Source organism: Pseudomonas sp. R45(2017), assembly GCF_002112305.1.
Taxonomy (GTDB): Bacteria; Pseudomonadota; Gammaproteobacteria; order Pseudomonadales; family Pseudomonadaceae; genus Aquipseudomonas; species Aquipseudomonas paraglycinae.
The window spans coordinates 169,674-227,344 of the sequence record NZ_NEHH01000007.1 but is presented as its reverse complement, the minus strand read 5'-3'; the positions used below and the strand labels follow the sequence as shown (position 1 = coordinate 227,344).

The following is a 57,671-nucleotide window of genomic DNA, read 5'->3' as shown; positions in this document are numbered from 1 at the left end:
GATGCGCACGTACCACCCGCAGCACCAGTTCGAAACCGGTGCCGATCAACAGCCCGATGGCCAGCACCCACAGGGTCGACGTGGCCTGGTTCGGCACCACGCGGTCGTAGGTCTGCATGACAAACAGCGGCACCATCAGGCCCAGCAGGTTGATCAGGAAACTGGCGAGGATCGCGTCGCTGTACAGCCATTTCGACAGTTTCAGGGTGTCGCGAAACCACGCCTGCACCCGTGGCACCAATGGCGAGCGCAGGTCTTCCAGTTCATGCCGTGGCCGGGCGAACAAGGCCTGGCCACTGTAGTGTTCGGTGAGTTCTTCACGGCTGACCCATTGCTCGCCGCCGTCGGCTTCGCTGGGCAGGATCAGCGCCTTGCCGTCTTCGGCAAACCGCCGCAGCACCGCGGTACGCCCGTTGCCCAACAGCAACAGCACCGGCAGGTTCAGCGGTGAAATGTCCTTGAGTTCCCGACGCAACAAGCGCGCCTGCAACCCGGCCCGGGCGGCGGCGCGGGGCAGCAGGTCCAGGCTCAGGCGTTGTTTGTCCAGGGGCAGCCCGGCGCTCAGGCTGGCGCGACTGACCGTCGCGCCATGGAGTTTGCAGAGGATCAACAGACCGTCGAGCAACGGGTCATCGAAGCTCAGCCGCGGATCGATCCCGGTGTTACCGGGTTGCATGCTGGTCATATTGATCGCTCCCCTGGCATTACTTCAGTTGATCGTTCCCACGCTCTGCGTGGGAATGCCTCTAGGGACGCTCCGCGTCCAGTGACGCGGAGCGTCACGGGCTGCATTCCCACGCGGAGCGTGGGAACGATCAGATCACAGCTTTCGGCAGCTCCGGCAGAGTGGTTATTTCAGCTCGGGCAAGCGCGCTTCGTTCTTCACCTCGGTCGCGGCAATCGCATCGGCCGGCAGCACCACGCGCTGCTTGCTCAGCAACTGGCCCATGTTCGCCAGCACGCGGTACATCGAGTATTCCTCGGTGTAGCGGATTTCGGTGTAGCGACGGTTGGCGTTGTACAGCTCGTTTTCACTGTCGAGCACATCGAGCAGGGTGCGCTGGCCGAGGCCGAACTGATCCTGATACGCGGCGCGTACACGCTTGGTGGTTTCAGCGTATTCGCGGGCGGTCGGGGTCTGTTTCTTGGCGTTGAGCATGGCGTTCCACGCCAGGTGAATGTTCTCGTTAAGCTGACGCAGGGCGTTGTTGCGGATGTCCATCGCCTGGTTGATCTGGTGCGCGTCGGAGGCCAGTCGCGCCTTGTCGCTGCCGCCACGGAACAGGTTGTAGTTCATCACTACGCCGACCCGCCATTCGTTGTCGTGGCCTTCGTCACCCTGCACGTTGTTGTTGGCGCCGACGGCGGCTTCGGCATCGAAGCGTGGGTAGAACGGCGACTTGGCGACTTCGTACTGACTCTCGGCCGATTGCACGTCGGCCTGGGCAGATTTCAGGTACGGGTTGTTCTCGACCATGCTCTGCTGGGCTTCAGGCAAGGTGGCGGGCAATTCGCCGCGGGTAGAGGCCGGGGTTTCCAGCTCATCGGGCATACGCCCGACCACGCTGTAGAAGTTCGATTCGGCATCCGCCAGATCGACTTCGGCGGTGTCGAGGTTGTTCTGCGCCAGCGCCTTACGGGCGACCGATTGATCGGAGTCGGCGGTGCTGCCCACGCCACGCTCGGTGCGCAGGCCGATCTGATCGTTGACGCGCAAGTGCGCCTGCAGGTTGTTCTTGGCCAGGGTCACCAGTTCACGGCGCTTGAGCACTTCGAGGTAGACCTCGATGGTGCGCAGGGCCAAATCCTGGGCGGTGCCTTGCGCGTAATAGGCGCGCGAGTTGGAAACGCCCTTGGTGCGTTCGACTTCGTTGGCGGTGTTGAAACCGTCGAACAGCATCTGCCGCAGCCGCAGCTCGGACTGGGTGTAGTTGAGGATTTCGGTGTGGTGGTTACCGAAGGCCCGGGTGTTGGTGTTGTCGCTGTAGCCGCGCCCGTAAGCAGCGTTCAGATCCACCGACGGATAGAAGCCGCCCTTGGCGACCTTCACCTGTTCATCAGCTGACAGGCGCGCGTCCACGCGCGAGGCCAGTTCCGGGTGGGTGGCGATGGTGCTCTGGATCGCTTCGGTGAGGTTCATGGCCTGGGCTTGAGAAGTGCAAGCCATGGCCAGCAAAACCGCGCTGCAGAGGGGGGTTAGTACGCGCATGGGTGCATCTCCCTGAGTCCTGATGGTGTTTCGCTGTCGCCAATTTATTGACGATATTTTTAGTAAAAAGCGTTTCATGCCTGTAACAACAGAGCTAAGAACATCCTGAAGCGTAGCTAAGAAAAAATTTTCATAAGGGTTATGCCAAAAAAAACTTATGCGGTTCGCCAAATCCAGCACATTGTTCCACTCGAAAGCCTTTGTTTTATGCGCTTTAGGGAGTGCAGAAAGGCTTGAGGAAAGTTCCACTCACTTTGCGACATACGGCGAAGTACTGCTAAAGGGGAGGGACGCGTAGCGGCTGATGAGCGACAGTTTTTTGTCACTCGGGTGATTCACCACCGTTACGTAGCGCTAGTGGGCGTGCTGCATCGAACAGAGATTCCAAGTGCCTGATGGCGCTGGCGTTTCTGGATTTGCACAACCTGCGAAACGAACTGTCGAGGTGCGAGCGTCGCCCCGACAACCCGCTTGAGCCATGGGCTGCTTCGCGAACCAGCGCCGACGGTGGTCGGCAGCGGAGGAATGCACATGGCAACGCTCATCGGGATCGTCACTAAAGTCATTGGTCAGGTTTTCGCTCAGTCGGCGGACGGCACTCGTCGCGCACTGGTCGAAGGCGATCGGCTGTTTGCAGGGGATCAATTGATCACCGGGGCGGAGGGGGCGGTTGCCGTTCATCTGCAAAACGGCCAGGAACTGACCCTCGGCCGCGACAGCAGCCTGACCATGACTGGCCAGTTGCTCGCCGATCAGGCGGCTCACGTCAATGCACCGGAAGCGGTGACCCCGAGCGAGTCGCAACTGACCGACGTCGAACAGATCCAGAAAGCCATTGCCGCCGGCGATGACCCGACCCAAACCGCCGAAGCGACGGCGGCTGGTCCTGGCGCCACCGGTGGTGCGCCGGGCGCACTGGGTGGCGGCCACAGTTTCGTGTTGTTGACTGAAGTGGCGGGCCGGGTCGATCCGGTCATCGGTTTCCCCACCGCCGGTTTCAATGGCATTCCCGAGTTTCCCGAAGAACGCCACAACGCGGTGATCGACAACGGTGACGACACCGCGCCGATCGCTCCACCACCACCGCCAGTCAACAATCCGGTAACACTCACCGGGCTGTCTGTTGCCGGTGGTGAATTGAATCTCAACGAAGCCAATCTGCCCGACGGTTCCGCCGCCAACCCTGGCGCGCTGACCCAGACCGGCAGCTTCACGGTGTCGGCACCGGACGGCCTGAGCAGCCTGAGCATCGGCGGCATCAACGTGATTGTCGGCGGCGTGCCGATCGGTTTCCCGCAATCGATCACCACACAACTGGGCAATACCCTGACCATCACCGGCTACAACCCGGCCACCGGTACGGTCAGCTACAGCTACACCCTCAACGGCAACGAAACCCACGCGGCGGGCGACGGTGCCAATAACCTCAGCGAACAATTCACCGTGATCGCCGGCGACAGCAATGGCGACACCGCCACCGGCACGCTGGACGTCAACATCACCGACGACGTGCCGAAAGCGTTCGATGACAACAACGGTACGGCGACGGAGACTCAACTGACGCTGACCGGCAACGTGCTGACCAACGACGTGCAAGGCGCTGACCGCGTACCCGTCGGCGCAAATGCCGGCCCGATCACCCCCGGTACATTCGTCGGGACTTACGGCACCTTGGTGCTGAATGCCAACGGCACCTACACCTACACGCTGAATACCAGTGATGCGGACTTCAAGAATCTGCATGGCGGTGGCAATGGCACCGAGACTTTCACTTACACCCTGACCGATGCCGACGGCGACACCAGCACCGCCAACCTCGTTCTGCAGATTCATAACAACGACGACCCGGTGGTCATCAACGGGTTGAACGTCGAGGGCGGTGAGCTCACCGTTTACGAGAAAAACCTCGGTGACGGCAGCGCCCAGGACTCGGGAGCCCTGACCCAAAGCGGTACTTTCACCATTACCGCGCTGGATGGCGTCACCACGCTGACCATCGGCGGCATCGCCGTGGTCACCAATGGCGTGGCCGCAGGCTTCCCGCAATCGGTGACCACGCCACTGGGCAGCATGCTGACCATCACTGGTTTCAACGCGGCGACTGGCGTTGTCAGCTACAGCTACACCCTGGTCGACAACGAAGCGCATCCGAACGCCAACGGTGCCAACGTGCTCAACGAGCAATTCGCCGTGACCGTAGTCGACGACAACGGCACCACCGCCAACGCGACGCTGGACGTAAACATCGTCGACGACCTGCCAAAAGGCGTGGACGACAGCAACGCCGGCACCGCCTCGGAATCCAACCTCACCTTGAGTGGCAACGTCCTGACCAACGACGTGCAAGGCGCCGACCGCGTACCGACCGGCCCCAACGCCGGCCCGATCACCGCAGGCACCTTCACCGGGACTTACGGCACCCTGGCATTGAACGCCAACGGCACGTACACCTACACCCTCAACACCAACGATGCAGACTTCAAAAACCTGCACGGCGGCGGCAACGGCACTGAAACCTTCACCTACACCATCACCGATGCCGACGGCGATACCAGCACCGCGAACCTCGTGCTGCAGATTCATAACAACGACGACCCTGTGATCATCAACGGGTTGAACGTCGAGGGCGGTGAGCTCACCGTCTACGAGAAAAACCTCGGCGACGGTAGCGCCCCGGACTCGGGAGCCCTGACCCAAAGCGGCACCTTCACCATCACCGCGCTGGACGGCGTTACCACGCTGACCATCGGCGGCATCGCCGTGGTCACCAATGGCGTGGCCGCAGGCTTCCCGCAATCGGTAACCACGCCACTGGGCAGTACGCTGACCATCACCGGCTTCAACGCTGCAACCGGCGTCGTCAGCTACAGCTACACCCTGGTCGACAACGAAGCGCACCCAACTGCCAACGGCGCCAACGTGCTCAACGAGCAATTCGCCGTGACCGTAGTCGACGACAACGGCACCACCGCCAACGCGACACTGGACGTGAACATCGTCGACGACCTGCCAAAAGGCGTGGACGACAGCAATGTGGGCACAGCTTCGGAAACCAACCTCACGCTGAGCGGCAACGTCCTGACCAACGACGTACAAGGCGCCGACCGCGTACCTGTCGGCGAAAACGCCGGCCCGATCACCGCAGGCACTTTCACCGGGACTTACGGCACGCTGGTGCTGAATGCCAACGGCACGTACACCTACACGCTGAATACCAGTGATGCGGACTTCAAGAATCTGCATGGCGGTGGCAATGGCACCGAGACTTTCACTTACACCCTGATCGATGCCGACGGCGACACCAGCACCGCGAACCTCGTGTTGCAGATCCACAACAACGACGATCCTGTGGTCATCAACGGGTTGAACGTCGAGGGTGGTGAACTCACCGTTTACGAGAAAAACCTCGGCGACGGTAGCGCCCCGGATTCTGGAGCACTGACCCAGAGCGGCACCTTCACCATCACCGCGCTGGACGGCGTTACCACGCTGACCATCGGCGGCATTGCCGTGGTCACCAACGGCGTGGCAGCAGGCTTCCCGCAATCGGTGACTACGCCACTGGGCAGCACGCTGACCATTACCGGCTTCAACGCTGCAACCGGCGTCGTCAGCTACAGCTACACCCTGGTCGACAACGAAGCGCACCCGACTGCCAATGGTGCCAACGTGCTCAACGAGCAATTCGCCGTGACCGTAGTCGACGACAACGGCACCACCGCCAACGCGACGCTGGACGTAAACATCGTCGACGACCTGCCAAAAGGCGTGGACGACAGCAACGCCGGCACCGCCTCGGAATCCAACCTCACCTTGAGTGGCAACGTCCTGACCAACGACGTGCAAGGCGCCGACCGCGTACCGACCGGCCCCAACGCCGGCCCGATCACCGCAGGCACCTTCACCGGGACTTACGGCACCCTGGCATTGAACGCCAACGGCACGTACACCTACACCCTCAACACCAACGATGCAGACTTCAAAAACCTGCACGGCGGCGGCAACGGCACTGAAACCTTCACCTACACCATCACCGATGCCGACGGCGATACCAGCACCGCGAACCTCGTGCTGAACATCCACAACAACGACGATCAGGTGTACCTCAACGGCCTCGACGTCAACGGTGGCGAACTCACCGTCTACGAGAAAAACCTCAGCGACGGCACCAGCCCCAACACCCCGGCACTGACCCAGAGCGGCACCTTCACCGTCACTGCCCTCGACGGTCTGCAAACCCTGACCGTGGGCGGCATCGCCGTGATCACCAACGGTGTCGCGGCAGGCTTCCCGCAATCGGCGGTCACCCCGCTGGGCAGCACGCTGACCATCACCGGATACGATCCGGCCACTGGCGTTGTCAGTTACAGCTACACCCTGGTGGATAACGAAACCCATCCGACCGCCAACGGCGCCAACAGCATCACCGAGAACTTCAACGTGGTGGCGACCGACACCGATGGCAGCTCCGCCACCGGGCAGATCAACGTCAACATCATCGACGACCTGCCGACCGCCAAACCCGACGCGACGTCGGTGCAGGAGGGCGGCACCGTCAGCGGCAACGTGCTGGACAACGATATCGGCGGCGCCGACGGCCCGGCTGCTAGTGGCGCGGTAGTGGGCGTGCGCGCCGGTTCCGACACCTCGACCTCGGCCATCGGCGGCCTCAACAGCAACATCAACGGCACCTACGGCTACCTGACCCTCGACGCCAACGGCAACGCGGTCTATCACAGCAACCCGAATGCCGTGAGTGGCCCGGGTGCGGTGGATGTGTTCGTGTACACCGTGCGCGATTCCGACGGCGATGAAAGCACCACCACCATCACCATCGACGTCTACAACAGCAAACTGTGCGCGGTCAGCGACACCGATGTCACCGTCTACGAAAAAGCCCTCGATCTGACCAAGGACGGCCAGGATCTGGCTCCTGGCACGGTCACCGGCAGCGATCCGACCAGCACCGGGGAAACCGCGTCCGGCACGCTGGTCGGCTCGGTCACCGGCGCGGTCGGTGCGATCAGCTACGCGCTGGTCGGCAGTGCCACCGGCAACTACGGGCAGATCGTGCTCAACCCCAACGGCACGTACACCTACACCCTGACCTCACCGGCCAGTACCACCCCGCACGCCGACGACGGCGCCAACACCCTGACCGAAACCTTCACCTACCAGGCCACCGATTCGCTGGGCAACGTCGTCACCAGCACCCTCGTGGTCAGCATCGTCGATGACGTGCCGAAGGCGATCAACGACAGCAACGCCGGCACCGCGTCGGAAACCCAGTTGACCCTCAACGGCAACGTGCTGACCAACGACGTGCAAGGCGCCGACGTGGTGGCGACCGGGCCGAATGCCGGCCCGATCACTCCCGGCACCTTCACCGGCACTTACGGCACCCTGGTGCTGAACGCCAACGGCACGTACACCTACACGCTGAACACCAACGATGCAGACTTCAAAAACCTGCACGGCGGTGGCAACGGCACCGAGACCTTCACCTACACCCTGACCGATGCCGACGGCGACACCAGCACCGCCAACCTGGTGCTGAACATCCACAACAACGACGATCCGGTGGTCCTCAACGGCCTCGACGTGTATGGCGGCGAGCTGACTGTCTATGAGAAAAACCTCAGCGACGGCACCAGCCCCGATACCCCGGCACTGACCCAGAGCGGCACCTTCACCGTCACCGCGCTCGACGGTCTGCAAACCCTGACCGTGGGCGGCATCGCCGTGATGACCAACGGCGTCGCGGCCGGCTTCCCGCAGTCGACCGTCACCCCGCTGGGCAGCACGCTGACCATCACCGGTTACAACCCGGCAACCGGCGTGGTCAGTTACAGCTACACCCTGGTGGATAACGAAACCCACCCGAATGCCAACGGCGCCAACAGCATCACCGAGAACTTCAACGTGGTGGCGACGGACACCGATGGCAGCACTGCGACCGGGCAGATCAACGTCAACATCATCGATGACCTGCCGACCGCCAAGGCCGACACCGGCTCGGTGGCGGAGGGCGGCACGGTCAACATCAGCGTGCTGGGCAATGACGTCAGTGGCGCGGATGGCGCGGCGATCGTGGTCGGCGTGCGCGCCGGCGGCAATACCGCGACCTCGGCCATCGGCGGCCTCAACAGCAACATCAACGGTAACTACGGTTACCTGACTCTCGATGCGGCCGGCAACGCGGTCTATCACAGCAACCCGAACTCGGTGAGCCCGCCGGGCGCTACCGACACCTTCACTTACACCATCCGCGACAGTGACGGCGACGAAAGCACCACCACCATCACCGTCAACGTCGCTGACAGCAAACTCGTGGCCTCGACCGATCAGGACGTGACCGTCTACGAAAAAGCCCTCGACCTGACCAAGGACGGACAAGACCTGGCCCCCGGCACAGTCACCGGCAGCGACCCGGGCAGCACCGGCGAAACCGCGACCGGCACGCTGGTCGGTTCGGTCAGCGGCGGCAGCGGGGCGATCACCTATACCCTGGTCGGCAGCGCCACCGGGACTTACGGGCAGATCCAGCTCAACGCCGACGGCACCTACACCTACACCCTGACCTCGGCGCCGAAAACCACGCCGAACGCCAACGACGGGCCGAACACCCTGAGCGAAAGCTTCACCTACAAAGCCACCGATGCGCTGGGCAACAGCACCACCAGCACCATCGTGGTCAACATCGTCGACGACGTGCCAAAAGCGGTAGCGTCGGAGCGTTCGGTGGCGGCGGTGGAGATCGACTCCAACATCCTCATCGTCCTCGATATCTCCGGCAGCATGGCCGACGCTTCTGGCGTACCGGGTCTGTCGCGGTTGGAACTGGCGAAGCAGGCGATCAGCGCCTTGCTCGACAAGTACGACGATCTGGGCGATGTGAAAGTGCAGCTCGTCACCTTCAGCAGCAACGCCACCGACCGCACTTCGGTGTGGGTCGATGTCGCCACGGCCAAGACGATTCTGGCCGGCCTCAGCGCGGGCGGCGGTACCAACTACGATGCGGCCGTGGCGACCATGTACAACGCGTTCAACACCTCGGGCAAACTCACCGGGGCGCAAAACGTCGGCTACTTCTTCTCCGACGGCAAACCCAACGAGGGTGACATCGGCACCGCCGACGAAGCGACGCTCAAGGCGTTCCTCGATGCCAACAACATCAAGAACTACGCGATCGGCCTGGGCAGCGGCGTGAGCAACGCCAACCTCGATCCGCTGGCGTACGACGGCATCACGCACACCAACACCAACGCGGTGGTGGTCACCGACCTCAACCAGCTCAACTCGGTGCTGTCCGGCACCGTCGAAGGAGCGCCGGTCACCGGTTCGTTGATCGGCGAGGGCGGCACGTTCGGCGCCGATGGCGGGTTCATCAAATCCATCGTGGTCGACGGCACCACCTACACCTATGACCCGAAAGCCAACGGCGGTCAGGGTTCACTGGTCGCCAGCGGCGGCGCCAACCACGGCACGTTCAACACGGTGAACAACACCCTGAGCATTGCCACCAACAACAGCGGCACCCTGGTGGTCAACCTCGACACCGGCGACTACAGCTACACCTCGCAGAAAACCACCGCCGTAGTGATCACCGAGAACATCGGCTTCACCCTCAGCGACAACGACGGCGATCTCGCCAGCTCGACGCTGACCGTGAAAGTGATCCCCAACGCGCCTCCGGTGGCGGCGGACGACCACATCATCACCAACGTGCTGTCGGGCAACATCGTGGTGCCGGGCGAACTGCTGCTGGCCAACGATACCGACCCGAATGGCGATACGCTCAACGCCACGCCAACCTCGTTCAACACCGGCTGGATCTCCAAATCGGCAGACTTCACCGGCACCGGCGCGATCAGCTTCACCGGCACCAACGCCAACACCGCCGCCAACCAGAACTTGGCCAACGTGCGTAACTCGTTCAGCGCCAACGCTGCGACCATGACCGCCGTGCTGGTGGTCAGCGGCTACCTCGGCGCGGTGACCAACACAAACGCCAACGATGAAGACCGCATCACCGTCAACCTGCGCCAGGGCGAAACCCTCAACCTGGACCACAACCTGGCGGCCGGTCACATCACCATGGAGTACTCGATCAACGGCGGCGCCTGGATCGCCCTCGCGGATGGCCAGACCCTGACCGCGACGTCCGATGGGGTCTACCAGATCCACATCACCAACATCACCAACACCACGGGCAGCAACGCCAACGCGGCGGAAAACTACCAGCTGACCATGACCCTCAACTACGCCGGGGCCCACGACATCACCCCGGACTATCACGGCACCTACACTGCCAACGACAACCACGGCGGCAGCGACACGGCGAACGTGACCATCAGCTATCAGGACGGCCACACCCTCACCGGCACCTCGGGCGATGACGTGCTGGTGGCCGGCACCGGCGACAACATCATCAACGCCGGCGACGGCAACGATGTGTTGACCGCAGGCTCCGGCAACAACGAACTGCACGGTGGTGCCGGCAACGACTTGCTCTACAGCGGCCCGGGCAACGACCTGCTCGACGGCGGAACCGGCATCGACACCGCCAGCTATGCCCACGCCACCGCCGGGGTGACGGTCAACCTCGGCCTGCTCGGTGCGCAAAACACCGTCGGCGCGGGCACCGATACCCTGACCGGCATCGAAAACCTCGTCGGTTCGAACTTCAACGACACGCTCACCGGCGACAACAATAACAACGTGATCAACGGCGGCCTGGGCAACGACATCCTCAACGGCGGCGGGGGTGATGACCTGCTGATCGGCGGAATGGGCAACAACACCCTGACCGGCGGGCCGGGTGCCGACACCTTTCAGTGGCTCAAGGGCAACAGCGGTCACGACCTTGTCACCGACTTCACCCCCGGCACCGACAAGCTCGACCTGTCGCAACTGCTGCAAGGTGAAAACGGCACGTCGGCCTCACTGGATGACTACCTGCACTTCACCGTCACCGGCAGCGGTGCCTCGGTCATGACCAGCATCGACGTCAGCGCCATGGCCGGCGCCACGCCGAACCAGACCATCGACCTGGCCGGCGTCAACCTGGCCAGCCACTACGGTGTGACGCCGGGGGCGGGTGGTTTGATTGCCAGTGGGCATGACACGGCGACGATCATCAACGGGATGTTGAATGATCATTCGTTGAAGGTGGATACGGTGTAAGCCGGAGCTGAAACGACAAAACCCGCCGCCCCGAGTAATCGGGACGGCGGGTTTTGTCTTGGATTGATCGTTCCCACGCTCCGCGTGGGAATGCCTCAATGGACGCTCTGCGTCCGCTCTTTGGGACGCGGAGCGTCCCGGGCTGCATTCCCACGCAGAGCGCGGGAACGATCAGGCGGCGGTCAAGCTACAGCGGGCGCCTCAGCCTTCAACTCCAGATTATCCAGTACCCGATTCACCGCCAGCTCACCCAGCATGATCAACTGCGCAATCCCCAACAACACATGCCGATGCGACCCATCCACCAACCCGGCAAAGTCATTGGCCATGACCTTAGCCGAAGTCAGGGTTTCGCAGGCGTCGGCCAGCAGCTCTTCGCTGTCGATGCCGGGGGCGATGAGGTAGCGGGTATTGGGTTTGAGTAGCGGTTTTCGGGAGAGGAGGGGATTGAGATAGTGATCGAGGGCGCGCTCGGCGGCTTCGTGGAATTTCTTGGAATCGAGGGTTTCGTAGGGCGAAGTCGAATCGACTTCCGGCGGGTTTGGCGTGGGTTTGATCATGGATAAAGCCTCTAGAGTAGTGGAGGCGCCACGCTTCGCTGCTAAACGAAGGAGGTGGCGGCCGTACGCGGGTTAGCAGACCAGGACTCTAGAACCCGGCGCACCGAAGTGCCCCACGCAAAGCCGCCATAACGTGAACGGACAGGCGTGAACCTGATCACGAACGAACGGCATTGTGCGTCTAGAGTAGATCCGGGCTGCTAAACCCGATCGCTGCTTTTCAGCGACCGCCAAACAATAGAACCCGCCCCCAAGGCGCACAAGCCGGCGGATTCTGGCGGATGCGTAGGCAAAGGCGCAAGGTTGTGTGGCTTTGCGGACATAAGCTTCAACACTCTTCAACAGCGGTTTTCGAAGGCGTGGAAACGACAAAACCCGCGCTCCCGGATTACCGGAAACACGGCTTTGTAGGGGCGGGAACATGCACTCCCTTTTCTCTTTTCCTCGCTCAATACCGTCTCAGACACCATGGCCAATAACGAGCATTCACGTCAGTGGTACATACATGTCCGCCACCTCCATGTACATAATATCCGACGGTGCCTGCGGGGCACGCCGTGGTATCGCACATCCACGTAACCCATCCTGCTGACAGTGGCCAGTTATACCCATAAACCACGTACATGGAGGGCCAGGTAAGTGTCAAGGGAATCGAACCTGGAACACTATTCATCCAGTTCACGGCTTCATAATGCGTCATAGGTGCAGCATAAATATCCAATCTGTAAATATTGATTGAGTCCACATAGATCGCATGAGTGGTGAATTGGTCCTGAACATAAAGGTAGGCAGCCCCGCAGCGAAGGCCGATTACAACGCCATTGGCGTCAACGGAAACTACAGAGGGATTGCTTGAACTGAAGGTACGCTGGCCCACACCATATTGCGGGATTAGTTGTAGCCAGTTACGCGGCCATCTGGCACCAGTTTCCGGCCAACCGGTATAGACCCGATATCCGTCTAGAAGTCGGCGCGTCGTATCGATTTGCAGAGGTCGGCGAAGGATAACGTTGCGTGTCGGGGAGGAAAGGTTGTTGCCATATTTCGCTCGGGCAACAATCGAGTTGTAGGCGTCATAGTTGCTCACCGTCACTGAAGCACCGGGAGCGTTGCCAGCGCTATCGGTAGTGACGACTTTCTGCGGTGAACCGTTGACCAGGATTTCAATTTGCTCATTGACGCTACCACGACAGTGAATGGTCAGGGCCGTGGATATCGTTTCGGTGTTCTGAGGAACTTCCCCTTGAGGGGCTTGTACTGCTGTGATGACCGGTTGCAGTTCGACCAGCGATTCGACCTTGTACCTTTGCATCGGAAACAGCAGGGGCTTTTGACCCAGACCGAGAATGACCGAGAAAAAAATGTCCAGGTCGGTTTCGTCTTTCAGATCACGAAACCAGGCGAGTATCAATGCCGTTATCGAGCCCTGTTCGGTTCCGGTCACCTCTCCGTTGAGCGCTTGATAGCTCACTTTCGTGCCGTTTTTATGGGTGCCTTCAAACCTTAGAAACCTGGCTTGTCCCGGTGCCTGTCCCGGCCAAGGTGCCACTCGCAGCAAGTTGGCTGCCGTCAGTTTCTTCACCTCTACAATCCCTTGTACTCCGTCGATCGTCGGAGTGGGAAAGTCTTTGCTGTAGTTCGGGATGGGGGCCACCGAGATTTCCGTGGTTTGCGATGAAGCGACCCGTTCCCCTTTGAACCGTAGGTTCCAGTGCATCTCGAATGTCGTGCCGTGGTTTCTGATCAGGAAGTTACGATCCAGTTTCCAGGTGGCACGTTTGTCTTTGTCGAAGGGCTTGATTCCGAGATCTGGCGAGTTTGCTGGTGCATCTGTTTGTACCAGTCTCGCCCGATGTTCTGCCGTTGCGCCGGGGAATTCGGCTTCCACAGTAGCCTCGGCTCCGAGTGGATTCAGCGGCTGGGATTCCAACAGTTTTGGCGGCGTGAGAGCGGCGTCTTTGTAAAGACCAATTTTCAATTCACTCAGATCGGAAACAACCGTCGGCTTGCCCGGGTTGGTAATTGAGCATTGCAGTAACAGTTTGGAGTCGGGGAACTGGGCAAAGTATTTTGGCGCTACGTCAAAGACGATCTCACGTGTCGGATATTTGATCTTTTGCTGGAATACAAACAGTGTCGGGACACCTTCCTTATCCTCGGTCTGCCAACTGAGCTCGGCTCTTGCGCCTTCTACAAGAGGCCAATAATCGGCACAGCGTACTTTCACCAAAGCAGCGTCCACGGGAATGACGTCTTCTTTCTGCGGTGTCGCGGTCGGTTCACCCAAAGGCTGGGCGACGCCAGAAACAGTGGCAAAGGCTGGCTTCGAATGTTGGGTGACGCCCCCCTTTATCAATTCGTAGCCGACCCCGAAGTTGCCACCGATCAAGTTCTTAACTCGGTAGTTTTCCATCTCGAAAACTTCGGTCCTGCTGGCACGTTCGACTTTCCGACTATAGGTATGGCTGACGGCTTCGCCTGTCTTTGTAAAACCCTTGATTGATAAATTGATGATGTTACCGATTGCAAATATCCCGGTGACAAGAATCGTCAGGAAACTACCGTTCAGTTGATCGTGATGGACTACGTCTTTTTCATCGGCCAATTCAATGATTGGAGCCGGCACCAGTTTCTCTAAAGGCTTGAAGATAATGCTGAGCGCACGCGACCACCCGCTGAAGTTGTGAACCCGGTCGCGCACCATCCAGCGTGCGTGTAGCTTGTCGGTCGCAGGGATGGTTGCGAGTTCTTCAGGGGTTACGTCAATGTCGGTAGTGCCACCGGGTGTGGTGATGACAATCTCCCAGCGCAAGGGACCGAGCGTGACGGTCACAAGGTCACCTTTGTTTGAGTTGTAATACTTGGGCGCGGTCAGCGTCAGCCCTTCTTCAACCACCGTCTTGTCGATTATTGTTTCTGAACATTCAACCAGCCCCAGGCCCTGATTGTGTGGTTCGGCGTGGTCCGTGTCCTGTTCGCCCGGTTCGGGGTTCAGAAAACAGAGATCGGCTTTGGGCGACTCCTCTTCATTGCCACTCAGTCTGAAAATGTGAAACCAGCATTTTTCGTTCTTGGGTTCGAGAGGGGGGAAGTTGGAATACATATTATCAATCGGGATGTAGAACGCGATGGGTTTCGCGTTTCCTTTGTCATCGAAATGCTCGTCTTTGACATCGATAGTTGTGACAATTTCATTCCCAATATGAAACTTACCGCTGTCGCCACTGGCCATGTTCAGATAGGGCAGCATGTAAGCCAACAGGCCTCTGTAATCACTTTTCACCATGCTTATATTGATACCTTGTGCGCCATCATTCTGAAGCTTGTGGCCGATGACCAAGGGGGGATTTATTGCATTAACACGTATGCCGCCGGTATCAGGTGGAAATACAACCTCCTGCACGGGGGAATCAGGATCGGGCGTATTGACGGGACTGTTCATGAGTGGGCACCTTCGCAAGAGGGGGTGCCCGAATGTTTGAATGCCGGCACCGTTGCCGAAGGATTAGAGCGCTGACACGTTTAACTGCCTACTGTCAGATCTGACAGGGGAATGAGGGTTTTCGACGAGCGGTTGTCGGGTATGGCGCCTCAGAACTTGCGCAACGTCTTCTGCCGCAAGATATAAACCGTCACCAACACCGCACTGGTCAGCATGAACCCGCGCGCCCATGGCAGAGGCACCAGGTAGCACGAGAACAGAATGCTCGCCCACATCAGCCCGATCGCGTAGACCTTGCCCTTGAGCGGTATGCCGTTGCCATCGAGGTAGTCGCGGATCCATGGCCCGAGCCGGGGATGCTCGACCAGCCATTGGTAGAAACGCGGAGAGCTGCGGGCGAAGCAGGCGGCTGCCAGCAAAAGGAAGGGAGTAGTGGGGAGAACAGGCAGGAAAATCCCGATCACCCCCAATGCCACGCTGAGCCAGCCGATGGCCAGCAGGATGTAGCGCAACATCAGGGGGCGGTTGCCTATGGGGTTGTCCATAGGCCGGATCTTAGTGGTGACGTGGCTTGAGGATCGCCGGTTTTTCGTCGGGCGCCTGGCACAGCAGGTACAGCGCAGTCAGGGCTTCCGGGATCTGCACGATCATGTCGTCCATCAGGTTGGCGTCCTTGGCGATGTCTTCGAACTCAGGCTGTTCGTCGAACAGGCCCGAACCGACCATGATCGGCAGGAGCATTTCGCTGACTTCTTCTTCGGCGGTTTCGAACCAGGCCGCTTCGCGCAGGAACACGCCTTCCATGAAGCCGATGCACCAACCGCGCAGTTCGGAATCGTCCGGGTCGTCGCCCAGGTCCAGCTCGCATGGCAGCTCGAATTCTTCATCGGAGGCCAGTTGGCGGGCGATGTGGGCTTTCAGGCCGATCAGCGTGGCTTCGATCTCTTCGCGCTGGGCTTCGCTGCTGTAATGCGGCTCTTCGGCGAACAGGGCGTCGATCCACTCACGATCCGGCACCACGTCGGCGCAGATCGACAGCGCCGTCAGGTAACCGTGAGCGGCCACGTAGTCCAGCGCCTCTTCATGCAGCTCGTCGGCGTCGAGGAAGACTTGCAGGCGGGTTAGTTGCTCGGCGAAGGACATTAAAGGGCTACCTTGGGGGAATAAACAATGCGGGAATTCTAGGCCTTCTTGAGCCCTCAAGCCAGCCGCACGGCAGATTTGCCTGCACAAGCTTCTTATCGGCGGTGCCCTTTGCCGGGGAGGGCTCGGGTATACTGCCGCGCTTTGCGATCCCTGCCGGTGTCGCGGCTGATTGTGTAGGGCGCGATGCAATGCGCGCTTACGTTTTGTTTAAAGCAGCCTCGGCTGTCTTGAACCAGCCTGTGCAGGGATGTTTCGGTGGATTTTTGGAGTTTTTATGCTCGAACAGGCTCAACGCGTCCTCAAGGACATCTTCGGCTACGACAGTTTCCGTGGCCGTCAGGGTGCAATCATTGAGCGCGTGGCCAGTGGCGGTGATGCCCTTGTCCTGATGCCGACCGGCGGCGGCAAGTCCCTGTGCTTCCAGGTGCCGGCGCTGCTGCGCGATGGCCTGGCGGTGGTGGTGTCGCCGCTGATCGCGCTGATGGACGATCAGGTCGCCACCCTCGAAGAGCTGGGCGTGGCAGCCGCCGCGTTGAACTCCACATTAAGCGCTGAACAACAGCGCGACCTCGCCAACCGGATCAAACGCGGCGAAGTGAAAATGCTCTATCTGGCGCCGGAGCGTCTGGTGCAGCCGCGCATGCTGTCGTTCCTGCAAGGCTTGAACATCGCGCTGTTCGCCATCGACGAAGCGCACTGCGTATCGCAATGGGGCCATGACTTCCGCCCGGAATACCTGCAACTGGGGCAGTTGGCGGAAATGTTCCCCGACGTGCCGCGCATCGCCCTGACCGCCACCGCCGACAAGCGCACCCGCGAAGAAATCGTCACTCGCCTGCATTTGCAGAATGCCGAGCGTTTCCTGTCGAGCTTCGACCGGCCGAACATCTTCTACCGCATCGTGCCCAAGGAGCAGCCGCGCAAGCAGTTGCTGGCGTTCCTCGCCGAGCGGCGCAGCGATGCCGGCATCGTTTACTGCCTGTCGCGCAAGAAGGTGGAAGAGGTGGCCGCGTTTCTCACCGAGCAGGGCTTCCCGGCGCTGCCGTATCACGCCGGTCTGCCCAACGATCTGCGCGCCTATCACCAGAAGCGCTTCCTCAACGAGGAAGGCCTGATCATGGTCGCCACCGTGGCGTTCGGCATGGGCATCGACAAACCCAACGTGCGTTTCGTCGCCCACCTCGACCTGCCGAAATCCCTCGAGGCCTATTACCAGGAAACCGGACGCGGCGGCCGCGACGGTCTGCCGGCGGACGCGTGGATGGCCTACGGTCTGCAAGACGTGGTGATGCTCAAGCAGATGCTGCAGAACTCCGAGGGCGACGAACGCCACAAGCGTCTGGAGCAGCACAAGCTCGACGCGATGCTCTCGCTCTGCGAAGAAACCCGCTGCCGCCGTCAGGCGCTGCTGGCGTACTTCGACGAAGACATGCCCGAGCCTTGCGGGCACTGCGACAACTGCACTGACGGCGTGCAGACCTGGGACGCCACCGAGCCTGCGCGCCAGGCGCTGTCGGCGATCTATCGCACCGGCCAGCGTTATGGCGTCGGCCATCTGGTGGACGTGCTGCTGGGCAAGGACAACGAAAAGGTCCGCAGCTTCGGCCATCAGCACCTGTCGGTGTACGGCGTCGGCAAGGCGCTGAGCGAGAGCGAATGGCGCTCGCTGTTCCGTCAGTTGGTTGCCCGCGGTCTGGCCGATGTCGATCACGAAGGTTACGGCGGGCTGCGCCTGAGCGACACCTGCCGGCCGCTGCTCAAGGGCGAAGTGAGCCTGGAGCTGCGCCGCGACCTCAAGCCGCAAGTCAGCGCCAAGAGCGGCAGCAAGAGCCCGGCCAGTCAACTGGTGCGCGGCGAAGAGCGCGAACAGTGGGAAGCATTGCGTGCCCTGCGGCGCAAACTGGCGGAAGAACACGGCGTGCCGCCGTATGTCATCTTCCCCGACTCGACCCTGCTGGAAATGCTCCGCAGCCAGCCGACCTCGCTGGCGGACATGGCCCGGGTCAGCGGCGTCGGCGCCCGCAAGCTGGAGCGTTACGGCGAGGCCTTCCTCGAAGTGCTCGGCGGCGAGGCCGAGGCGCCGAAAGTGGTGGCCGACGTGCGCCACGAACTGATCACCCTGGCCCGCGCCGGTATGACGCCGTTGCAGATATCCGGCCAATTGCAGTGCTCGGAAAAGAACGTCTACACCATGCTCGCCGAAGCCATCGGCAAGCAGCAGCTGTCGCTGGAACAGGCGCTGGATTTGCCGGAAGACCTGATGGGGGAAGTCCAGGATGCGTTCCTCGACGGCGAAGGCGAGTTGCCGTCGGTCGCCGAAGTGGCCGAGCTGTTTGCCGGTCGCGTACCGGAAGGCGTGCTTTATTGCGTGCGGGCTGGGCTGCAATCTGAATTCGAGATGTAACTCGACCCTTTCCCCTCACCCCAGCCCTCTCCCCCAGGAGAGGGGGCCGACCGAGTTGTCTTGCGCTATACGTCGACCTGAAATACCGGGTCGATTGTGGATTCAACATAGAGCATTCAGGTCGGCGTATTTCCTGAATATTCCCCAATCGGTTCCCTCTCCCTCCGGGAGAGGGTTAGGGTGAGGGGCTTTTCAGATGTAACGATTCAGTACAAGTCCCCTCTTGCCTATAGGCAAATGTCATGCTTAGCTGACTAATAATTAGTTTTTCTCTATTTGTTCAGTCTAATCATGAGTGTTTTATGCCGTTAACCGATCAACACCGTTTTGGCATGCAATTGGCCCAGATGTCTCGTGGCTGGCGTGCCGAACTGGATCGCCGGCTGGCCGGTCTGGGCTTGTCCCAGGCACGCTGGCTGGTGCTGCTGCATCTGGCGCGTTTCGAAGAGGCGCCGACCCAGCGGGAGCTGGCGCAAAGCGTCGGCGTCGAAGGGCCGACCCTGGCCCGTCTGCTCGACAGCCTTGAAAGTCAGGGACTGGTGCAACGCCAGTCCGTGATGGAAGACCGCCGGGCGAAAAAAATCGTGCTGTGCTCACCGGCGCTGCCGCTGATCGAACAGATCGAAACCATCGCTACACAACTGCGCAAGGAATTGTTTGAAGGCGTCGACGAGGCGGATCTGAAGGTCTGCATGCGGGTTCACGGGCACATTCTGGCCAACCTGGAAAAGTCTTGAGGCATAACCGCGTGCCGTTTTTTTGAGAGATCGCGCTGGGCGGACTATAAGAACTACTGGGCAATATCGTGTTCGTACCGGATGTGCGAACGCATAGAAGTCGGTTTTGCTTATTTAAGGGATGCTCATGCTCGGAAGTCGGCACGTGGTACTGCGTTGCGCCAACTCGCTGTTGGTGGCCGGTGTTCTCACCTGGTCCACCGCGTCATTGGCGCTGGGGCTCGGTGACATCACCGTGCATTCAGCCCTCAATCAGCCGCTCAAGGCTGACATCGCCCTGGTGGATGTCGGGGGCGTCAGCGAAAACGAACTGACGGTTCGTCTGGCCTCGGCGGACGAGTTTGGCCGCGCCGGCATCGAGCGCGTGTTCTTTCTCAATGACCTCAAGTTCACCCCGATCCTGCGTGGCAATCGCAACATGATCCGGGTGACGTCCAGCAAACCGGTCAACGAACCCTTTCTGAATTTCCTGGTGCAGCTCGATCAGCCCAATGGCCACCTGCTGCGCGAATACACCGTGCTGATCGACCCGCCGGGCTCACCGGGAATTGTCCCGGCCACCGATGAGCCAACTGCGCGTGCGCAATCGTCGGAATTCCCGACCCCCGAGACTCCGTCTGCAACCACGCCGGCCAAACCTGCTGCGCCTGTTCAGCCACCGACACCGGTCGCCGACGCGCAGGCCGAGCAACTGGCGGCGAGCCTTGTGCAGAATCAGCAACTGCAAAAAACCATCGATGAATTGAACGTGAAGCTTCAGGCCCAGGAAGTGCTGATCGCTGACGGCAAGAAACAGCTCGGTGATTTGCAGGCCCGACTGATTGAAGTGCAACAAGCGCCGCCGGCACCTGTCGCACCCGTGGCACCTGCGCCTGCGCCGGTCATTGCCTCGGTCGAGTCTCAGGAGGATTCACTCAACTGGCCGCTGCTCGGCGGACTGCTGCTGGTACTGGGATTGCTGGTGGCAGGGCTGTATGTGCGTCGGCACCGCCAGCAAGCGCAAGTGGCTGAGGCGCCGACACCGTTCCTGCCGGTACGAAACGACCCCCCGGTCGACGACGCCGAACCGATGCAGCCGAGTTCCGTTCACAGTGCGGTCGAACATCGTGAGGAACACGCCAATGGCGATGTGCTGGAAGCGGTCGGCATTTATCTGGCCTACGGACGCATGGGCGAGGCTGCCGGTTTGTTGCGTGATGCGTTGCAGCGGGAACCGGAGCGCATCGACCTTGGCGTGCAGTTGCTTGAAGTGCTGGGGCGGCAGGGTGACACGCCGGCCTATGACGAGCAGGAAAGCCGTCTGCGCCAGCTCGGGGTCGAGGATCAGCGCTTGCAGGAGATTCGCGCCCGCTACCCGAAACTGGTCAGCGCGGCACCTCTGGTTGCGGCGGCCCCGGTGATCGCCGCGCTGCCGATCGAACCCACCACGCCTGAGGAGCCGTTAGCCGAAGACAATTTCGAACTGAACCTGGATCAGCTCTCGATGGCTTCCAGTTGGGATCTTGAGGAAACTCGCCCGACTGCTGCCGCACCTGAACAGGCGCCATCAACGCTGGGTTCCGATCTGCAGGTACTGCCACAGGATTTCGAGTTGCCGGAAACCCTGCCCGACGACGCCGAAACCGCCGAGCTCGAATGGATCGTCGAACCGGAAACGCAGCCGCTGGACGAGGACTTTCTCAACGAGTTTGGCGATCCCGGCACGACGCTCTCACTGGAGCCACTGGAGCTGCATGCCCCGGAGCTGGACCCCGAACCCTCGGACACCGCCAACGCCGGCAAACTCGAACAGGCCCAGACCTGCATCGACGACGGCGATATCGACAGCGCCATTGCCTTGCTCAACGAACTGCTCAAGGAAGCCGACGAACCCCTCAGGCAAACGGCGCGCACGTTGTTGGCGGGGATTCGCTGACCGTTGTCAGAAGGTCTGGCCGAGGTTCAGGTACACCGCCTGTTCATCCGCATCGTTCAGTCCATAGCTGAAGTTCAGCGGCCCCAGCGGCGTATCGAAGCCGATGAACACACTGGCGGCGTTGATATAGCCGCTGTCAAATACATTGTCGTTGTTCCAGGCCCGGCCGCGTTCCAGCGAGGCGCCGGCGTACAGCGGGAAGTCCAGCGGCAGGTACGAACGCGGGGTGAGGCGGCGGTAATACACCGCACGCATCAGACTGACGTTCTGCCCGGAGATCGCGTCTTCGCGGAAACCGGACAATTGCCGGGCGCCGCCGAGCAGGAAACTGGAGGTCACCACGTTGGCATCGTCCAGCGTGCGACCATAACGACCGCCGAGAATCAGCGTATCCGGGCCACTGCTCATGGCCTTGTCCAGTTTGAACTCCCACTGCCGGTAGCGCGTGTCGGAGCCCAGGCTCGGTTCGAACTGCACCAGCGTCAGGCCGATGTCTTCGCCTTCGTGGGGGTAGTAGACGTTGTCCAGCGAGTCGAAGGAATACTTCAGTGCATAGAACCCTTCGTTGAAGTTTTCGCTTGGCAGGTCCTGATCGCCGATCCGCACATCAGCCTTGCCCCAGGCCTCGCCAACCCCGAAGCGCACTTCGCCGCTGTTGCCGATCTGCCGGCCAAAGTTGAGGCCGAAGCCGTAGCGCTCGACGCGATACTGGGCGATCGGATCGTTGTCCAGAACCGAGTCGACGTTCTGTGCGGCAAACGAAGCATAAGGCGCCAGGAAGTAGCGAGAGCCGACGTCCAGCGGCTGATAGAACTCGCTGTACAGCTCTTGTTTATCGCCGATCTGCGCCCGGGTCAGCCATTCCGCACCCAGTCGGTTGATGCCGTTCACGCGGTAACTGGCACCGAGGTTGAAGGCGCTGTCGCCACGCATGTCGTCTGACAGGCTGAGGCCGACCCGCAGATAATCGGTGCCGGTGCGTTTGCCGCGCGCGCTGATCACCAGCGTGTGATCCGCGCCTTTGTGCACCACGCGGTATTGCACCTGCTCGAAGTAATCGAGGCCGTACAGGGTGCCCATGTCGGTTTGCAGGCGACCCAGATCCAGCGGTTCGCCGATGTGCTGGCGGATGTAGTAGCGGATCACGTCATCGCCGACTTTCGAGTCGTTCTCGACCTTGATCGCGGTGATGATAGGCGTGCGCTGGCCCGGCGCGCGGGCGGCGTTGAGTTCGGCGTCTTGCGACTGCAGGGGTTTGAGGCGTGCGAGGCGCACGTTCAGGGCCTGGGTCGCGCGGTAGCCGGCGTCGATCATTTCCTGGCCGCGACCGAAGTCGGTGGCGCCGAAACTGGCCAGCGGCGGCTGGATCAGCACGTCATCGGGATGCAGGGTCGCCAGTTGCTCTTCGGAGTTGCGCCGGGTCATCAGGGTGATCGACTGGTTCAGCACATCGACCACGGTCAGCAGTTGCTTGCGGTTGCGCAGCGGGGTGCCGATGTCGACCACGATGGCCACGTCGACGCCCATTTCACGGGCCACATCGAGGGGGATGTTGTCGGTCATGCCGCCATCCACCAGCAATCGGCCGTCGAGTTCGACCGGGGCGAACACCGCCGGGATCGACATGCTGGCGCGGATCACTTGCGGTAGGTGGCCCTTGCGGAACACCACTTTTTCGCCGTTGGCGATGTCGGTGGTCACGGCGCGGAACGGGATCGGCAGCTTGTCGAAATCCCGGGTGTCGCTGGTGTGGGCCAGCAGGCTTTCCAGCAGCAGCGCGAGGTTCTGGCCCTGGATCACGCCCAAGGGCAGGCCGAGGCTGCCGTCGTCGCGAAAGCTCAGCTTCTGTTTCACCAGAAAATCGCGGTCGTCCTGCTTGCGCCGGAACGGTACGTCTTTGCGGGGCGGGGCGTCGGACAATGCCTGCTGCCAGTCGATGGTCAGGGCGAGTTTTTCCAGTTCGTCAATCTTGTAGCCCGAGGCGTACAGCCCGCCGACCACCGCGCCCATGCTGGTGCCAGCAATCGCATCGATCTTGATGCCTTGTTCTTCCAGAGCCTTGAGCACACCGATGTGCGCCAGCCCTCGAGCCGCACCACCGGACAAAACGAGGCCGACTTTGGGGCGCGTTGCCTCACTGGCATGAACGAACAGCGGTAGGAAACCAAGCAGCAGGCAGATCAGAAGGCGACGCATCGTGAGTCTCGGGGCGAGCGGTAAAGCCGGCTATTATAGCGGCGCCCTCTGGCTCAGGAGTTTCAGCAATCATGACCGTCACAAAACCGGAAATCGTCATCACCTATTGCACGCAATGCCAGTGGATGTTGCGCGCCGCATGGCTGGCGCAAGAGCTGCTCAGCACCTTCGGCGACGACCTCGGCAAAGTGTCACTGGTGCCGGGCACCGGCGGGATATTCCACATCACCTGCAACGACGTGCAGATCTGGGAACGCAAGGCCGACGGCGGTTTCCCGGAGGCCAAGGTGCTCAAGCAGCGGGTGCGCGACCAGATCGACCCTGACCGCGACCTCGGCCACAACGACCGTACTCAGTGAGAGGCTGCCTCGGCCGCGACGGTTTTCTTGTCGTTGCTGCCTGACATCCGGCTCGACACCACGATCGCAACAATGATCAGCGCGCCGCCGATCAACATGCGCAGGGTCGGATCTTCATCGAACAGCAGCCAGGCCACGGTAATCCCGTACACCGGCTCCATGGCGAACACCACTGCGGCGGTGCGCGCCTTGATTACCGCGAGGCTGGCAACGAACAAACTGTGGGCGACGCCGGTGCAGAACACCCCGAGCAGACCGATCCACAACCAGTCGATGGCGCGCACTTCGCTCAGTTGCGGCGCCGCCACCGGCAGCAGGCACAGTGCCACCACCACGTTCTGACACAACGCCGCCTGCACCGCCGGGATACGCCCGGAGCTGGCGCGGTTGGTCAGGGACAACAGGGAAAACAGCAGGCCGGACAGGATCGCCCAGAGCAGGCCGGTGGTCGCGCCGCTGGCCAGATCGAACGCCGGGGTCACCAGCACCAGCCCGACACTGACCAGCACCACCAGCACGATTTCGTTGGCGCGGATGCGTTCGCGAAAGATCAGCCCTTCGAGGATCACCGTGAAGGCCGGGAAACTGGCGAAACCCAGGGTCGCAATGGCGACACCCGCAACCTTGACCGCAATGAAGAAACTCACCCAGTGCCCGGCCAGCAGCACGCCGCTCAGGGCCAGTCGCCGCCAGTCCACGGCCTGCAGTTTCTGCCAGCCGCCCTGTTGGGCGAAGCGGGCGAAAAACGCCAGGGCCAGCACGGCAAACGCGGCGCGTCCGAACACGATGACGGCGGGCGTTGCGGCCGCGAGTTTGCCGAAAACACCGGTCAGGCCGAACATCAGTGCGCCGATATGCAAGGCGCCGAGGGCGGTACGGGGAGTCATTGCAGTCCTTTTTCCAAACACCATTACAGGCACACATTGAAACGTGTAACGGCCGAAAAGTCTGTCGGCAGGCTATCGACTTTTGTCGTCAGCCTCGCGTCGCAATTGTGTAGGAGAGGTGCCGAACTCACGCAGGACGGCGGCCGAGAACGCACTTTGCGAGTTGTAGCCGACACGGCTGGCCACTTCACCGACAGGCAGCGTGGTGTTGCGCAACAGCGCTACAGCTTTGTGCAGACGGCGACTGCGAATGTAGTCCATCGGTGTCTGCCCGCATTCGGCGACGAACCGCGCATGCAGCCGGGCGCTGGACAATCCGGCGACACGCGCCAGATCCGCGACTTGCAGCGGATAGGCCGCGTACTGCTCGATGTGCGCGTCGAGTGCCGCGTAGGGCAGGCGGCGCGCGACGATTTCGGCGGGTGGCACGTGGTTCAGGCTCGCCAGCAGCAACACCGCGCCCTGTTGCGCAATCAGCGGATCGTCAACCGGACTGTTCGCCAGCCAGCTGACCAATTGACCTTGCCCGGCATCCAGCGACAACCGCGCGGCGTTATCCAGCAGACGGCGGCTGGCATCGGCGTGATTACCCAACGAGCGCGTCAGCCATTGCTCGTCGGGCACATCCAGCACCAGACAGCGGCTGCCCTTGGGACTGCCGCACGCGTGATGCGCGCCGGCGGGGATCACCACGAAGCTCTGCTGCAATACCTGGCTGCCACGCCCTTCGACTTCGAAATCCAGCGCGCCGGACAGGCCGAACACCAGTTGCGCGTGGTCGTGGCTGTGGGCGATCAGGTCGTGGCTGTAATGGCGCAGGGTCAGGATCGGTTGCATGGCGGTCTCCGGGCGAGCCGCCAGTCTACACCGGCGCAGGGGCGACGCGTTTGTCACACGACTGACGCATACCTGTCATGGTCGATTAACCGGGCGCGCGCAGAGTGGCGAAAACATCGCAGAGGGTTGCCCATGACCAGCGCCGAGCTCGCCAGACCCAGCCGTAAACAACGGGTTCGCACCCTGTGGATCTCCGACGTGCACCTGGGCACGCGGGATTGCCAGGCCGAGCATCTGTCGCAATTTCTCAAGGGCTATCACGCCGACAAGATCTACCTGGTCGGCGACATCATCGACGGCTGGAAACTGCGCGGCGGCATGTACTGGCCGCAGGCGCACACCAACGTGATCCGCCGTTTGCTGACCATGAGCAAGCGCGGCACCGAGGTGATCTACGTCACCGGTAACCATGACGAATTCCTGCGCCGCTATTCAAAACTGATTCTGGGCAATATCCAGCTGGTCGACGAGGCGGTGCACGTCACCGCCGATGGCCGGCATCTGCTGGTGATTCACGGTGACCAGTTCGACGTGATCACCCGCTATCACCGCTGGCTCGCGTTCCTTGGCGATTCAGCCTACGAGTTCACCCTGACCCTCAACCGCTGGCTCAATCACTGGCGGGCGAAATACGGTTATGGCTACTGGTCGCTGTCGGCCTATCTCAAGCACAAGGTGAAGACGGCGGTCAGCTTCATCAGCGACTTCGAAGAAGCCATCGCCCATGAATGCGTGAAGCGCGAGTTGCACGGTGTGGTCTGCGGGCACATCCACCACGCCGAGATCCGCAAGGTCGGCGAGGTGGATTACCTCAACTGCGGCGACTGGGTGGAGTCATGCACGGCGCTGATCGAGCACTGGGACGGCACGATCGAGCTGTATCGCCTGGCCGATGCGCAGGCGCGGGAAGCGGAATTGAAAGCGGCGAAGGTGGCCGAGCTGGCCTGAGTTTTCAAGTCAACTCAGGCCGGGCTGTGCTCTTCCATCGCCGCTTTGTAGATCGAGTTCTTCGGCTGGGCGAACAGCCTTTCCATCATCGGCTCGAAGAAGCTCAGCGGCAGGGTGTCGTACTCGGGGTCGAACGCTGCCGCGTCATATTTGGCGCAGAACTCCGCGGTCGCCAGAAACTGCGGGTGGTCGCTGAATTGCTCGCGCAGGTGCCGATCCATGCCCAGGTGATGGAAGAAGTAGTAGCCCTGGAAGATCCCGTGCTTTTCCACCATCCACAGGTTCTCGGCGCTGACGAACGGCTTGAGGATGGCGGCGGCGATGTCCGGGTGATTGTAGGAACCGAGGGTGTCGCCGATGTCGTGGAGCAGGGCGCAGACCACGTATTCCTCGTCGCGGCCGTCGCGAAAGGCGCGGGTCGCGGTTTGCAGCGAGTGGGTCAGGCGATCCACCGGGAAACCGCCGAAATCGCCTTCGAGCAGTTTCAGGTGGGCCATGATCCGGCCCGGCAACTGACGGGCGTAGGCGCTGAAATCCGCCGCAATGATCGCCCAGTCGTCCTGTGTGCCGTCCTTCATGTGGGTGAAACGGGCAGTGGCATTCATCGGCAGTCCTCTTGTCGGAATTTCTAGAACGGCACGCGGCCCAGGATCATGTCGCGGTACATGACGAAGTCGCCGAGCAGGCTGTAGAACGGGTGCTGGAAGGTGGCCGGGCGGTTTTTCTCGAAAAAGAAATGACCGACCCAGGCAAAGCTGTAGCCCGCCAGCGGCAACGCAAGTAAAAGCAGCCAGGCGCCCTTGGCGATGGTCAGGGCGAGAATGAAGATCACCAGCGTCGTGCCGATGAAATGCAGGCGACGGCAGGTGCTGTTGCCGTGCTCGCTGAGGTAATACGGATAGAACTCGGCGAAGCTGTTGAAATGCTTGATGGTTTCCACGACTGCGATCTCTGTGGTTATTGTTCTGATTGCAAGTTGTTCGGCGGGTAGCTTATTTGAGTCTAGAGTGATCAATGGCGTCGGCCAGTGACAATCGGCGCCACTTTACTATCCTTGGGAAATCGGCCGTAGTATGCGGCTCACCATGTCATCCAAGAAAAAACGCCATGAGCGAACGAACGACTTCTGCAAGCTGGGCGATGGGGATTGTCAAAGCACTGGAAATGGACGGCCTGGATTGCCGGGTTTTGTTCAGACAGCTGGGGCTCGACTACGCGGCGCTGGAGGACCCGGACGCACGCTTCCCGCAGGATTCCATGACCCGACTCTGGCAACGGGCGGTCGAGCTGTCCGGCAATCCGGCGATCGGCCTGAATATGGGCAAGGTGGTGCGGCCGGCTTCGTTTCATGTAGCGGGCTATGCGCTGATGTCCAGCAATACGCTGGCGGAAGGTTTTCAGCGACTGGTGCGTTATCAGCGGATCATCGCCGAAAGTGCCGACCTGAGTTTTCGCCTGCTCGACGAAGGTTATGCGCTGATTCTGACGGTACACGGCGATCATCTGCCGCCGACCCGGCAAAGTGCCGAAGCCTCGCTGGCCTGCGCGCTCGCGTTGTGCGGCTGGCTGACCGGACGCACGCTGCACCCGCGCAAAGTGCTGGTGCAGGGCGACCAGCCGGATGATCTTGAACCCTATAAACGAGCCTTTCATGCACCGCTGGTGTTCAACGCGCCGTATGACGCGCTGATCTTCGAGCGGGGCGACATGGAAGCGCCACTGCCCACCGCCAACGAGGCGATGGCGCTGCTGCATGACCGGTTTGCCGGGGAATATCTGGCGCGGTTTTCCGAAAGCCGCGTGACCCACAAGGCGCGCCAGGTGCTGTGCCGCCTGCTGCCGCAGGGCGAACCGAAGCGCGACACGGTTGCGCAGACCCTTCACTTGTCCCAGCGCACCTTGCAACGACGCTTGCAGGAGGAGGGCACCAGTTTTCAGCAGTTGCTCGACGACACTCGCCGCGAACTCGCCGAGCAATATCTGGCCCAGCCGAGCATGACCTTGCTGGAGATTGCCTATCTGCTGGGCTTTGCCGACCCGAGCAATTTCTTCCGCGCCTTCCGCCGCTGGTTCGACACCACGCCCGGCGATTACCGGGCGCGGTTGCTGGAAGCGCCGAAGGCGATCAGTGACGCCAGAACGCCGGAATACACAGTACAAACACCGTAATGATCTCCAGTCGGCCGAGCAGCATGCCGAACGACAGAATCCATTTGGCCGCATCCGGCAGGCTGGCGAAGTTGCCGGCCGGGCCGATGGTCTCGCCCAGGCCCGGGCCGACGCCGGAGACGGTGCTGGCGGCACCGGTCAACGCCGTCATCCAGTCCACGCCCAACAGCGACAGCAGCAGGGCGATCACGCAAATGGTGATCGCGAAGAAGAACGAGAACGTCAGAATCGACCGGACGATCTCTTCGTCGAGGCGATGACCGTTGTACTTCTGCTTGATCACCGCGCGAGGGTGAATCAGCTGGTTAAGGTTGGCCTTGAGCAGGATGTAGGCGACCTGGAAACGGAAGATCTTGATCCCGCCCGCCGTCGAGCCGGAGCAGCCGCCGACGAAGCCCAGATAGAAGAACAGCATCAGCGAGAAGTTGCCCCAAAGGCTGTAGTCCCCCAGTGCAAATCCCGTCGTCGTTACTACTGATGTCACGTTCAGCGCCACATGACGCAACGCGTCCAGCCAATGCAGGTTGGTGGTCCACCAGTACCAGGTGCCGAGCACCAGCCAGGTCACCAGCAACATGCCGAGCAAACCCTGAACCTGTTGATCCTTGATCAGCGCCCGGCGGTTGCCGCGCAGTGTCGCCACGTACAGGGTGAACGGCAGGCTGCCGAGAATCATCACCACCACCGCGACCCAGTGCACCGCCGGTTGCGTCCACTTGGCCAGGGACTGGTCGGAGGTCGAGAACCCGCCGGTGGAAATCGCCGACATCGCGTGGTTGATCGCATCGAACGGGCTCATCCCGGCCCACCAGAACGCCAGGCTGCCGAGAATCGTGATGCCGACGTAGGCCGCCACGATCAGCCGCGCCACCATGTGCGAGCGGGGCATGACCTTTTCCGAGCGGTCCGAGGATTCGGTCTGGAACAGGCGCATGCCACCGATGCGCAGCAGCGGCAGGATCGCCACCGCCATGCCGATAAAGCCGATACCGCCGATCCAGTGCAGCAGCGAGCGCCACATCAGGATGCCGGGGGACATGTCGTCCAGATGGTTGAGCACGGTCGAGCCGGTGGCCGTGATGCCGGACATGCTTTCGAAGAACGAGTCGGTGTAACTGATGTGCTGTGTCAGCAGAAACGGCAGTGCAGCAAAGATGCACACCACCAGCCAGCTGCTGACGGTCAGCAGGTACATGTCCCGGGGGCGCAGGTGAATGTGCTCCGGGCGACCGGGAATCACCAGCGCCAGGCCGGCGAGGAAGGTGATCATGCTCGCCCAGAGGAACGACGGCAGATCGCCGGTGCGCTCGAAAATCACCAGGGTGGCCATGGGCACGACCATGGCGATGGCCAGGGTGATCAGGAAGATGCCGATGATGAAACCAATGATCCGTAAGGTCGGCAACGCCATGAAGTCCGCTCGGGCTGATGTGGGAAGGGCGCCATTCTACCTGCGGTGCAAGGCATGTAAACCGACGCGTCTGGATCACTTGCAGCTAGAATAGCCGGACATTTTTTTCAGGAGGTGGCCGATGCAGGCTCTCGACGCTTTGCTCAACCGTGTTTCCGTTCCACGACTGATCGATCCGGCCCCCACCGCCGAACAGCGCGAAGTGCTGTTCGCCGCCGCGACCCGCGCACCGGATCACGGCCATTTGCAGCCGTATCGCTTCCTGACCGTCGAAGGTGCGGCGCGTGAGCAGATGGGCGAGTTGCTGGCGCAAGCTGCAAAAATGCAGGAAGGCGAAGTCACCGAAGCGATGATCGACAAGGCCCGCAACGGCCCGCTGCGGGCGCCGCTGGTGGTCGTGGTCATCGCCAAATTGCAGGATCACGTCAAATACCCGAAGGCCGAGCAGTTGCTGGCGGCGGGCTGTGCGGCGCACGGGATTCTGCTGGCCGCTTACGCGCAGGGGATTGGCGCGGTGTGGCGCACGGGTGATCTGGCTTATTCGAAACATGTCGCCAAGGGTTTGGGGCTGACGGATGACGAAGAGGTGATTGCGTTCCTGTACCTTGGCACGCCGCAGAAAGAACCGCGGGTGGCCGAGAAGGTTGATCTGGCGGAGTTTGTCAGCGCGTGGCCGGGTAAGGCTTAAAGGGCCTTAAAAGCTTAAAAAGCGCCCTCACCCTAACCCTCTCCCGGGGGGAGAGGGGACTGATTGGGGGATGCTTCAGAGGTTCACCGACCTGGAAGAGCTTTGCCGAATCCGGAATTGACTCGGTTCACGTGCTTCGGCCGAATCCGGAATTGACTCGGTTCACGTGCTTGGCAGATCCATAATCGACTCGATTTTTTCAGGTTGATGTATGACGCAAGACACCTCGGTCGGCTCCCTCTCCCTCCGGGAGAGGGCTGGGCGGGCGGCGTTCCGATGAGGGGGCTTTTCAGGGTTGCACCACAATCCCAGGCACCAGCGGCAACTCAAGACTGGCCACAAACCCGCCCTGCGGGTGATTGGCCAGCACCAGCGTCCCGCCATGCCGCTCCGCCGCCCGCCGGGCAATCGCCAGTCCCAGGCCATGCCCGGCAGCGGTCTGCCCCGGCGCCCGATAAAACGGTTCGCCCAACTGGCTTAGATGCTCGGCCTGCACCCCCGGCCCATGGTCACGCACGCTGACCACGATCCGCTCGCCCTGACGTGACGCCTGCATTTCAATCGACTGCCCCACCGGGTTGAAGCGCTGGGCATTGCGCAGCAGGTTGTCCACGGCGCGCTCGATCATGGTCGGCCAGCCTGTCAGATTGAGTGCCGGCTCGGCCTCCAGACGCACGGTCTGCTCTGGCGAGCCAAGTTGCGCGTCCTTTTGCAGGGTGGCGAGCAAGGCATTCAGATCCACGTCTTCGGCGCTGGCGTTGTCGGCATCGACCCGCGCCAGCACCAGAATTTCACTGATCAGCGCTTCCAGCCGATCACACTCGCGGGTCAGGCGCGGCCAGAGTTTTTCCCGTTCTTCCGGGCTGGCCCGTTCGGCCAGTGCCAGGGCGATGCGCAGGCGTGCCAGCGGCGAGCGCAATTCGTGGGAGACATCACGCAGCAACTGACGCTGACTGCCGATCAGGCTTTGCAGACGGGCACCCATGCGGTTGAAGTCATTGGCCAGCACACCGAATTCATCCCGACGGTTGGCCAGTTGCGCCAGGCTGTTCTGTTGATAGGTGGTCTGGCCGAGGTCATGCACTGCACCGCGCAGGCGACTGAGCGGGCGAGTGATGGAAAACGTCACCAGCAGGCTGAACAGGGTCAGCACCACCAACGCAATGCCCAGCGCACTCAATGGCCAGAGCAGGCTTTCGCGGTGCCAGGCGTCGAGTTCGGGGTGCGGGATGCGGTAGATGAAGAGGTAGGTGTCGCCGCTTTTGTCGCTGGTGAATTCGTCGGTCAGACGGCGCCATGGCAGGCGACGGTCATCGTTGTTCTGCCGCGCCTCGAAGGCGGCCGCGCGCCGGGGGAAGGTGCCGCGCACCACCGGGTCGCCGGTTTCGTTCAGCACTTGCACGTCGATGTGGTACTGGCGCTTGCGCTGTTCGAGGATGTCCTGGGCGGCGTTTTCGCCCTGGGCTTCGTAAGTCTGCGTCCATTCGGCGGCCAGAGTGTTGAGGCCCGGATGGCGGCTGAGGATCCACGCGTCCTGGTTGAGCATGTGCCCCAGCAGAATGGAAAGCCCTGCAACCAGAGCGATGGCCAGCCAGAAGCTGGCGAGGATACGCCAGAACAATGAACGCACAGAAAATCCTCAAACAAAGAAAACCCAACGGCGGTGAGCCGTTGGGTCGGGGCATGACGCTAGAACATTATTGCGCCTTTTGCGGCTGTTGCGCTTTCCAGGCTTTGAACTCGGCCCATTCGGCGCGACGCTCGGCCTGTTTCTTCTGGATCTCGTCGAATTTCTTCTGTTGATCCGGTTTCAACACGGCGCGGACATCGGACTCGGCTTTCTTGTGGTTGGCCGCCATCTCGTCCTTCATGGCTTTCTGGTCGGCTGGCGAGAGTTTCTCCAGGTATTTGTCGACCGTCTGCTTACGCTCGTGCATCTGCTCGCCCATGATCTTGCGGATCTGCTCGCGCTGTTCGCGGGACAGGTCCAGCTGGCTGTACGGGCCTTTGCCGTGCATGCCGTGCATCTGATCGCCATGGCGCGGGCCGTCCAGCGGGCCACCCATCGGGCCGCCATCCTGTGGCATGGCCATGGCGACGGTCGGCAGGGCAGCGGCAAACATCAGAGCGATAAGAGTCTTGCGCATGGTGAATCTCCTTTGTCTCGTTCCCGGTACGTTCCGGATGAGTACAGATTACGGAGATCAAGGTCAGCGGCGGTCAGCGCTGTGTAAAGCTTGGGTAAACACGTTTTCGCGCCGACCTGACAAAACTGACAGACGATCAGAGGCTGTAGTAGTAGCCACGGCTGCGCAGGGCAACGATGCGCGGGCGACCGTCGGGGTGCGGGCCGATCTTTTTGCGCAGGTTGCTGACGTGCATGTCCAGGCTGCGGTCGTACAGGGTCAGCTTGCGGCCGAGGGCGATCTGCGCCAGTTCCTGTTTGTCCAGCGGCTCGCCCGGTTGCTTGAGCAGGGCTTCGAGCAGGCGACTTTCGGACACGGTGAGGGTGAATTCCTTTTCGTCGATACTGACCACGCCGCGCACCGGGCTGAAGCTCAGGTCGCCCAGCTCGAGCTGGGTCGACACTGCGGCCGGATGACTGCGGCGCAGCACGGCGCGCAGGCGGGCGGTCAGTTCGCGCGGATCGCAGGGTTTGGCCAGGTAATCGTCGGCGCCCAGTTCCAGGCCGAGGATCCGGTCCAGCGGCTCGCCCCGGGCCGAGAGCATCAACACCGGCAGGTCGGCGTGATCGCTGCGCAATTGCTTGAGCAGTTCCAGACCGCTGCCGTCGGGCAGCATCACGTCCAGCACCACGGCCGCCGGCGCGGTTTCGGCCAGCGCCTTGCGGGCGCTCTGACCATCGTGGCAGGCCCGGACCTGAAAGCCTTCCTGGCTCAGCCAGCTACTCAGGAGTTCGCACAACTCCTGGTCATCATCAATCAGTAACAGCTCGCTCATGACTCACTCAATTTAGCCATTGCCGACGTTTTCGGCTTGCTCCACTGGCAAAGATACCGCAGAGCAGCGCCAATAGCGCTACCCCGGCCCCGGTGACGAACCATTGCTGCTGTTCGGTCAGCAGGCGCGGCAGCGGGCTGGCCTGGGCTTCCTTGAGTTGCAGCTTCAGACGCTGGTTCTCTTGGCGCAGCCGGGCGAGCTGGGCGCTTTCGCGGGTGTTGTCGGCATTTTGCAGTTGTTTGCTCAGTTCTTCCCGTTGCTGCTCGCTGGCCTTCAGGCGCTGCTGCAACTCGGTGATCTGACTGCCGGCGCTCAACGAAAGCGGTGTGGAGCTGCCGCCTTCGGTGCTTTCTTCACCATGGGCGGGCGCCACGATCGACAACGTGACCAACATCAGACACAACGGACCCTTGCGCATCGCGACTCCTGTTTCCAAATGGATATTGGGCAGGTTGTCGGCCGGCAAACGAGAATAATGAGCGATTGAGAACGCGATGAACCGACAAGGTTCATCGCGTGGGGACATTGGCGGGGGCGGCTACGGCAGGACTTGCTTGAACGGCTTGACGATCACGTTGGCGTAGACGCCGGCCGCGATGTACGGGTCGGCATCGGCCCAGGCTTGCGCCGCGCTCAGGGAGTCGAATTCGGCAACGATCAGGCTGCCGCTGAAACCTGCTGCGCCCGGATCATTGCTGTCGACCGCCGGGTGCGGGCCGGCCAGTACGATGCGGCCTTCGCCCTTGAGCACTTGCAGGCGTTCAAGGTGTGCCGGGCGCGCAGCGAGGCGGGCTTCCAGGGAGTTGGCGACGTCGGTGGCAATGATGGCGTAGAGCATGTCAGTCCTCGATTTTTGGCGTTGTGGTATCGGCGTCGTGCAGGTGACGGGACAGGTAGATGCCTTGAGCGACCAGGAACAGCACGGTCAAGCCCAGGCTGCCGAACACCTTGAAGTCCACCCAGTAGTCCTGGAAGGTGAAGGCGACGAACAGGTTGGCGGCACCGCAGAACAGGAAGAAACCGATCCAGGCGATGTTCAAACGGGTCCAGACCGGATCCGGCAGGGTCAGCGCGTGGCCCATGATGCGCTTGATCAGCAGGCGGTCACCGATGAAATGGCTGCCGATGAAGGCCAGGGCGAACAGCCAGTTGACCACCGGGGCTTTCCATTTCAGGAAGGTTTCGCTGTGAAAGGCCAGGGTCAGGCTGCCGAATACGAGGCAGGCGACCAGCGTCAGCCACTGGCTCTTCTCCAGCTTGCGCTGCTTGATGAAGATCGCGCCGTACACCACCAGGGAGCTGATGATCAGCATGGCGGTGGCACTGTAAATGCCGCCTACCGTCAGTTCATGGCCGGCAACGTCGACGGTGCGTGGATCGAGTTTGTAGACGATGAAGAACAGCAGAAGCGGGATGAAATCGATGAATTGTTTCACAGTGAGAGCCAGAAGCTGGATGTGGCGGCATAATAACAAACATATGGGCGCGCGATAGCGCCAGCTGATTTGAGGTTACACATCCCCGTGAATGTTGATTTGCACTGCCACAGCACGGCCTCCGACGGCGCCCTGGCGCCTGCGGCACTGGTTGCGCGTGCGTTCGAGAACGGCGTGCGAGTCCTTGCCCTGACCGATCACGACACCCTCGAAGGCCTCGCCGAAGCGCGCACGGCCGCCGAGGCGCTGGGCATGCAACTGGTCAACGGCGTCGAGTTGTCCTGCACCTGGGGCGGGGCGACCATTCACGTGCTCGGCTACGGTTTCGACGTCAACGCCGCGCCGCTGGTCGAGGCGATTGCCCAGTTGCACGACGGCCGCTGGCTGCGGTCTGAGGAAATAAGCCGCAAGCTCGCCCTCAAGGGCATGCCGAATGCGCTCGACGGCGCGCGGCAGATCCAGCAGGAACTGGGCGACAGCGGTAACGCGCCGGCCCGCCCGCATTTCGCCGACTGGATGGTGCGTGAAGGTTTTGTAAAGGATCGCGCCGAGGCGTTTCGCAAATGGCTCGGCGCCGGCAAGCTGGGGGACGTCAAGCAACACTGGCCGACCCTCGAAGACACCGTCGGCACGCTGCGAGCCGCCGGTGCCTGGGTCAGTCTGGCGCATCCGTGGCACTACGATTTCACCCGCAGCAAGCGCCGAAAGCTGATTGCCGACTATATTCAAGCAGGCGGGCATGCGATCGAAGTGGTCAACGGTCATCAGCCTGCGGAACAGGTGGGCAGCCTGGCAATCCTTGCCCGTGAGTTCGGTCTGCTGGTCAGCGCCGGCAGTGATTTCCATGGCCCTGGTGGCTGGTCCGAGATCGGCCAGTACCGGCCGGTGCCGGAGGACCTTCCACCCCTGTGGTGTCGGTTCAAACATGACACAGTTATTGCCGCCGTCTGAACAGGTAGAGAATGTGAGTCAATTTTTCCAGATTCATCCGGAAAACCCGCAAGCGCGCCTGATCAAACAGGCGGTCGAGATCATCCGCAAGGGCGGGGTGGTGGTCTATCCCACCGACTCTTCCTACGCAATCGGCTGCCAGATCGGCGACAAGAACGGCATCGAGCGCGTTCGACGCCTGCGTCAGCTCGACGAAAAGCACAACTTCGCGCTGATCTGCAGCGACCTGTCGCAGCTGGGCAATTACGCCAAGATCGACACCGGGACCTTTCGAATCCTCAAAGCCCACCTGCCAGGGCCGTACACCTTCATCCTCAACGCCACCCGCGAAGTGCCGCGCCTGCTGCTGCATCCGAAGAAACGCACCATCGGTCTGCGGGTGCCGAGCCATCCCATCGCGCTGGCGCTGCTGGCCGAACTGGGCGAGCCGTTGATGAGCGTGACCCTGATCATGCCGGGCGATGAAGACCCGTTGAGCGATCCGTACGAAATGCGCCAGTTGCTCGAGCATCAGGTCGACCTGATCATCGACGGCGGTTCCGGCGGTATCAAGGCCTCCACCGTGATCGACCTCACGGGCGATGATCCGGAAGTGATCCGCGTCGGTTGCGGCGATCCTGCCCCATTCATGGTCGAGGCCTGAATGTCCGCAGTGGAAACCGTTGATCCCCAGGCCGGTGCCCAGCAGGAACTGCCGTTTGCCATGGTCTATGGCCAGGCCGTCACGGAAATGCCGCTGGACCTGTACATCCCGCCCGACGCGCTGGAAGTCTTCCTCGAAGCCTTCGAAGGCCCGCTCGATCTGCTGCTGTACCTGATCCGCAAACAGAACATCAACATCCTCGACATCCCGGTGGCGGAAATCACCCGCCAGTACATGGGTTATGTCGAGCTTATGCAGTCGGTGCGTCTGGAACTGGCCGCCGAATACCTGGTGATGGCCGCGATGCTGGCCGAGATCAAGTCGCGGATGCTGTTGCCCCGGGCTGAAACCGTCGAGGACGAAGAGGACGACCCGCGCGCCGAGCTGATTCGTCGCCTGCAGGAGTACGAACGGTTCAAGGCTGCCGCCGAAGGCATCGATGGCCTGAGCCGGGTCGGTCGCGACGTGATCGTGCCCAAGCTCGACGCCCCGGAAGCCCGCGCGCGCAAACTCTTGCCCGACGTGGCGCTGGAAGAAATCCTGATGTCCATGGCCGAGGTGCTGCGCCGGGGCGACATGTTCGAAAGCCATCAGGTCAGCCGCGAGGCGCTGTCCACCCGCGAGCGCATGAGCGATGTGCTGGAGCGGCTCAAGGGCGGCGGATTTGTGCCGTTCGTCGAGCTGTTCACCGCCGAGGAGGGCAAGCTCGGCGTGGTGGTGACCTTCATGGCGATCCTTGAACTGGTCAAGGAATCCCTGATCGAGCTGGTGCAGAATGAGCCGTTCGCCGCGATCCACGTGCGAGCCCGAGCCGAATAACGAGTCCCGATATGAACCTGACTGAACCCCGCGAGCTGGCGTCCCTGCTTGAAGCCTTTCTGTTGGCCTCGGGAAAGCCGCAATCCCTCGAGCGCCTGTATGAACTGTTCGAAGAAGGCGAGCGCCCGGAACCGCCGGTCTTCAAGAAAGCCCTGACCCTGCTCGGCAAATCCTGCGAAGGCCGGGCGTTCGAGCTCAAGGAAGTCGCGTCGGGCTATCGCCTGCAAATCCGCGAGAAGTTCGCGCCGTGGGTCGGCCGGTTGTGGGAAGAACGTCCGCAACGTTATTCCCGAGCATTGCTGGAAACCATGGCGCTGATCGCCTATCGCCAGCCGATCACCCGGGGCGAAATCGAGGACGTGCGGGGCGTGGCGGTCAACACCAACATCGTCAAGACGCTGATCGAGCGCGAGTGGATTCGCATCGTCGGTTACCGCGACGTGCCGGGCAAACCGGCGATGTTCGCCACCACCAAGGCGTTTCTCGATCACTTCAACCTGAAGAACCTTGACGACCTGCCGCCGCTGGCCGAGTTGCGCGAAATCGAGGCGGATCCGGTGCTCGACTTCGACGACGCTCCCGTGCCACCGGGCTTGCAGGAGCTGGCCGACGCCAGTGCCGAGCCGGAAGAGCCGAAGGAAGAAACCAGTTTCCACACCCTTCTGCTGGAACTGGACAGCATGGAGGAGGGGATCAAGACCGACTTTGACGACTTGCTGCGTGACGGGGCGGGCGGTGAATCGATGCCGACCGGGGTTGAGTTCGATCCGGTCGAGCCGCCGGTTGAGGATGAGTTCGAAACTGAATTTGAGCATGAGCCTGAATTCGAGCCCGAGCCTGAGCAGGAAGACGATGTGCTCGGCGTGGCCGAAGCCCGGGAAAAGCTGCTGGCCGCCGTCGCCCGGCTTGAACAGCCCGAACCGGAACCCGCCGCCGAGGAAGAGTTGAGCGAAGAAGAAGCCGAGGCCCGCGCCCTGGCCGAAGCCATCGAGGCCGAACGTCGCGAGTTCGAGGATTGAGCATGAGCTCGACCAAAGACCCGTGCATCAGCGTCTGCAAGTTCAGCGACGACATCTGTCTGGGCTGCGGCCGCAGCAAGCGCGAGATACGGGCCTGGAAGAAACTCGACAAGGACGACAAGCGCACTGTGCTGGCCGAAGCCGCGCTGCGTCTGATCAAGCTCGGGGGCACCGGTCGGCGGAAAAAGAAATAACCTTGCCCTGATCGACTAGTCTCTGATGCGCGCGCGGCCACATCCGCGTATGATTCGCGACCCTTCGGCGATCCCTTCGCCCGAAAACCCAGATTTCAACGCTTCAGCGGCTCATTCAGCGCCGCTGAACAGACCACACCGGGAGGTGCCCAGATGAGTGACATCAATCAGAAAGACGACCAGGAAATCGGCCCAGCAGGCGAAAAGCTGCAGAAAGTCCTCGCCCGTATCGGCGTCGGCTCGCGCCGTGATGTCGAATCCTGGATCGCTGCCGGCCGCATCAAGGTCAATGGCAAAGACGCCACCTTGGGCCTGCGTGTCGACATGCACGACGCCATCACCATTGATGGCAAAGTCATCAAGCGCGAAGAAGCCGCCGAGTCGGTGCGCCGCGTGATCATGTACAACAAGCCCGATGGCGAGATCTGCACCCGTGACGACCCGGAAGGCCGTCCGACCGTGTTCGACAAGCTGCCGCGTCCGAAAGAAGGCCGCTGGATCAACATCGGTCGTCTCGACATCAACACCACCGGTCTGCTGATGTTCACCACCGACGGTGAGCTGGCCAACCGCCTGATGCACCCGTCCTACGAGATGGACCGTGAGTACGCGGTGCGTGTGCGTGGCGAAGTCGATGACGAGATGATCGAGCGCCTGAAGGCCGGCGTTGTGCTGGAAGACGGCCCGGCGCGCTTCACCGACATTCAACAGGCACCGGGCGGCGAAGGCTTCAACCACTGGTATCACTGCGTGGTGATGGAAGGCCGTAACCGTGAAGTGCGTCGTCTGTGGGAATCCCAGGGCCTGGTGGTCAGCCGCCTGAAGCGCGTGCGTTTCGGCCCGGTTTTCCTCAACTCCGACCTGCCGATGGGCCGCTGGCGCGAAATGAGCCAGTACGAAGTCGACGTGCTGAGCGCCGAAGTCGGCCTGACCCCGGTGGCCATGCCGCAACTGAACGCCAAGAGCAAAGACAAGCTCGACCGCATGCAGCGCAAGTCGTCGCGTCCGATGGCCCGTACCGAGCGCGTGCGCACCCTGCGTCCGGCCAACGGTGCACCGATTGGCGCCGGTCCACGTCCGGTCCGCGAGCCGCAGATCGAAGGCGAGCGTCCAGGCCGCAAGCCGGCAGCGCGTCCGGATGGCGAGCGCGGTCCACGCACTCCGCGTCCGGCCAATGGCCGTACCGAGCGGGGCGAAGGTCGCGGTACGCCGGTGGCGGATCGTCCAGCCGACACCAAGCGTCCGGCCAAGCCGGCGCCGAAGCGTCCAGGCATCAAGCTGGCTGACGATGACAAGCCGTCGGGCAAGCGCCGTGGCGCACCGGCCGGTTCCGGCCAGCGTCCGGGTTTCGGTCGCAAGAAGCCGGAATAACGCGGTTGTAAGCTTCGAGCGGCAAGCCTCAAGCTGAAAACAGAAACGCCAACCTTAGGGTTGGCGTTTTTTTTTGGACTTTTTATTTCTTTTTTCAGGCGTGTTTTTCTGGTTTTAAAACAAAAAACTTAACGCCTTTCAAATAGTTAGTCAGCTAACGTCAATCGCTGCTCCGGGCTTCGATGGGTCTGGAGTGGAAACTTTACGTTACGCACTGTCAGTGAATATTTACGAAAAGGCCGTCGCAGACCCGTAAATCGGGTGTCTTTATCAGACTGTAAGGAAAATCTGCCGGAGCCAGTCCCGCCGGGCCTTGCGCGGCGCTCTGGCGCGCTTGTTTCAGCGTCGTTTGGAAGGTGAGATGCGCTGCATGCCTGTCGTGCAGGTGCATAACAAGAAGGAGGCGCAATGAACGCCGATATCCATTTTCACTTCTCCACGTGGGGCGGATTTTCCATCGTCCACGCCGATGGCCTGCAAAGGCCTGACTCAATTTTTGCAGCCGCCCGGGCCTCCCAGGGTGGACACATGCAATCCCGGCAACCGACACGCTGATCCGGCGAGGTCTGGCAGCAGGGGGTTAGCGGTGTACAATGCGCCGCGTTTTAACTGTGACCCTCTGCGTAATCGCGCAAACCTCAAGGTTTATCCGCCTTGTTCACTCCGCCGCGTCACAAGCGTGTCGGGTTCGATTTCGTCACAGATAAAAACAAACAGGTGACGCATGACCGTTGTAAAAAAGCTGAATTCCTGGTGCCTGCGCTGGGGTTTGATCAAGGTTGGCTGAAATCGCAACCTTGCAGCAACGTCTACTGAACATCATCAAACCTTGCGTGAGACCTTTTTCATGAGTGGACAAAACTCGCAATCAGGCGAGCTGAAACGCGGCCTGAAAAATCGCCATATTCAACTGATCGCCCTCGGTGGCGCGATCGGTACCGGATTGTTCCTCGGCTCGGCCGGGGTGCTGAAATCCGCCGGCCCGTCGATGATCCTCGGCTACGCCATCTGCGGCTTCATCGCCTTCATGATCATGCGCCAGCTCGGCGAAATGATCGTCGAAGAGCCGGTGGCCGGCTCTTTCAGCCACTTTGCGCACAAATACTGGGGCGGTTTTGCCGGTTTCCTGTCGGGCTGGAACTGCTGGATCCTGTACATCCTGGTGGGCATGTCGGAGCTGACTGCGGTCGGCAAGTACATCCACTACTGGGCGCCGGAGATCCCGAGCTGGGTCACCGCTGCCGCGTTCTTCGTGCTGATCAATGCGATCAACCTGGCTAACGTCAAAGTCTTCGGTGAAGCCGAATTCTGGTTCGCGATCATCAAGGTCGTGGCGATCGTCGGCATGATCGCCCTGGGCAGTTATCTGCTGGTCAGCGGCCATGGCGGCCCGCAGGCTTCGGTCAGCAATCTGTGGTCCCACGGTGGCTTCTTCCCGAACGGCGTCAGCGGTCTGGTAATGGCCATGGCGATCATCATGTTCTCCTTCGGCGGTCTGGAAATGCTCGGTTTCACCGCAGCCGAAGCCGACAAGCCGAAAACCGTGATCCCGAAAGCGATCAACCAGGTGATCTACCGGATCCTGATTTTCTACATCGGCGCGCTGGTGATCCTGTTGTCGCTGACCCCGTGGGACAGCCTGCTGGAAACCCTCAACGCTTCGGGCGATTCCTACAGCGGCAGCCCGTTCGTGCAGGTGTTCTCGATGCTTGGCAGCAACACCGCTGCGCACATCCTCAACTTCGTGGTACTGACCGCGGCATTGTCGGTGTACAACAGCGGCACCTACTGCAACAGCCGCATGCTGCTGGGCATGGCCGAGCAGGGCGATGCGCCGAAAGCGCTGGCGAAGATCGACAAGCGCGGCGTGCCGGTGCGTTCGATCCTGGCGTCGGCGGCAGTGACTCTGGTGGCGGTGCTGCTCAACTACCTGATCCCGCAACACGCGCTGGAACTGCTGATGTCGCTGGTGGTTGCAACGCTGGTGATCAACTGGGCGATGATCAGCTTCTCGCACTTCAAGTTCCGCCAGCACATGAACAAGACCAATCAGAAGCCGCTGTTCAAGGCGCTGTGGTACCCGTACGGCAACTACATCTGCCTGGCGTTCGTCCTGTTCATCCTCGGCGTGATGCTGCTGATCCCGGGCATTCAGATCTCGGTGTACGCGATCCCGGTGTGGGTGGTGTTCATGTGGGTCTGCTACGTGATCAAGAACAAGCGCAGCGATCAACGCGCGGTGCTTGGGGCCGCGGCCAAGTAGGCAACGGACGACAACAAAATAGCCGGCTTCCGCCGGCTTTTTTGTGCCCGGTCCTATGCGAAGTGACGATAGACTGCCGGCGCCAATTGAATCGCGAAGGAGTCGGGCATGGATCAGGTGCAAACGCACTACGAGGTCGAAGGAGACGCGCTGACGCGTGATGATGTGCAGGCGTTGATCGCGTCCCAGCGCTTGCCGCTGCGGTTTATCGGGGTGGATTTCACCGATGTCGATCTGTCGCGACTGACGCTGGATCGCGCCGAGTTCCAGCGCTGCATTCTGCTGCGCACGCAATTTCTCGGTGCCCGCCTCGAAACGACTCAATGGAAGGGCTGCCGGGGTGCGCACGCGGTGTTCGAAGCGGCGCAGTTGCTGGAGGCCTCGTTCAGCAGTTGCGATTTGAACAACACACGCTGGCAGCGGGCGAAACTGGCGCAGGTCGCTTTCACCGGCTGCAAGCTGACCGGTGCCAACTTCAGTCACACCTCCAGCCTGGGTCTGTCGTTCAGTGAGACCCGACTCAACAGCGCATTTCTGGCCGGCATGTCGTTCGCCCGCACGACGTTGAACGGTCTGGATTTCTCCGATGCGGACTTGAGCGATGCCGACTTTCGCAAGGCCGAGTTCGTCGAGTGCAGTCTGGCGCATGCACGCATCAATGGCGCCAGGTTTACCGATGCCGACCTGCGCGGTGCCGATTTGAGCGGTTTTCGGCTCAACGATGCCAAACTGTTCAAAGGGGCGGTGATTTCCCGGGCCCAGGCCTCGATGCTGTTGTCCGAACTGGGGTTGTCTGTCGCTTAGCGACTTGAAGGTAGAGTTTCCATGCTGGTGATTTCCAACAATGTGCATCTGCCGGACGCAGAGATCGAACTGACGTACATCCGCGCCCAGGGCGCCGGAGGGCAGAACGTCAACAAGGTCTCCAGCGCCGTGCATCTGCGCTTCGACATTCCGGCCTCGTCCTTGCCCGAGTTCTACAAGGAGCGGCTGCTGACGCTGCGTGACAGTCGCATTACCGGCGATGGCGTGCTGATCATCAAGGCTCAGCAGTTCCGTACGCAGGAACAGAACCGCGCCGATGCGCTGGAGCGTCTGACCGAGCTGATTCTCAGCGCCACCAAGGTCGAGAAGAAGCGCCGGCCGACCAAGCCGACGCTGGGTTCAAAGAAGCGTCGGCTCGAATCGAAAACCAAGCGCGGCAGCATCAAGGCCGGGCGCGGCAAGGTGGATTTCTAGTCTTCGCGGTACTTCGCCGTGTGGCGGTACAGATAGACGCTCAATGCCAGACCGCTCAGCGCGGCGAGGGCGGCGAACAGGAATATCGAGGCAAAACCGAAGCCCGCTGCAATCGCACCCGCCAGCGGCCCAGTGACGCCCAGCGACAAGTCTATGAACAACGAATAGGCCCCGACTGCCGCGCCTCGGCTGGAGGCCGGCACCAGGTTCACGGCTTCCACGCCCAGCGCCGGGAACACCAGCGAGAAACCGAAACCGCTCAATGCCGCACCGGCCAATGCCCAATGCGCGTCCGGCGCCAGCCACAACAACAGCAGACCCAGGGTTTCCACCGACAGGCAGGCAATCGCCACGCGAAAGCCGCCGAGGCGGTTGATCAGGTTGCCGAACAGCAGCCGCGCACCAATGAAGCTGGCGCCGAACAGGCTCAGGCACAGCACCGCGTTATCCCAGTGCTGCGTGGCGTAATACAGGGTGATGAAGGTGGCGATGGTGCCGAAACCGATCGAGCCCAGCGCCAGTCCGCAGCCGTGCGGGAAGACGCGCCCGAGCACGTGCATGAACGGCAGACGCTCACCAGCCACAATCGGCGCGGCGGTTTTCGGCCAGGCCAGCAACAGCCCCAGCGTGGCCAGCAACAGAATGCTCACGCCCATGCTCCACAAGCCAAAACGGCTGACTAGCCACACCCCCAGCGGCGCACCCACCGCCAGCGCACCGTAACTGGCGATGCCGTTCCACGAGATGACTTTGGCGGTGTTGGCGGCGCCGACGCGGCCGATGCCCCAACCGATCGAGCCTGAGCCGACCAGGCTTTCAGCGCTGCCCAGCACCAGACGGCCGACGAACAGGCTGATCAGGCTCAGCAGCGGCAGGTGGGGTGTCCATGCCGAAATCAGCATGAACACACCGCTCAAGCCACACCCGGCCAGACCAATCATCACCGCACGTTTGCTGCCCTGGTTGTCGATGATCTTGCCGGCATACGGACGGCTGAGCAGCGTGGCGAGGTATTGCACGCTGATCACCAGCCCGGCGATGACCGCGCCGAAGCCCAGGTCGCTGTGCACATAACCTGGCAGCACCGCCAGCGGAATGCCGATGTTCAGGTAGCCGATGAAGGTGAACAGGACGATGGAAACGACTTGCAGCGTGACCGCCAGGGGACGCTGGGGTTCTGGCATAGAGGACGACATGAATTACGATCCACGGGAAGAGCAGAATAGATAGGCTGCTCATGATACCGATGCGGACGCGTCTGGGGCGGGTAAAAGTAAAACTATTTGGCCGGAGCGACCAATTGCGTGGTGACCAATGCGGCCAACGCGTTTTCTTCGCTGCCGAAACGGGCGAGCAGGGCGGCCTGTTTCTCGGGCGAGAGACGGCTCCAGATCTCGATCATCTTCTCGGTGGTACCGATCAGGATCTCGGCCTGTTGTTCATCGAATTCTTTGGACATGGCAGCTCAGGTTTCAGGCAGTGTGGAAAGCGCATGTTAGCGCTTTCCACACGGTCTGTACGGCGGATGTTGCTTACTCTTCGCTGTCGGCCGGACGGCTCTCGGCGGCTTCTTTCGGCTCGGGCTGTTGGGCACCGGCTTGTTGCGTGGTCGTCTGCTCAGTTTCGTGCAGGCTTGGGAAGGGGAGATTCGGAATCTCGTGCATGGTTGCGCTCCTCGCTAAGTCTGTTGATAGATCTGGTAGATCCGCGCTTTCAGAAAGCCTGCGAAGGATACAGCAGGAAAAGTGACAAACAGATTTTTAAATCCATTTGTTTCGACGGGCGGGATTGTCTAGACAAGTGCGACAGGGTGACGCAGGGCAAATGTGGGAGCGAGCCTGCTCGCGATGAGTGCGCCTGATCGTTCCCACGCGGAGCGTGGGAACGATCAAGACAAGGGGGAGTTATTTGCAGACGTTGGCGATCGCTTCTGCCAGCAAGTCGAGGCGCGTCGCATCAATCCCCGCAACGTTGGCCCGGCCCGAACTGACCATGTACACGCTGTGATGCTCGCGCAGGTTTTTCACCTGTTCCGGCGACAGACCGGTGTAGGAAAACATCCCGCGTTGCACGCCAATGTGTGCAAAACGCTCGCGCAGGCCGTGCGGTTCCAGCGCTTCCACCAGACCGCTGCGCAATTGGGCGATGCGCAGGCGCATGGCTTCCACTTCGTCAGCCCAGCGGCGTTTCAGCTCCGGGTCGGCGAGGATCGTGGCGACGACAGCCGCGCCGTGATCCGGTGGCGTCGACCACAGGTTGCGGGCGATGTGCGCCAGCTGGCTGCGGATGTCGATCAGCTTGTCAGCGGTTTTCGCGCTCACAATCAACGCACCGGTGCGGTCGCGATATAAACCGAAGTTCTTCGAGCAGGAGCTGGTGATCAGCAGCTCGGGTAACTCGGCTGCGAACAGTCGGGTTGACCACGCATCCTGCTCCAGACCGTCGCCGAAGCCCTGGTAGGCAAAGTCGATCAGCGGCAGCAGATCGCGGCGACGGACCACCTCCAGCACCCGCTGCCAGTCGTCGTGGCTCAGGTCGAAACCGGTCGGGTTGTGGCAGCACGCGTGCAGCAGCACCACATCGCCTTTCGGCACTTCATTGAGCACGGCGAGCATCGCATCGACGTCGAGGCGGTTGTCGCTGCCGACGTACGGGTAATGGCTGATCTTGACCCCGGCGGCCGCGAAAATCGTTTCGTGGATCGGCCAGGTCGGGTTGCTCAGCCACACGCCTTTGCCCGGCAGGCATTGCGCGATGAAGTCTGCCGCCAGACGCAGGGCGCCCGTGCCGCCCGCGGTTTGGGTGGCGCCGGCGCGTTGCTCGGCGATCAGTGCCGAATCGGCACCAAGCACCAGCTCGTTGATGACCTTGCCGAACAGCGGATTGCCGTGGCCACCGATGTAGGTCTTGGTGTCCTGGCTCTCGACCAGTCGCGCCTCGGCGATTTTCACCGCTTCGGGGATTGGCGTCAGGCCCTGGGCATCCTTGTAGACGCCCACGCCGAGGTCGAACTTGCGCGGGTTGGAGTCCTGCGCGTAGGCCTCCATCAGGCCGAGGATCGGATCGCCGGGCACCCGGCCGATGGCGTCGAAGTGCATTACTTGCGTCCTTCTGCAGTCTTGGCCACTTCGTCAGTGCGCGCGGCCATGATGAAGTCGTTGCGGTGCAGGCCTTTGATCGAGTGGCTCCACCAGGTCACGGTGACTTTGCCCCACTCGGTCAGCAGACCCGGGTGGTGACCTTCGGCCTCGGAGATCTCGCCGACGGCGTTGGTGAAGGCCAGCGCGTGCTTGAAATTCTTGAACAGGAAGACTTTTTCCAGCTGCATGATGCTGTCGCGTACTTCGATGTTCCAGTCAGGGATCTGCTTGATCAGGATCGGCAGTTCTTCATCGCTGACTTGTGGGGCATCGGCACGGCAGGCTTCGCAATGGGCTTGGTTCAAAGTGGACATGGTGGACTTCCTGAAATCTGAAGGTGTTTTTTTATATTGGCGGTCAGTGTCGCCACGCTAAACCAAAGTGGCGACGACGGACAGACTCACTTGTAAGCAAAAGTCGCGGGTCACGCGGCTTTTGGTTTTGGCGGAAACTTCGGTGCGTGCAGACCCAGCTGCATGCCTTGCTTGACCATGGCCATGATGTCTTCGTGGGCCAGGTCGAACAGGCGCTTGAGACTCGGCAGTACAAAATACAGCGGTTGCAGAATGTCGATGCGATACGGCGTGCGCATTGCTTCCAGCGGATCGAAGGCTTGATGCTCGGGCTCGTCCGACAGCGAGTAAACGGTTTCTTTCGGCGAAGACAGGATGCCGCCACCGTAGATGCGTTTGCCTTGCGGGGTGTCGACCAGGCCGAACTCGATGGTCATCCAGTACAGGCGCGCCAGATAAACGCGTTCTTCCTTGGTGGCTTGCAGGCCGAGCTTGCCGTAGGTGTGGGTGAATTCGGCGAACCACGGGTTGGTCAGCAGCGGGCAGTGGCCAAAGATCTCGTGGAAAATGTCGGGTTCTTGCAGGTAGTCCAGTTCTTCACGGGTGCGGATGAACGTGGCCACCGGAAACTGCTTGCTGGCGAGCAATTCGAAAAAGGTCTGGAAGGGGATCAGCGCCGGAACGCGGGCAACCTGCCAACCGGTAGTCTCGCCGAGCACCTTGTTGATCTCGCCCAGTTGCGGAATGCGGTCGTGGGGCAGACCGAGTTTTTCGATACCGTCCAGGTATTCCTGGCACGCGCGACCCTCGATCACTTTCAACTGGCGGGTGATCAGCGTGTTCCACACCGCGTGTTCTTCGGCGGGGTAGTCGATAAAACCTTGCGCATCGGGCTCGCGGGCCACGTATTGCGTCTGCTTCATACTGCTCTCCTGCGAGGGGAATTTCGTTCTTGTTATGTCCTGCGATGGACTGAGAAATACCCCGGAATGTTCGTTGTTGCAGCAGGTTGAGAACTGGTCGAGTAGGAAAAGTCTTTTTAATTCGTAAAATTTTCGTTACGCTTCGTGCGATAAGTCGTATTTGCGGTGACTGTCGGGTTTGAAAAGGCCGATGGCTGTCACATAATCTTGACGACTATCTTGCGCGCTGCGCAGAAAATTCCGGCGCCAGACCGCCTCTTCACCTGTTTCGGGCCTTTATATGCGTATCAAAGTCCACTGCCAGAATCGCATCGGCATCCTGCGCGACATTCTCAATCTGCTGGTGGAGTACGGGATCAACGTCGCCCGTGGCGAGGTGGGCGGTGAGCATGGCAACGCGATCTATCTGCATTGCCCGAATCTGATCAACATTCAATTCCAGGCATTGCGACCCAAGTTCGAGGCAATCGCCGGGGTGTTCGGCGTCAAGCGGGTAGGGCTGATGCCGAGCGAGCGGCGGCATATGGAGTTGAATGCGCTGCTCGGTGCGCTGGAGTTTCCGGTGCTGTCGATCGACATGGGCGGCTCCATCGTGGCGGCCAACCGTGCGGCGGCGCAGTTGCTCGGGGTGCGGGTGGACGAGGTGCCGGGGATTCCGTTGTCGCGTTACGCCGAAGATTTCGACCTGCCGGAACTGGTGCGCGCCAACAAATCGCGAATCAACGGCATGCGGGTCAAGGTCAAGGGCGACATCTTTCTTGCCGACATCGCGCCGCTGCAATCGGAACACGACGACAGCGAGGCCATGGCCGGTGCCGTGCTGACCTTGCACCGTGCGGACCGCGTCGGCGAGCGCATCTATAACGTGCGCAAACAAGAGTTGCGTGGCTTCGACAGCATCTTCCAGAGCTCGAAAGTGATGGCGGCGGTGGTGCGTGAAGCACGGCGCATGGCACCGCTGGATGCACCGCTATTGATTGAAGGCGAAACCGGCACCGGCAAAGAATTGCTGGCACGGGCCTGCCATTTGGCGAGTCCGCGCGGACAGTCGCCGTTGATGGCGCTCAACTGCGCAGGGCTGCCTGAGTCGATGGCCGAGACCGAACTGTTCGGCTACGGCCCCGGTGCCTTTGAAGGCGCGCGCGCCGAAGGCAAGCTCGGGCTGCTGGAGTTGACGGCGGGCGGCACGCTGTTCCTCGATGGCGTCGGCGAAATGAGCCCGCGCTTGCAGGTGAAATTGCTGCGCTTCCTGCAGGACGGCTGCTTCCGGCGGGTGGGCAGTGATGAAGAGGTTTACCTGGATGTGCGGGTGATCTGCGCAACCCAGGTCGACTTGTCGGAGTTGTGCGCGCGCGGCGAGTTTCGCCAGGATCTGTATCACCGCTTGAACGTGCTGTCGCTGCACATCCCGCCACTGCGCGAATGCCTCGACGGTTTGACGCCGCTGGTGGAGCACTTCCTCGATCAGGCCAGTCGGCAGATTGGTTGCCCGCTGCCGAAACTGGCACCGGCGGCGATGGACCGGCTCAGTCACTACCATTGGCCGGGCAACGTGCGGCAGCTCGAGAACGTGCTGTTCCAGGCGGTTTCGCTGTGCGACGGCGGCACGGTCAAGGCCGAGCACATTCGCCTGCCGGATTACGGCGTGCGTCAGCCGCTTGGCGATTTCTCCCTCGAGGGCGGGCTGGACGAGATTGTCGGGCGCTTCGAGAAGGCGGTACTGGAGCGCTTGTATTCCGAACATCCGAGCAGCCGGCAACTGGGCAAGCGGCTCGGGGTTTCGCACACCACGATTGCCAACAAGCTGCGTGAGTATGAAGTCGGCAAGGGCGCGTCCGAGTGATCACGGTCGGATCGGGTGTTTGCCGCCAAGCGGCATGACACCGCCGGTTTTTCGACTTCGATACATTTCCCTCATCCTCGCAAAATCCCTCAAGTCCTTTGTTTACCGGGCCCTCAGCCGCCAGAAAAAAGTTGGTCTGCAAATTGCTTATGGCTCAGCAGTACAGCGGTGGGCGGCAAACGTCCGGCATGCAGAGGAAAGAGTGTGGACAAGTACCTTTATGTGGCAATGACCGGCGCCAGCCAGAACGCACTGGCGCAAAAGGCTCATGCCAACAACCTGGCGAACATCTCCACCAATGGTTTTCAGCGCGACCTGGAGCAGGCGCGTTCGATGCCGGTGTTCGGTGACAGCTTTCCGGCGCGTGCGTTTGCCATGAGCGAACGGCCCGCCACCGACTTCACGCCGGGCTCGCTGGTGCAGACCGGCCGTGACCTCGACGTCGCCGTGTCGGGCAACGGCTGGATCGCCGTGCAGAACCCTAATGGCGGTGAAAGCTACGTGCGCACCGGCAGCCTCAACATCGATGCCCTCGGCGTGTTGCGTGCCGGCAACGGCATGCCGGTCATGGGCAATGGCGGGCCGATCGCCGTGCCGCCGGAGCAGCAGGTGGAAGTCGGTGAAGACGGCACCATCAGCATCCGTGCGATGGGCGAGGGGCCGCGCGTCATGGCCGAAGTCGACCGGATCAAGCTGGTCAACCCGGACATCAAGAACATGAACAAGGGCCTGGACGGTTCGATTTACACCAAGGACGGCCAGCCTGCGCCGGCCGATGCCAACGTCAAACTGGTGTCGGGTTTCCTGGAGTCGAGCAACGTCAATGCCGTTGAAGAGATGACGTCGGTGCTGGCCCTGGCCAAGCAGTTCGAACTGCACGTCAAGATGATGAATACCGCCAAAGACGACGACCAGGCCATGGCTCGGGTCTTGCAGATCAGCTAATTATCAGAACGTCGCGCCGTAAAACAGGCGCACGAGGAGAATCGAATGCTTCCGGCTCTATGGGTTGCCAAAACCGGTCTGTCCGCCCAGGACACCAACCTGACCACCATTTCCAACAACCTGGCGAACGTGTCGACCACGGGTTTCAAACGTGACCGCGCCGAGTTCCAGGACCTGCTGTACCAGATCAAGCGTCAGCCAGGCGCCCAGTCGACCCAGGACAGCGAACTGCCGTCAGGTCTGCAAGTGGGTACCGGTGTGCGCATTGTCGGCACCCAGAAAAACTTCACCGCCGGCAGCCTGCAAACCACCGAGCAGCCGCTGGACATGGCCATCGACGGTCGCGGTTTCTTCCAGATCCTGCAGCCGGACGGCACCACGTCCTACACCCGTGACGGTACTTTCCACCTCGACTCCAACGGCCAGATCGTCAACGCCAGCGGTTTCGCCCTGGAGCCGGCGATTGTCATTCCGAACAACGCCCAGACCTTCACCGTAGGTCGTGACGGCACCGTGTCGATCACCGTTGCCGGCAACGCCGCGTCGCAAGTGATCGGCAACCTGCAAACCGCCGACTTCATCAACCCGGCCGGTCTGCAAGCGGTGGGCAACAACCTGTTCCTGGAAACCGCCGCTTCCGGTGCACCGCAAGTCGGTACTCCGGGCCTGAACGGTTTCGGCACCACCCTGCAGAACACCCTGGAAACCTCCAACGTCAGCACCGTGGAAGAGATGGTCAACATGATCACCACCCAGCGCGCGTACGAGATGAACTCCAAGGTGATCTCCACCGCCGACCAGATGCTCTCGTTCGTAACGCAGAATCTGTAATCAAGTCTATGAGGCGGCCATGAGGTCGCCTGCAACACCGTGAGGTAAGGGTCATGAAGCGCTTTGTATCTGTTGTGGCATTGAGTGGGGTCGTCTCGCTCGCGGGCTGCGTCGCTCCGACGCCCAAGCCCAATGATCCTTACTACGCCCCGGTGTTGCCGCGCACACCGTTGCCGTCGGCCGCCAACAACGGCTCGATCTATCAGGCCGGTTTCGAACAGAACCTGTACAGCGACCGCAAGGCGTTCCGGGTCGGTGACATCATCACCATCACCCTGAACGAGAGGACCCAGGCCAGCAAGAACGCCAACTCGCAGGTGGCCAAGAACAGCAAGACCGGCATCGGTCTGACGTCGCTGTTCGGCAGCAGTGCGACCACCAACAACCCGATCGGCAGCAATGACCTGAGCCTGAGCGCCAGCTACGAAGGCGACCGCGCGACCAAAGGTGACAGCAAGGCCGCCCAGGGCAACACCCTGACCGGCTCGATCACCGTGACCGTTGCCGACGTGCTGCCCAACGGCATCATCGCCGTGCGTGGCGAGAAGTGGATGACCCTCAACACCGGCGACGAGCTGGTGCGGATCGCCGGTCTCGTGCGGGCCGATGACATCGCCACCGATAACACCGTGTCCTCGACCCGGGTCGCCGATGCGCGCATCACCTACTCGGGCACCGGTTCGTTCGCCGATGCGAGTCAGCCAGGCTGGTTCGACCGTTTCTTCCTCAGCCCGCTGTTCCCTTTCTAGGTGGCTACGTTGAATTTCAGAAGTCTCATGGTGGCCGCGTTCCTGTTGTCGGCGGCCTTCAATGCACAAGCCGAACGGTTGAAGGACATCGCCAGCATTTCCGGCGTGCGTTCCAACCAGTTGATCGGCTATGGCCTGGTGGTCGGTCTTAACGGCACTGGCGACCAGACCACGCAGACCCCGTTCACCCTGCAGACCTTCAACAACATGCTCTCGCAGTTCGGCATCAAGGTGCCGCCGGGATCGGGCAACGTGCAGCTGAAAAACGTTGCGGCGGTATCGGTGAGTGCCGATCTGCCGGCGTTCGCCAAGCCGGGTCAGCAGGTCGATATCACCGTGTCGTCCATCGGTAACTCCAAGAGCCTGCGCGGCGGCACTCTGTTGCTGACCCCGCTCAAGGGTATCGACGGCAACGTCTACGCCATCGCTCAGGGCAACCTGGTGGTTGGCGGTTTCGACGCTGAAGGCCGTGACGGTTCGAAGATCACCGTCAACGTTCCGTCGGCCGGTCGCATCCCTGGCGGTGCGTCGGTCGAGCGTTCGGTGCCGAGCGGTTTCAACCAGGGCAACAGCCTGACGCTGAACCTCAACCGTTCCGACTTCACCACCGCCAAGCGCATCGTCGACAAGATCAACGACATGCTCGGCCCTGGCGTGGCCCAGGCCATCGACGGCGGTTCGATCCGTGTGACCGCACCGCTCGATCCGAGCCAGCGCGTCGACTACCTGTCGATCCTGGAAAACCTCGAAGTCGATCCGGGTCAGGCGGTGGCGAAGGTCATCATCAACTCGCGTACCGGCACCATCGTCATTGGCCAGAACGTGAAGGTGTCGCCGGCCGCCGTGACTCACGGCAGCCTGACTGTGACCATCACCGAAGACCCGATCGTCAGCCAGCCGGGCCCGCTGTCCAACGGCCAGACCGCCGTGGTACCGCGCTCGCGGGTGAATGCCGAACAGGAAGCCAAGCCGATGTTCAAGTTCGGCCCGGGCACCACTCTCGACGAGATCGTCCGGGCGGTGAACCAGGTCGGCGCAGCGCCGGGTGACCTGATGGCCATCCTCGAAGCACTGAAGCAGGCCGGCGCGTTGCAAGCCGACCTGATCGTGATCTGAGGACGGCGACCATGGATATGCGCAAAAGCGGTCTGGTCAGCAGCAGCGATTCGGGTTCGTACTCCGACCTCAATCGTCTGAACCAGCTGAAGGTCGGCGACAAGAACAGCGACGGCAACATGCGCAAGGTTGCGCAGGAATTCGAATCGCTGTTCCTCGGTGAAATGCTCAAGTCGATGCGTTCGGCCACCGAAGCGCTGGGCCAGGACAACCCGCTCAACACGCCGGCCGCCAAGCAGTATCAGGAAATGTACGACCAGCAACTGGCGGTTTCCATGTCCCGCGAGGGCGGTGGTATCGGTCTGGCCGACGTGCTGATCAAGCAGATGTCGAAGAACAAACCGATGGCGCCGGGCGAGGCTGCGGCCGCATCCGCCGCCAAGCAGGAAGAAGCCAAAGCCAAGGCCGCTGCCGTAGCCACGCCGATTGCCGCCGGCACCGTGGCCACCAATGGCCCGTTGTCGCGACTCAACGGCGAGCGTCCACTGTGGGCGTCGCGTTCGGTGCATGCGCCGAACACCGAACTGACCCATCGCAATGACATGGAAATGATCAACCAGCGTCGTCTGGCGTTGCCGCCGAAACTGGCGGATCGCTTGCTCGCCGGTCTGCTGCCGTCGGCCACGCCGGCAGCGGCCACTCAACTGCCGCAACGCGCCACGACCGCCGCTGTCACCGGTTCCGGCCCGCTGTACAACGGCGACTGGCTGGACCGTGCCGAGGCAGACAAGGCTTCCGGCGGGCAGATGCAGATTTACGGCCGAGCCATGGCGCAGATCCCGCTGGCACCCGCCAAGCGCGCGTTCAGCAATGCCGACCAGTTCGTCAACACCATGCTGCCGATGGCCCAGGAAGCCGCCGCCCGCATTGGCGTCGATCCGCGTTATCTGGTGGCTCAGGCTGCACTGGAAACCGGTTGGGGCAAATCGGTCATGCGCGCCCAGGACGGCAGCAGCAGTCACAACCTGTTCGGCATCAAGGCGAGCAGCAACTGGAAGGGCGATTCGGCCCGGGCGATCACCAGCGAATTCCGCAACGGGCAGATGGTCAAGGAGACGGCCGAGTTCCGTTCCTACGCCTCGTACAAGGACAGCTTCCACGATCTGGTGACTTTGCTGCAGAGCAATAATCGTTATCAAGATGTGCTGAAGTCGGCCGATAACCCAGAACAGTTTGTACGCGAATTGCAGAAGGCCGGTTACGCGACCGACCCGAACTACGCGACGAAGATTTCGCAGATTGCCAAGCAGATGACGGTCAATCAGAACTACGCTGCGGCCGGCGTTCCAACAACGCCCTTATAAACACAAGGTAAGGTTTGAATCATGAGTTTGCTCAATATCGGGATGTCGGGGTTGAACGCGAGTTCTTCCTCTCTGGCTGTGACAGGTAACAACATTGCCAACGTCGACACCGCCGGTTATTCACGCCAGCAAACCGTGCAGGGCACCAAGTCCTCGATTCAGTACGGTAACGTGTTCATCGGTACCGGTACGACCCTCGCCGACGTGCGTCGGGTGTACAACTCCTACCTCGAATCGCAGCTGCACACCGCCACCTCGCTGAGCAGCGAAGCGGCCGCCTATGGCGCGCAGGCGACAGCGCTGGACGGTTCGCTGTCCGACACCAACACCGGCCTGACCGGCGTGTTGCAGAAGTTCTTCACCTCGATGCAAGGCGTATCGACCTCTGCCACCGACGACACTTCCCGTCAGTCGGTGCTGACCGGCGCGCAAGCCCTGACCAGCCGCTTCAACGCACTGGCCAAGCAGCTCAACGACCAGAACACCACGCTCAACGGCAACCTTGGCGACATGGCGGCCCAGGTCAACAAACTGGCCACCTCGATTGCCAATCTCAACCAGAAAATCGGCGAGATTTCCACCAGCGGCGGCCAGCCGAACGATCTGCTCGACACCCGTAACGAAGCCGTACGCCAGCTCTCTCAGCTGGTCGGCGCGCAGGTCGTCGAGCGCGGCACCAGCTTCGACGTCTACGTCGGCAGCGGGCAGCCGCTGGTTGTCGGTAACACCACCAATACCCTGAGCACCGTGCCGAGCAAGGATGACCCGTCGCGCATGGGCATCCAGATGGATCGCGGTTCGAGCACCATCGACATCACTTCGGTGATCAGTGGCGGCGAAATCGGCGGTCTGCTGAGCTATCGCAAGGAAGTGCTCGACCCGTCGCTCAACGAGCTGGGTCGTGTGGCGCTGGTGATCGCCGATCAGGTCAACCGCCAGCAAGCCCAGGGCATCGACAAGAACGGTGACTTCGGCGCAGCGATTTTCAACAACATCAACAGTGCCGCGCTGATCAGTCAGCGCAGCATTGCCCAGGCGGGCAACAGCGCGGGTTCGGGCAACCTTGACGTGACCATCAAGGACACCGGCAAGCTGACCACCAACGATTACCAGGTCACCTTCACCAGCGCGACCAACTACACGGTCAAGCGCTCGGACGGCACCGACATGGGTTCGTTCAGCACCACGACCACGCCGCCTCCGGTGATCGACGGTTTCACCCTGGCCCTCAATGGCGGTGCTCTGAGCGCCGGTGACACCTTCAAGGTGACTCCGACCCGTGGCGCGGCCTCGAGCATCCAGACCGTGCTTACCGACCCGAAGAAAATCGCGGCGGCGGCACCGTTGACCGGCGTGGCCAGCACCAATAATTCCGGCACCTACACCCAGCCGACGCTGACCGACACCATCGATATCTACAACCCGACCTCCCAGGCCGAGTTGCAGAACGCGCTCAAGTATTCGACCCCGGTCAAACTGGTGTTCGGTGCGGTCGCCAGCGGCAGCCAGTCGTACAACATGGTCGATGCCAAGGGCAACACCATCGGCACCGGGACCATCGTGCCGGGGCAGGCCAACACCCTGAACCTGAAGATCGGCATGGTCGACTCCACCGGCGCACCGGTGATGGATACCAGCGTCACGCCGAACGTGCAGAAAACCTTCACCGTGCAGACCACCGTGGGCGCGACGCCGAAAGCCGGCGAAACCTTCACCATGAGCCTGACCGGCGCGGCGTCTTCGGACAACCGCAACGCCCAGGCACTGGTTGGTCTGCAGACCAAGCAGACCGTGGACACCGGCTCGGGCAGCAAGGGCATCAGCCTGACCGACGCCTACAACAAGCTGGTGACCAACGTCGGTACCAAGGCCGCTCAAGGCAAGTCCGACATCGAGGCCACCACCGCCATTCTGGATCAGGCGCAGGGCGCGCGTGATTCGCTGTCTCAGGTCAACCTGGACGAAGAGACCGGCAACCTGGTCAAGTATCAGCAGTACTACACAGCGTCTTCGCAGATCATCAAAGCTGCGCAGGAAACCTTCGCCACGCTGATCAACAGTCTTTAAGGAGCCGTAATTCATGCGCATTTCCACCGCTCAGTATTACGCGACGCAAGCTGCTCAATATCAGCGCAACTACAGCAAGGCTGTCGCGACCGCGAACGAAGCCAGCAGCCTGCAGCGCATCAACACCGCCGCCGACGATCCGATCGGCGCCGGTCGCTTGCTCAAGCTCGGTCAGCAGGCCGCGATGCTTGATCAGTACAAAGGCAACATCGACACCACCAAGAGCGCGCTGACCGTTCAGGAATCCACACTGAACTCCATCACCACTGCTTTGCAGCGCGCGAAGGAAATCGGTCTGGCCGCCAACAACGGCATCGCCACCGATAAGGACCGCCAGGCTTACGCCGCCGAACTGAGCCAGATCCAGCAACAAGTGCTGGGCCTGATGAACTCCAAGGATGCCAACGGCAACTACCTGTTCTCCGGCTCGAAGACCGATACCGCGCCGTACTCGCAGAACGCCGATGGCA

The 57,671-nt window shown here is 61.4% G+C and carries 49 protein-coding genes (2 of these 49 cut by a window edge); 25 read left to right on the top strand and 24 right to left on the bottom strand.

From position 1 onward, the window contains the following. On the bottom strand, positions 1–685 hold the 5' portion of the coding sequence (locus CAF74_RS17825; protein WP_085747164.1) for a type I secretion system permease/ATPase. It extends 1,475 nt beyond the left edge of the window; the window shows 685 of its 2,160 coding nt (coding positions 1–685); it begins with the start codon at positions 683–685; the stop codon falls past the left edge of the window. Between the two features lie 165 nt (positions 686–850). Then, positions 851–2,209: a TolC family outer membrane protein gene (locus tag CAF74_RS17820; protein ID WP_064383226.1), complete on the bottom strand. Its 1,359-nt coding sequence runs from the start codon at positions 2,207–2,209 to the stop codon at positions 851–853. Between the two features lie 531 nt (positions 2,210–2,740). On the opposite strand from CAF74_RS17820, the gene CAF74_RS17815 reads away from it, so the two are divergent. Beyond that, complete coding sequence (locus CAF74_RS17815) at positions 2,741–11,395, top strand: retention module-containing protein (protein ID WP_085747163.1); 8,655 nt, start codon at positions 2,741–2,743, stop codon at positions 11,393–11,395. A 182-nt stretch (positions 11,396–11,577) separates the two neighbouring features. On the opposite strand, the gene CAF74_RS17810 is transcribed toward CAF74_RS17815, so the two are convergent. The 4 genes from CAF74_RS17810 to CAF74_RS17795 form a co-directional block, all read right to left on the bottom strand. Next, a complete protein-coding gene (locus CAF74_RS17810; protein ID WP_085747162.1) occupies positions 11,578–11,955 on the bottom strand; it encodes a DUF6124 family protein in 378 nt (125 codons plus the stop codon). A gap of 448 nt (positions 11,956–12,403) precedes the next feature. Then, entirely contained in the window at positions 12,404–15,397 is a 2,994-nt protein-coding gene (locus CAF74_RS17805) for a hypothetical protein (RefSeq protein ID WP_085747161.1), read from the bottom strand. A gap of 149 nt (positions 15,398–15,546) precedes the next feature. After that, on the bottom strand, positions 15,547–15,942 hold the full coding sequence (locus tag CAF74_RS17800; RefSeq protein ID WP_085747160.1) for a YbaN family protein: 396 nt from the start codon (positions 15,940–15,942) through the stop codon (positions 15,547–15,549). 10 nt (positions 15,943–15,952) lie between these two features. Beyond that, on the bottom strand, positions 15,953–16,540 hold the full coding sequence (locus tag CAF74_RS17795; RefSeq protein WP_007958400.1) for a YecA family protein: 588 nt from the start codon (positions 16,538–16,540) through the stop codon (positions 15,953–15,955). A 277-nt stretch (positions 16,541–16,817) separates the two neighbouring features. Between CAF74_RS17795 and recQ the strand changes: the two genes are divergently transcribed. The 3 genes from recQ to CAF74_RS17780 all read left to right on the top strand — a co-directional run bounded on the left by recQ (position 16,818) and on the right by CAF74_RS17780 (position 21,599). Further along, positions 16,818–18,947: a DNA helicase RecQ gene (recQ, locus tag CAF74_RS17790; RefSeq protein WP_085747159.1), complete on the top strand. Its 2,130-nt coding sequence runs from the start codon at positions 16,818–16,820 to the stop codon at positions 18,945–18,947. A gap of 302 nt (positions 18,948–19,249) precedes the next feature. Beyond that, positions 19,250–19,684, top strand: a complete 435-nt coding sequence (locus tag CAF74_RS17785) for a MarR family transcriptional regulator (protein WP_007958397.1) — start codon at positions 19,250–19,252, stop codon at positions 19,682–19,684. Between the two features lie 127 nt (positions 19,685–19,811). Beyond that, complete coding sequence (locus CAF74_RS17780) at positions 19,812–21,599, top strand: FimV/HubP family polar landmark protein (protein ID WP_085747158.1); 1,788 nt, start codon at positions 19,812–19,814, stop codon at positions 21,597–21,599. 6 nt (positions 21,600–21,605) lie between these two features. Here CAF74_RS17780 and CAF74_RS17775 read toward each other — a convergent pair whose 3' ends face one another. Further along, positions 21,606–23,795: a patatin-like phospholipase family protein gene (locus tag CAF74_RS17775; RefSeq protein WP_085747157.1), complete on the bottom strand. Its 2,190-nt coding sequence runs from the start codon at positions 23,793–23,795 to the stop codon at positions 21,606–21,608. A gap of 71 nt (positions 23,796–23,866) precedes the next feature. On the opposite strand from CAF74_RS17775, the gene CAF74_RS17770 reads away from it, so the two are divergent. Further along, entirely contained in the window at positions 23,867–24,154 is a 288-nt protein-coding gene (locus CAF74_RS17770; protein WP_085747156.1) for a SelT/SelW/SelH family protein, read from the top strand. Here the strand turns inward: CAF74_RS17770 and CAF74_RS17765 are convergent. Next, positions 24,148–25,041, bottom strand: a complete 894-nt coding sequence (locus CAF74_RS17765) for a DMT family transporter (RefSeq protein ID WP_085747155.1) — start codon at positions 25,039–25,041, stop codon at positions 24,148–24,150. The two genes, CAF74_RS17770 and CAF74_RS17765, sit on opposite strands and share 7 nt — an antisense overlap. Positions 25,042–25,113: 72 nt before the next feature. After that, complete coding sequence (locus CAF74_RS17760; protein WP_085747154.1) at positions 25,114–25,878, bottom strand: AraC family transcriptional regulator; 765 nt, start codon at positions 25,876–25,878, stop codon at positions 25,114–25,116. Positions 25,879–26,010: 132 nt separating this feature from the next. Here CAF74_RS17760 and CAF74_RS17755 point away from each other — a divergent pair, with 132 nt between their 5' ends. Continuing rightward, entirely contained in the window at positions 26,011–26,826 is an 816-nt protein-coding gene (locus CAF74_RS17755; protein WP_007958385.1) for a UDP-2,3-diacylglucosamine diphosphatase, read from the top strand. A 14-nt stretch (positions 26,827–26,840) separates the two neighbouring features. Here the strand turns inward: CAF74_RS17755 and CAF74_RS17750 are convergent, their stop codons facing one another. Both CAF74_RS17750 and CAF74_RS17745 read right to left on the bottom strand, forming a co-directional pair. Continuing rightward, complete coding sequence (locus CAF74_RS17750) at positions 26,841–27,431, bottom strand: HD domain-containing protein (protein ID WP_085605701.1); 591 nt, start codon at positions 27,429–27,431, stop codon at positions 26,841–26,843. 23 nt (positions 27,432–27,454) lie between these two features. Continuing rightward, positions 27,455–27,766 (bottom strand): DUF962 domain-containing protein, encoded by a 312-nt coding sequence (locus CAF74_RS17745; protein ID WP_085747153.1) that lies wholly within the window; start codon positions 27,764–27,766, stop codon positions 27,455–27,457. 167 nt (positions 27,767–27,933) lie between these two features. On the opposite strand from CAF74_RS17745, the gene CAF74_RS17740 reads away from it, so the two are divergent. Further along, positions 27,934–28,995: an AraC family transcriptional regulator gene (locus CAF74_RS17740; RefSeq protein WP_218189659.1), complete on the top strand. Its 1,062-nt coding sequence runs from the start codon at positions 27,934–27,936 to the stop codon at positions 28,993–28,995. Here the strand turns inward: CAF74_RS17740 and CAF74_RS17735 are convergent. Then, entirely contained in the window at positions 28,952–30,406 is a 1,455-nt protein-coding gene (locus tag CAF74_RS17735; protein ID WP_085747151.1) for a TrkH family potassium uptake protein, read from the bottom strand. The genes CAF74_RS17740 and CAF74_RS17735 overlap by 44 nt on opposite strands. Positions 30,407–30,527: 121 nt before the next feature. Between CAF74_RS17735 and CAF74_RS17730 the strand changes: the two genes are divergently transcribed. Next, complete coding sequence (locus CAF74_RS17730; RefSeq protein WP_085747150.1) at positions 30,528–31,094, top strand: nitroreductase family protein; 567 nt, start codon at positions 30,528–30,530, stop codon at positions 31,092–31,094. A gap of 289 nt (positions 31,095–31,383) precedes the next feature. Here CAF74_RS17730 and CAF74_RS17725 read toward each other — a convergent pair whose 3' ends face one another. The 6 genes from CAF74_RS17725 to CAF74_RS17700 form a co-directional block, all read right to left on the bottom strand. Then, complete coding sequence (locus CAF74_RS17725) at positions 31,384–32,724, bottom strand: HAMP domain-containing sensor histidine kinase (protein WP_085747149.1); 1,341 nt, start codon at positions 32,722–32,724, stop codon at positions 31,384–31,386. Between the two features lie 67 nt (positions 32,725–32,791). Next, a complete protein-coding gene (locus tag CAF74_RS17720; protein ID WP_085747148.1) occupies positions 32,792–33,241 on the bottom strand; it encodes a Spy/CpxP family protein refolding chaperone in 450 nt (149 codons plus the stop codon). 136 nt (positions 33,242–33,377) lie between these two features. Continuing rightward, positions 33,378–34,055: a response regulator transcription factor gene (locus CAF74_RS17715; RefSeq protein WP_007958370.1), complete on the bottom strand. Its 678-nt coding sequence runs from the start codon at positions 34,053–34,055 to the stop codon at positions 33,378–33,380. Positions 34,056–34,062: 7 nt separating this feature from the next. Then, positions 34,063–34,473: a translation initiation factor 2 gene (locus CAF74_RS17710; protein WP_085747147.1), complete on the bottom strand. Its 411-nt coding sequence runs from the start codon at positions 34,471–34,473 to the stop codon at positions 34,063–34,065. A gap of 120 nt (positions 34,474–34,593) precedes the next feature. Then, positions 34,594–34,893, bottom strand: coding sequence for a YciI family protein (locus CAF74_RS17705; RefSeq protein WP_011333002.1), 300 nt, complete (start codon positions 34,891–34,893; stop codon positions 34,594–34,596). A gap of 1 nt (position 34,894) precedes the next feature. After that, positions 34,895–35,491, bottom strand: a complete 597-nt coding sequence (locus CAF74_RS17700) for a septation protein A (RefSeq protein WP_085747146.1) — start codon at positions 35,489–35,491, stop codon at positions 34,895–34,897. 87 nt (positions 35,492–35,578) lie between these two features. Here CAF74_RS17700 and CAF74_RS17695 point away from each other — a divergent pair, with 87 nt between their 5' ends. The 9 genes from CAF74_RS17695 to arfB all read left to right on the top strand — a co-directional run bounded on the left by CAF74_RS17695 (position 35,579) and on the right by arfB (position 43,990). Further along, positions 35,579–36,442 carry a PHP domain-containing protein gene (locus tag CAF74_RS17695; protein ID WP_085747145.1) on the top strand — a complete coding sequence of 288 codons (864 nt, stop codon included), beginning with the start codon at positions 35,579–35,581 and terminating at the stop codon, positions 36,440–36,442. Positions 36,443–36,455: 13 nt separating this feature from the next. Beyond that, positions 36,456–37,085, top strand: coding sequence for an L-threonylcarbamoyladenylate synthase (locus tag CAF74_RS17690; RefSeq protein ID WP_102686021.1), 630 nt, complete (start codon positions 36,456–36,458; stop codon positions 37,083–37,085). A 120-nt stretch (positions 37,086–37,205) separates the two neighbouring features. Then, positions 37,206–37,904: a ScpA family protein gene (locus CAF74_RS17685; RefSeq protein WP_170844946.1), complete on the top strand. Its 699-nt coding sequence runs from the start codon at positions 37,206–37,208 to the stop codon at positions 37,902–37,904. An 11-nt stretch (positions 37,905–37,915) separates the two neighbouring features. Continuing rightward, complete coding sequence (scpB, locus tag CAF74_RS17680; protein ID WP_085747144.1) at positions 37,916–38,923, top strand: SMC-Scp complex subunit ScpB; 1,008 nt, start codon at positions 37,916–37,918, stop codon at positions 38,921–38,923. A gap of 2 nt (positions 38,924–38,925) precedes the next feature. Next, positions 38,926–39,117, top strand: coding sequence for a DUF1289 domain-containing protein (locus tag CAF74_RS17675; protein ID WP_085747143.1), 192 nt, complete (start codon positions 38,926–38,928; stop codon positions 39,115–39,117). Between the two features lie 153 nt (positions 39,118–39,270). After that, positions 39,271–40,488 carry a 23S rRNA pseudouridine(2605) synthase RluB gene (gene rluB / locus CAF74_RS17670; RefSeq protein ID WP_085747142.1) on the top strand — a complete coding sequence of 406 codons (1,218 nt, stop codon included), beginning with the start codon at positions 39,271–39,273 and terminating at the stop codon, positions 40,486–40,488. Between the two features lie 847 nt (positions 40,489–41,335). Next, on the top strand, positions 41,336–42,751 hold the full coding sequence (locus tag CAF74_RS17665) for an amino acid permease (RefSeq protein WP_085747141.1): 1,416 nt from the start codon (positions 41,336–41,338) through the stop codon (positions 42,749–42,751). A gap of 108 nt (positions 42,752–42,859) precedes the next feature. Then, positions 42,860–43,555, top strand: coding sequence for a pentapeptide repeat-containing protein (locus CAF74_RS17660; RefSeq protein ID WP_085747140.1), 696 nt, complete (start codon positions 42,860–42,862; stop codon positions 43,553–43,555). Between the two features lie 21 nt (positions 43,556–43,576). Continuing rightward, positions 43,577–43,990, top strand: coding sequence for an alternative ribosome rescue aminoacyl-tRNA hydrolase ArfB (arfB, locus tag CAF74_RS17655; protein ID WP_085747139.1), 414 nt, complete (start codon positions 43,577–43,579; stop codon positions 43,988–43,990). Here arfB and CAF74_RS17650 read toward each other — a convergent pair. The 6 genes from CAF74_RS17650 to phhA all read right to left on the bottom strand — a co-directional run bounded on the left by CAF74_RS17650 (position 43,987) and on the right by phhA (position 48,346). Next, positions 43,987–45,174 carry an MFS transporter gene (locus CAF74_RS17650; protein ID WP_176240490.1) on the bottom strand — a complete coding sequence of 396 codons (1,188 nt, stop codon included), beginning with the start codon at positions 45,172–45,174 and terminating at the stop codon, positions 43,987–43,989. The genes arfB and CAF74_RS17650 overlap by 4 nt on opposite strands. Positions 45,175–45,269: 95 nt before the next feature. Next, entirely contained in the window at positions 45,270–45,449 is a 180-nt protein-coding gene (locus CAF74_RS17645) for a hypothetical protein (protein WP_085747137.1), read from the bottom strand. A 73-nt stretch (positions 45,450–45,522) separates the two neighbouring features. Then, positions 45,523–45,654, bottom strand: a complete 132-nt coding sequence (locus CAF74_RS29415; RefSeq protein WP_007958347.1) for a hypothetical protein — start codon at positions 45,652–45,654, stop codon at positions 45,523–45,525. A gap of 240 nt (positions 45,655–45,894) precedes the next feature. Continuing rightward, a complete protein-coding gene (locus tag CAF74_RS17640) occupies positions 45,895–47,088 on the bottom strand; it encodes an amino acid aminotransferase (RefSeq protein WP_085747136.1) in 1,194 nt (397 codons plus the stop codon). Beyond that, on the bottom strand, positions 47,088–47,444 hold the full coding sequence (locus CAF74_RS17635) for a 4a-hydroxytetrahydrobiopterin dehydratase (RefSeq protein WP_003222798.1): 357 nt from the start codon (positions 47,442–47,444) through the stop codon (positions 47,088–47,090). Before CAF74_RS17635 ends, CAF74_RS17640 begins: the two co-directional genes overlap by 1 nt. 110 nt (positions 47,445–47,554) lie before the next feature. Then, a complete protein-coding gene (gene phhA / locus CAF74_RS17630) occupies positions 47,555–48,346 on the bottom strand; it encodes a phenylalanine 4-monooxygenase (protein ID WP_085747135.1) in 792 nt (263 codons plus the stop codon). A 280-nt stretch (positions 48,347–48,626) separates the two neighbouring features. Between phhA and CAF74_RS17625 the strand changes: the two genes are divergently transcribed. From CAF74_RS17625 to CAF74_RS17590, 8 genes are all read left to right on the top strand, one after another. Beyond that, on the top strand, positions 48,627–50,189 hold the full coding sequence (locus tag CAF74_RS17625) for a sigma-54-dependent transcriptional regulator (RefSeq protein WP_085747134.1): 1,563 nt from the start codon (positions 48,627–48,629) through the stop codon (positions 50,187–50,189). A 204-nt stretch (positions 50,190–50,393) separates the two neighbouring features. Continuing rightward, positions 50,394–51,134 (top strand): flagellar basal body rod protein FlgF, encoded by a 741-nt coding sequence (locus CAF74_RS17620; RefSeq protein ID WP_007958343.1) that lies wholly within the window; start codon positions 50,394–50,396, stop codon positions 51,132–51,134. A gap of 45 nt (positions 51,135–51,179) precedes the next feature. Beyond that, positions 51,180–51,965, top strand: coding sequence for a flagellar basal-body rod protein FlgG (flgG, locus tag CAF74_RS17615; RefSeq protein ID WP_007958342.1), 786 nt, complete (start codon positions 51,180–51,182; stop codon positions 51,963–51,965). A gap of 53 nt (positions 51,966–52,018) precedes the next feature. After that, entirely contained in the window at positions 52,019–52,714 is a 696-nt protein-coding gene (gene flgH / locus CAF74_RS17610; protein WP_085605729.1) for a flagellar basal body L-ring protein FlgH, read from the top strand. A gap of 27 nt (positions 52,715–52,741) precedes the next feature. Continuing rightward, on the top strand, positions 52,742–53,830 hold the full coding sequence (locus CAF74_RS17605; protein ID WP_039765528.1) for a flagellar basal body P-ring protein FlgI: 1,089 nt from the start codon (positions 52,742–52,744) through the stop codon (positions 53,828–53,830). Positions 53,831–53,841: 11 nt separating this feature from the next. Beyond that, the gene (gene flgJ / locus CAF74_RS17600; protein WP_085747133.1) at positions 53,842–55,134 is read left to right on the top strand and encodes a flagellar assembly peptidoglycan hydrolase FlgJ; all 1,293 of its coding nucleotides are present in this window, start codon (positions 53,842–53,844) and stop codon (positions 55,132–55,134) included. A gap of 21 nt (positions 55,135–55,155) precedes the next feature. Further along, positions 55,156–57,201, top strand: coding sequence for a flagellar hook-associated protein FlgK (gene flgK / locus CAF74_RS17595; RefSeq protein WP_085747132.1), 2,046 nt, complete (start codon positions 55,156–55,158; stop codon positions 57,199–57,201). Positions 57,202–57,214: 13 nt separating this feature from the next. Beyond that, a protein-coding gene (locus tag CAF74_RS17590) for a flagellar hook-associated protein 3 (RefSeq protein WP_085747131.1) crosses the window boundary here: on the top strand, positions 57,215–57,671 show its beginning. 1,115 nt of this gene lie beyond the right edge of the window; the window shows 457 of its 1,572 coding nt (coding positions 1–457); its start codon is at positions 57,215–57,217; its stop codon lies beyond the right edge, outside the window.

Coding starts and splice junctions, on each gene's coding strand:
- CAF74_RS17820 (WP_064383226.1), bottom strand. CDS start 2,209: ATGCGCGTACTAACCCCCCTCTGCAGCGCGGTTTTGCTGGCCATGGCT.
- CAF74_RS17815 (WP_085747163.1), top strand. CDS start 2,741: ATGGCAACGCTCATCGGGATCGTCACTAAAGTCATTGGTCAGGTTTTC.
- CAF74_RS17810 (WP_085747162.1), bottom strand. CDS start 11,955: ATGATCAAACCCACGCCAAACCCGCCGGAAGTCGATTCGACTTCGCCC.
- CAF74_RS17805 (WP_085747161.1), bottom strand. CDS start 15,397: ATGAACAGTCCCGTCAATACGCCCGATCCTGATTCCCCCGTGCAGGAG.
- CAF74_RS17800 (WP_085747160.1), bottom strand. CDS start 15,942: ATGGACAACCCCATAGGCAACCGCCCCCTGATGTTGCGCTACATCCTG.
- CAF74_RS17795 (WP_007958400.1), bottom strand. CDS start 16,540: ATGTCCTTCGCCGAGCAACTAACCCGCCTGCAAGTCTTCCTCGACGCC.
- recQ (WP_085747159.1), top strand. CDS start 16,818: ATGCTCGAACAGGCTCAACGCGTCCTCAAGGACATCTTCGGCTACGAC.
- CAF74_RS17785 (WP_007958397.1), top strand. CDS start 19,250: ATGCCGTTAACCGATCAACACCGTTTTGGCATGCAATTGGCCCAGATG.
- CAF74_RS17780 (WP_085747158.1), top strand. CDS start 19,812: ATGCTCGGAAGTCGGCACGTGGTACTGCGTTGCGCCAACTCGCTGTTG.
- CAF74_RS17775 (WP_085747157.1), bottom strand. CDS start 23,795: ATGCGTCGCCTTCTGATCTGCCTGCTGCTTGGTTTCCTACCGCTGTTC.
- CAF74_RS17770 (WP_085747156.1), top strand. CDS start 23,867: ATGACCGTCACAAAACCGGAAATCGTCATCACCTATTGCACGCAATGC.
- CAF74_RS17765 (WP_085747155.1), bottom strand. CDS start 25,041: ATGACTCCCCGTACCGCCCTCGGCGCCTTGCATATCGGCGCACTGATG.
- CAF74_RS17760 (WP_085747154.1), bottom strand. CDS start 25,878: ATGCAACCGATCCTGACCCTGCGCCATTACAGCCACGACCTGATCGCC.
- CAF74_RS17755 (WP_007958385.1), top strand. CDS start 26,011: ATGACCAGCGCCGAGCTCGCCAGACCCAGCCGTAAACAACGGGTTCGC.
- CAF74_RS17750 (WP_085605701.1), bottom strand. CDS start 27,431: ATGAATGCCACTGCCCGTTTCACCCACATGAAGGACGGCACACAGGAC.
- CAF74_RS17740 (WP_218189659.1), top strand. CDS start 27,934: ATGAGCGAACGAACGACTTCTGCAAGCTGGGCGATGGGGATTGTCAAA.
- CAF74_RS17735 (WP_085747151.1), bottom strand. CDS start 30,406: ATGGCGTTGCCGACCTTACGGATCATTGGTTTCATCATCGGCATCTTC.
- CAF74_RS17730 (WP_085747150.1), top strand. CDS start 30,528: ATGCAGGCTCTCGACGCTTTGCTCAACCGTGTTTCCGTTCCACGACTG.
- CAF74_RS17720 (WP_085747148.1), bottom strand. CDS start 33,241: ATGCGCAAGACTCTTATCGCTCTGATGTTTGCCGCTGCCCTGCCGACC.
- CAF74_RS17715 (WP_007958370.1), bottom strand. CDS start 34,055: ATGAGCGAGCTGTTACTGATTGATGATGACCAGGAGTTGTGCGAACTC.
- CAF74_RS17710 (WP_085747147.1), bottom strand. CDS start 34,473: ATGCGCAAGGGTCCGTTGTGTCTGATGTTGGTCACGTTGTCGATCGTG.
- CAF74_RS17705 (WP_011333002.1), bottom strand. CDS start 34,893: ATGCTCTACGCCATCATTGCCACCGACGTCGCCAACTCCCTGGAAGCC.
- scpB (WP_085747144.1), top strand. CDS start 37,916: ATGAACCTGACTGAACCCCGCGAGCTGGCGTCCCTGCTTGAAGCCTTT.
- CAF74_RS17675 (WP_085747143.1), top strand. CDS start 38,926: ATGAGCTCGACCAAAGACCCGTGCATCAGCGTCTGCAAGTTCAGCGAC.
- rluB (WP_085747142.1), top strand. CDS start 39,271: ATGAGTGACATCAATCAGAAAGACGACCAGGAAATCGGCCCAGCAGGC.
- CAF74_RS17665 (WP_085747141.1), top strand. CDS start 41,336: ATGAGTGGACAAAACTCGCAATCAGGCGAGCTGAAACGCGGCCTGAAA.
- CAF74_RS17660 (WP_085747140.1), top strand. CDS start 42,860: ATGGATCAGGTGCAAACGCACTACGAGGTCGAAGGAGACGCGCTGACG.
- arfB (WP_085747139.1), top strand. CDS start 43,577: ATGCTGGTGATTTCCAACAATGTGCATCTGCCGGACGCAGAGATCGAA.
- CAF74_RS17650 (WP_176240490.1), bottom strand. CDS start 45,174: ATGCCAGAACCCCAGCGTCCCCTGGCGGTCACGCTGCAAGTCGTTTCC.
- CAF74_RS17645 (WP_085747137.1), bottom strand. CDS start 45,449: ATGTCCAAAGAATTCGATGAACAACAGGCCGAGATCCTGATCGGTACC.
- CAF74_RS29415 (WP_007958347.1), bottom strand. CDS start 45,654: ATGCACGAGATTCCGAATCTCCCCTTCCCAAGCCTGCACGAAACTGAG.
- CAF74_RS17640 (WP_085747136.1), bottom strand. CDS start 47,088: ATGCACTTCGACGCCATCGGCCGGGTGCCCGGCGATCCGATCCTCGGC.
- CAF74_RS17635 (WP_003222798.1), bottom strand. CDS start 47,444: ATGTCCACTTTGAACCAAGCCCATTGCGAAGCCTGCCGTGCCGATGCC.
- phhA (WP_085747135.1), bottom strand. CDS start 48,346: ATGAAGCAGACGCAATACGTGGCCCGCGAGCCCGATGCGCAAGGTTTT.
- CAF74_RS17625 (WP_085747134.1), top strand. CDS start 48,627: ATGCGTATCAAAGTCCACTGCCAGAATCGCATCGGCATCCTGCGCGAC.
- flgG (WP_007958342.1), top strand. CDS start 51,180: ATGCTTCCGGCTCTATGGGTTGCCAAAACCGGTCTGTCCGCCCAGGAC.
- flgH (WP_085605729.1), top strand. CDS start 52,019: ATGAAGCGCTTTGTATCTGTTGTGGCATTGAGTGGGGTCGTCTCGCTC.
- CAF74_RS17605 (WP_039765528.1), top strand. CDS start 52,742: ATGGTGGCCGCGTTCCTGTTGTCGGCGGCCTTCAATGCACAAGCCGAA.
- flgJ (WP_085747133.1), top strand. CDS start 53,842: ATGGATATGCGCAAAAGCGGTCTGGTCAGCAGCAGCGATTCGGGTTCG.
- flgK (WP_085747132.1), top strand. CDS start 55,156: ATGAGTTTGCTCAATATCGGGATGTCGGGGTTGAACGCGAGTTCTTCC.